Origin of the sequence: Nitrosospira sp. Nsp14 (genome assembly GCF_900113575.1) — a bacterium.
Classification (GTDB): domain Bacteria; phylum Pseudomonadota; class Gammaproteobacteria; order Burkholderiales; family Nitrosomonadaceae; genus Nitrosospira.
Genome location: NZ_FOPV01000013.1, coordinates 1 through 57,671 on the forward strand (window position 1 = coordinate 1; position 57,671 = coordinate 57,671).

Here is a 57,671-nt window from a genome sequence, read left to right on the forward strand (position 1 = left end):
GCAAAAAGAAATCAACGGCTGTGAGAGAGAAAGAAGCTGATCTTTTAACTGAACTTCGCTAGAACACCCCTGGCACTATTATCGGGGGCACATCAGGTTGTGCCCGTCATTTCTCACTTTCGCTTTTGATTAGGTCTCAAAGACTAAACATAAATCTTATTTATTTTCCCGCAACTGATATGTCTTTTCAAAAACTTGATCCGTTCTAGGAGGAATTCGTTCGCAACTCAGAAAGAACTAGCGCAATAGATACCAGGGAGGAAGAGCAAGGCGATAGGCGAAGATTCTCCACCTTGAGTGGGAGATTTTCTCTGGGCGGGCATCTATGATTCGCATATTTACCCCCAGTGGCACAATCCCATATCAATCTCAACGCCATGTAATTCACCTAAGTGTTCTAAACGGTAGGGGTCTATCGAATAGTATTAACGGTAACAAATGAGTTTAAATTACCAGCTCAGCAGTAACAACTGTATTGGCATTGTGGGTAGAACCCAAGGGGGAAACGCTCACGAAAGGGCATCTTAGAATCATCATGGACAGAGCGCTGTCCAACCCCTCCTGATTTTTCGGACACGCAAATACTCGACGCTCAGCGAGTATTGCGGCCAGGCCGTCTATAGCGGCCCGACCCCGCAATACCGAGGCGGCTTCACCTTGTGCTGCGACGAAACCAAAACCAGTGGCGCAACGCTGCGCGAAGCCGTTTGTCTCGCGGCAGCAAAGTGGAAAGAGGCAAACGAGTAAAGCGGAAGGGACTGAGTAAGTTATAAGTTGTATCTCCGCCGTTACGCCGCGACACTTCTTCCCCCAACCGCCACCCTGAAGGTGGCTTCCGTCGGGTTACACTGCACTAATCCGGCACAACACTGGGGGAACGCCGTTTATCCTATACCCCCTACAGAGTCCGTACCCCAACAAGCGTAAATCGAACACTTTTTCAGGTTTCGGAGAAACGAAGCCTGTTTCCGAATGGGTCCCAGATCTCCATTATTCGCCCCCACGGTACTGCTTTGATCGCTGGCTTGGCGTACCTGTACTCCTTCGCCTGAAGCTCTGAAAACAGCGCCTCGATATTTTCCATTGGCACGAAAATCGTCGCACCCGGAGTGGCGTCGCCGTGGTGCTCGCTCAAGTGGATTATCAATTCCGACCGCTTTATTTGCGCATACAGCGGAAAGTTATCTCCAAACCGGTGCTCCCATTCAAGCCGGAAACCAAGAAAATCCACGTAAAATTCCTTCGCTTTTTCTTCGGAGAAGATGCGCAAGATGGGAATGGCGGCGGATAAGCGCATGAAGATTATTTAATACGAATCCAAGTATACGAATTATGCTGTTCGCGTTGCGATCCGGCAACAGCCCGTTACTTCTTCCGCCCCAGCGAGGCCTTGAGTTTCTTCGCCTCCTCGAGATGACGCACAACTGCCGAGCGCACGTCCGCCAGCAAGCGCTTCAATTCTTCATTCTGGGCCTGCGGAATCAGTTTCTCGTCCCACAACCGCAGCATTTTCTCGTGAAACTCGACCTCGTGACTTGCGTAGTCCAAATCAAACAATATCCCCTGCTGCTGGCGATCGAGGCTTTCAAGATGTTTTTCTTCATCAGCCTTCACTTTATCGCTCAGCCAGTTGTTCTGCGGCGTTATATTCTGTCTAACTGAAAGGTCCTTAAGGGCTGCATAGGCGTTGTAATGCTCCTTGAGCATTAACCGCGCGAACGACTTTACATCTGAATTGGATGAGGTGGTGTCGGCCATGTTGCCGGAATCGATCTCGGCCTGGTTCACGGCCTGTATGACGCCGAGGATCTCCGCATCACTCAGCGCAATTGTTTCAGTAACATCCGCAAATGACGGAGCGATCATGGCAAACGCAAGCATGAGTAATTTTTTCATGTGAATCCTTTATTATCGATTGAGGACGATTGCCTTGATGCAGTAATAGACCTTCCCGAACATTGTTGGACTAAGCGTAGCCGATGGGCCCCCTCGTGTAAATTTCTAAATTTTTGCGCGGCCGCTCAAACAAGAGTTGAAAAAAGAGTGGAAAAATAAGCCGACCGATAAGCGCCGCGCAAGTCACGAGACAATCGGTCGAAAGATGCGCAAGCGCTTGATACGCAACAATCAGGCGCGTGTTGCGAAGCAGGATTTACGAGAAGGGTCGCCCCCCCGGTGAGCTGGCTGAAAAACAGGCCGGGGCGACGCTCTAAATGGCGCTCTCACTGGGGGAATCCTTCCCCAGCTCAAGCCTATTGATGGCCACGGTCGGGCATGCGTTTACTGAATCAATATCCACCCGGATATCCGTAACAGCCCCCGCCTGGGTCCATGACGCAAGCGGCGACAAATTGATCGCCGTTGTTCCCGGTTGGGCGGCGAAGCGGACGCTGTTGGCCTCGCTGAATGGCCTGCCCGCGGCATGCCACGATACCTGCACCTGCACTGGCCCCGTCTTTTCTCCGCAATTCAGGTCCAGCACCAGTTGCGAAGCGTCTCGCGCATGTACCGGATGGTCGAGGGAGAAGATCAGGTACGGATCGGCACCCGACACCCGATAGGCCTCGCCGTTACGGGCCTTGACCAGGTCGTGCGTGCCGGTAGGCATTCCCTGGCTCACGGAGGTGAAATCACTCGGCTTTTTAGAGGAGGTGATAAGCGGAGGCACGCTGCCAAAGCGCTTTCTCCTCGCCGCCCTTTCCACCACCGTGACGAATACATAGTCCGGCTTGAAAGTTTCTACCAGCCGCGCCAGTAAAGCGGTGTCAGCGGTTTCATAATGAATCTGCAGCGTCTCGGAAAACGTCGCCGCCATAAACGGAGCCATCGCGGTGCCGAAGGAATCACGCAACCACAACACCTTCTTGTCGTTCAAGGCATGTTTGGACTTCACCAGCAACGGTTGCCGCGCGGTATGAATCTGGGGGTTGCCACCGGCTTTTTTCAGCCGGCCGGTATCGAATTCATACTGCTCGATTTCGATTGGATGCTCGCTGAGGATATCCACCAAAACCTCGCTATCCCGCAAGGTTTCCTTCATCCTCAGGAATTTCGCCAAGTCACCCCCTTGCCGCTCGCTCACTTTTGAAACCCGCACCTCGTTGTCGGAAAGCAGGCGCAACCCCGGCTCGCTGCGGGCAATCTCCGCTTCAAAAGCGCGAAATGCCACCCATGCGCCGAGACTGTTCCAGTGCGTATCGGTCTTGTAATAAAGGGATTCCGAAAACCGCGCCTTCGCTATTCTCAATGCGTTTCGGGTGTCAACGTAGAGCCCCTTGCTGTCGTTTGCCAGTAATGCATCGGTGGTAGACCTGGATGCCTGTTGCGCCCAGTCCGGCAGGAACTCGGGGTAGACCGTATTTTTGTCCGGACCGAGCATGACCCTGAACATGCTCACACCCTTCAGGTTCAGCCATTGATCCCACGATGTGGTTGCGCCCGCGATCATCCGGGCCAACTCCGCGTCCTGGACCGTGGGCTGATGACGCCTCGACGTAACCGTTTTTTCGTACTGCTCACCCAGGTAGAGCCAGTCATCTTTCCCGATGAATACCTGGGTGGGGTTTGTCGAAATCCCATGCGGATAAAAAAACCGACCCAGCAATGCGGAAGCGAAGTCAAAGTTGTAGAGCACGGATTCGCTCCACCATTTCTGACCTTCCTTTTTCGGGCCATTCCACGTGGACAGATTGATCAGCGGAACAATCGCCAGCGCAAGCAGGGCCACGCCCAGAAAGACAAAAACCCTTTTTTTCATTGCGACGCCGCTAGAAATTGAAGTAAAGAAATATCGAACTCGTGGTCACCATGCTGGAATACATGGCGATGCAGAACAGCACCAGCGCGCCCGAAAATTTTGCTGTTCCCTGGCCGCCGGCATCGACCATCAGCTCGAACGAATTCTTGCGACTAATGATCCCCAGCGTGAGCAGGATGGCGACGAAACAGAGTATGTTCGCGGCAAGTCCGGCGGGCAGCCACCTCAGGAGGTAATCCGAAAACCATCCGCCCCACACGAGGCTGTCGGTAGGCACGTGCAACGCCGTCAGATCAAAGACCGAGCCGATATCCGCCATCCCTCGGATGACCCTCAACGCATTCTCGGGGGTATCCGCCCGAAAGAAAATCCAAGTGAGGTTGATGAAGTTGAACGTCAGCAACCACGCTATTGCCTTGGGCATCCGCAGGCCGAATCCGCTCCATGCGCGATGAATGACCAGGGCGGCGCCATGAAAGGCCCCCCATAGCACAAACATCCAACTGGCGCCATGCCACAGCCCGCCCAGTATGAAAGTGGCCATGAGGTTCAGGTAGACGCGCGGCGTGGCGCAGCGGTTGCCGCCCAAGGGGATATAGAGATAATCCCGCAGGTAGCGGCTGAGCGTCATGTGCCATCTGCGCCAGAAATCCTGTATGTCCAGCGCCTGGTAGGGAGAATTGAAATTGATCGGCAGCCAGATGTTGAACAGGAGCGCAGACCCGATCGCCATGTCGCAATAGCCGCTGAAATCGAAATAGAGCTGGAACGTGTAGGAGAGACTGGTCGCCCAGGCGCTGAAAAAATCGAGCGTTTCTCCGCCCTCGAAGCCCGCGTTTGCCCACACCGCGAAGGTGTCGGCAATGACCACTTTCTTGAACAGGCCGATGCTGAAAATAAACAGGCCAAGCGCAATATTCCGATAGCGCATGACCAGGGTCCAGCGCGATTTGAACTGCGACATCATCTCGCCGTGGTGCAGGATCGGACCTGCTATGAGGTGCGGGAAAAAGGTGACGAACAGCGCATAATTGAGGAAATCGTATTCCCTTGCCTCGCCGCGGTAGCTGTCCACCAGATAAGCTATCTGCGTAAATGTGAAGAAACTTATCCCCAGTGGCAGCAGCAGGTGAGGCGAAATAAAGCCGATATCGAACGCGGCGTTCATGTTGTCGATCAGAAAGTCGGCATACTTGAAATATCCGAGCAGGCCAAGGTTGCCGATAATCCCGCAGGCGAGGACCAGGCGGCGCGAGAATCGCGCAGGCTTAGACGGATTTGGCGCCAGGGCGGTGCCGACGGCGAAGTTGAACAGTATGGAACCGACGAGAAGCGGCAGATAGGCGATATTCCAGTAAGCGTAGAAAAAAAGGCTTACCGCCACCAGCCAGGCTTTTCCTGCGAGAACCAGCCGAATCCTGTTCAGGTAGAAATACCCCAGGAAGGCAATTGGCAGAAACAGCAGGATGAATTTCGGGGAGCTAAAAATCATTTATCCGCGGGTTTTCCTTAACGAGCCATAGACGGGTGCGCGACTATTCGAGGTCGGATCTTTTGAGGTCGAATGACGCGGGCAGCAAGGATGCGAACTCCCACTATCTCGCCATATTCCTGCTGCGCTGGCTCGCCCCGCTGATACTGAACTGCCGCATTGTACCCCAGGTTTAAATTCTTTGCTCGATTGAGCGTTTTCGGCCGATTCGACCGATTCTCTTGCCGGCTCCGCAATCCAATCCTTATCCCCCAGTTCCCCAGCCCGCTTGAAAAAATGCCCGGGACAGCAGCTGCCGCGGGTGGCAAACGAAGTCGCGACTAGAGTCGTTGAGCAGGCACAGCGGGCAGCAGCAGGCGTCAAAAGCAAACAGAGACGGATAGCAAGAACGGGACGCCGGGCGTTGTGCGCCTCACGATTGGATCTACCGTTTCGCGGTCATGGAAACGGACGGTCCGGCGGAAGCGTCCCAAGCGTCCTGGCGACAATTATTCAGGGACAACCTTGTAGCGCATCATCTTTTTTAAAAAATATTCGCTTTAGGCGCGAACTTTACGTGTGCTGGAAAGTCGAAATACTGGCGGGCTTTTTGGAGTTCGGCTCGCTGATGTCATGTTGTTGACGTGTTTTTGATCAACCTGGAAGTACAACGTTGTACTGGTCATTAATGTAGTCATATTCTTGAACATCTACATCCTTAAGGAGGTAATCATGGAAATGGCAATCCTCGTGATAGGTCTCGGTGCGGTTGTTGCTTGGTTCTTCATGTCAAAGGACGGCCGCAAGGAATAACCTGTCTAAAATATTGAGTAGTGCTACGAAGCAGTAATTCTTTTGATTACGAAAACAAACGAACCCAAGTAGACGAGTCGATTAGCCGATGCACACCCTCATGTGTTCGTCAGGTGGCATCGGCCCCTTTTTTGAGGTGGCGGAATAGTGGAAGTTCACCTCCGCCGCCCCCTGGCTTCTTCAAACAATCCCGCCAGGCCAATTCCTTGAGCTTGAGTTTCCGCAGTGCAACGACCTTCGGGAACACCTCGAAGCTTTGACGCGCTTGAAACCTTCGCGCGGCAGCACGCAGCAATGAAGCCGAGTGTTGCTTCACTCAGCGCCCACCGCCGGGCCCGGCCAACTCAATATACCCGGGGTTTCCAGGTACTTTTATGCCAGCAGGCGTTTGCGCCGGGCAATAAACTCGATCAGTCCCAGCCCAGCTAAAAACATGGCGTAGGATTCGGGTTCAGGGATAACGGCGATGGGAACGGAAATGGCGATAACGTGCCCCGCATGATTGATATCCATAGCTCCAGTTAGAACAACTCCATCCGGCAGATCGACAAGCGTATTGAGATCGGTCATGCCCATCCCATCGGCGCCGGTGATAAAAGCACGGGGTTCCCCGCGGCGTACCCCTCCATGCGTGTAAGACTCTCCCACCACTTGCCCGATGTCGTTGATACCCTCAGCATCGCTGTAATCATCGCCGCCTAAAGTGCCAAGATCTCTCATGCCGACCCCATCAGGGCCGGCGATGAATGCATGGGACCCCCCGTCAGCCGACGCCGTGATAGACTCTCCCACCACCTGCCCTGCTTCGTTGATGTCCAAAGCCGCGCTGGCAATACCACCTAAAGTGCCAAGGTCTCTCATGCCGACCCCATCAGGGCCAGTGATGAACGTACGGAATTCCCATCCAGTGAGAGACTCTCCCGTCACCTGTCCAATCTCGTTTATGCCATAAGCTGAGGTGTTATTACTGCCTAACGTGCCAAGGTCTCTCATGCCCACTCCGTTGGGGCCGGTGATGAAAGCACGGGATCCCCCTCCAGGCAACATGTAAGACTGCCCCACCACCTGTCCCGCCTCGTTGACGTCATAAGCCCTGCTGAAATTATCACCGCTTAATGTGCCAAGGTCTCTCATGCCGACCCCATCAGGGCCGGTGATGAATGCATGGGGTTCCCCTCCATCCGTGTAAGACTCTCCCACCACCTGCCCAGCATCGCTGATCCCATTAGCCCTGCTGTAATTATTACCGCCTAAAGTGCCAAGGTCTCTCATGCCGAACCCATTAGGGCCGGTGATAAAAGCACGGAGTTCCCCTCCAGCCGTATAAGACTCTCCCACCACCTGCCCGGAATCGTTGATCGCCCGGGCGATCGTCCGACTTCCACCCAAACTCCCAAGGTTGATCGCTGTCCTGCTGCTCAGGTCAATGAAATAGGAAGCTTCTTGCTGGGCAGCGGCATGAGTCACAAAACCGAGGCCAGCGAGCAGGGCCGCCCCGAGGATAAAACTATGCACCTTGGAGCTATGGGTAATTTTCATGATGAATCTTCCTCAGGAAAAGAAAACATTGGTGCTGCTAAGCGTGAAGCATCTTTTCAAAATAATTAATGGATTGAATTGTTAAGGCAAGAAGAAATCCAGGGGCCAATTGCAGCAATCCGCACATACGCTTTTCAATTACTGAGTCTTACCGCATTTAAGGCGACAGGAAATTCAATAAGTGATTTTAGGGAATACCTCCCCGTTTGTGAGTGTGGCCGGTCAAGACAGCTCAGCTCATCCTATTGCCAAGATACGCCTAATAAGATGGCAGAGCGATAGTCTCTTCTGACTACTGTCAAGCAATCGTTGATGTTGCCCAAACAGAAAAGGCAAGGCGTGCGACAGAAAGGGCAAGGCGTGCGGTTCGCCTCGGTCACTGCTTAGCTTGTGTCGTTGAGCTTGTAGAAATCACCTGAATGACCGGAATGGATGTTCGCCGTAAAAAGGCGGCGCTTTCGGTGGGCAAAAGACCCACTGGCAATCAATGAGCGGTCGCCCTCGGGAAATCCGGCGGGTTTGTGTAGAAAGCAGTAACTTAAATCTGACAACCAGTGTCAGATCAAATCTCGACTAACGACACAGTAGCCTCTATGAATTAAAACATCAGTACCGCCACCAGCGCTATCGACATTCCGAGGAAATATGAAATGGCAACAAGTTTTCCTATTTTCACCCCTCTTCTCCTTCTGTTGAAGCATCGTGGTTAGCAATGCCGTAAGTTGTGAAGATTTTGTGAAGTTTTTGTTCCCCCCATGTGAAGACCATTGTTACTCAAGCTAGTTCCCTTCCGAGACACCGCCCCGGCGTTCTTTAGGTGACGCCATCTGCCCACGTTCTATGGCTTCGCGGCGAAGCAGATCCCTTTTGCAACAATGAATGAACAATGCCAAGGGACTATTTTTTTTCTACTTGTACTGTTGCATGAGGGCATGGCAAAGAGAGAGGGAGTAATTTACGAAAACGGGTTATGTGCGGATCTCTGCCGATGGCCAGAATCCCGCCTTGCAGAAGCCGCTTTAACCAGGGCGGGTGTGACGGATATTCGCCGAGCAGGGCGCCGGCCGCGCCCCCCCGTTGCGCGGGAAGGATTGTTTCAGGCAATTGCCGCAGTCGGGAAAGGTGACGTGCCGAGGGCTGGAAACCTGACCCCCCAGAGCGCCCCTTTAATTTCTTTATTTCTTTATGGAGCTGATCGAGAAACGGCGAACAAACGGGCAGGAAGGGCTTCACGTAGCGCCCTTGAAACGCCCATAGCGCGCCAAGAGCGCCCCGCCCGATGCGGCGGGACGGGGCGGGGCCTGAGAAGGAATTATTTTTTATTCAGAGAATGATGTCGGTGATGGGACCCGCGAGATCCAATGGAGGACTGCCAACCAGATGGATCTGCAGATCGAGCGAACCGGGGATACCAAAGCCTATGACAGTTGCGGTCAGTATCCCCCCGCTATAGGTCAACTGATTCAGGTTGAACGCCTGATTGCCGGGCATGTTCAGGTTGGCGTCTATGGTGGAGAGATCAATGCGGTCCCCCGCCATATTCCCCCTACCATTGAAGCCGATAATATTGTCTCGAATCACCACCGGGCTGGTTTCCTCGAATCCCGGGCTGTCGGATAGCGCGTCGTAGTCGAACACGTCGTTCCCCGACCCGCCGTGAAGCGTATCCATGCCGCTGCCGCCGTTAAGGGTGTCATCTCCGCTTTCACCATACAGCCTGTCATTCCCAGCTTCTCCGTATAGCTTGTCGTTTCCTTCGCCTCCCAGGATGATGTCGTCGTCCTTCCCGCCAGAAATCCGGTCTGTTCCCCCGCCCCCAAACAGTATGTCGTTACCCGCCTCTCCCTCGAGCCGATCGTTGCCGCTGCCCCCGTCCATGCCATCATAACCCGCGCCGCCCATCAGTGTATCGTCGTCACCGTCGCCGGCCAGGATATCGTTGCCATTGCCTCCACTCAGGCTATCGTTGCCGTCACCTCCGTCGATCACATCATTACCACCGTTGCCGGACAACCGGTCGGCCCCGCCGAAACCGAACATGAAATCGGCGGTATTGCCCAGGGCTTTAGTGTTGCTTGATTCATCTCCAAAATAAAAGGCCATGCGACCTCCTCTCGTTAGTTGAACAGGTGTAACGCCCTTGCCGGTCGGTCTGAACCGGCCCTCGCTGCCTGCCGCTCGCACGGCATCGGGGTTGACCTATTAATCTTTAGCACACCGCGCGCGCTTGGCAAGCTCCTACCCGTCCATAAGCCCAACGATCGGTGGACCTTGGCGTGTCTCCGGGTTTTTCATCGGTGAAGCGGGACCCGTTCAAGGTTTGCACGGTTCGCGATGCAAAAAACGGTTTCGATGTGGTCACCCATTCTGCGGAACAGTCGAGCGCAGGCTGCTTCGTCCTTGTCAAAACAGGTTCATCAGCTAATATGAAATGAAACATTCTGAAGCCTCGAGAGTATTCCCCTTACCGGAGCTGCGCCATGAAAAAAACAAATTATTTTGAAATAATACGCCGCTTTGCTGCGATCGCCGCCATGAGTATAGGCCTTGGTTCTGGTTCCGCAGCTTATGCTCAAGCCTACTCATGGGTAATGGGCCCGAATGGCGAGGGATTGACCAGACTCGGGAGTCTCGGTGGAGATGAAACGGTAACCTTTGCACGTGCAATCAATGACGCCAGGCAGATAGTTGGGTGGTCTTCCACAGCGGCAGGTAAAACTCATGCTTTTCTCACCGGCCCGAATGGCGCATCCATGACTGATCTCGGCACTCTGGGAGGAGAGAACAGCTACGCCTATGGCATCAATAATGCCGGGCAAGTGGTGGGGACATCCGACGCCGAGTTTTGTTGTGTAAATAGGGCCTTTATCACCGGCCCGAATGGCACCGGAATGACCGCGTTTCTGCCGACCGCGGGTGCTCAGCGGGACCCATACAGCGTCGGCCTTGGCATTAACAATACCGGGCGGGTAGTCGGTTATTCGACTGATAACATTCGTTCTCATCTGCTGATAACCGGCCCCAACGGGATGAACAGACTCGATACCGGTTTTCAGGAAGGGGTTGCCAGCGCCATTAATGATGCCGGGCAGGCAGTGGGAACGTTAAGCCCCCTCGAGGAATTTACCCACCACGCCTTCATAACGGAGCCGAACACGGCGACCGTAACCAAACTCGGCACGCTCGGGGGTAGCGAAAGCCACGCCACCGACGTTAACGCCTCAGGTCAGGTGGTAGGATGGTCACGCACCGCTGGAGGGGAGTTCCATGCCTTCATCACTGGGCCGGATGGAGCCGGCATGACCGATCTGGGCACGTTGGGCGGAACCGTTAGCATGGCGACGGGCATTAACGATGCCGGTCAGGTAGTTGGATATTCCACCAAGGCGGAAGGCGCCGAACATTACGCCTTTATCACGGGCCCTGGCGGCACCGGCATGACGGATCTCAATTCGTTAGTAACCCTGCCGGACAGGCTGACTCTAAGCGAGGCCCAAGGGATCAACAATTCGGGGCAGATCATTTCGCTTAGCGGAATAGCCCCCATACCCGAGCCTGCCACCTATGCCTTGATACTCGCCGGCCTCGGCCTGGTAGGTTTCATGGCAAGATGCAGAACTCGAGCTACCATCAACCAATAGACGCCAGCTTGGCCAGCCGCGCTTGAATGTCCTTGTCATCAGCAACAACAACGAGCCACTCTTCAACCGCCCCGCTGACATCCAGGCAGAACTGATCTATTTGCAGCTGGAGAACATTGTTAATCTGGTTCATATGAACGAGGAAACCCTGCTGCGGTGCGGTGAAGTGGAAGTATTGCAGCGCTCGCCGCACACGCTGGTCATCAATTCCAAATTCGCCCTGGTGCAAGAACGCGCACCGCAGTGCGTAACAATCCAGGCCGCCGAGGAAAGTGTGGAGCGTGCGACTCGCGCCGATATTAGCCTGATAGCGCTTGAGCAAGAACCTGTCATACCATTCCACGAAACGCGCCTTCGAACTCTTTGACGGGTTCTCGATCCTGCCACAAATGTCGGGCATGGTGAGCGCTATCGCAAGCGCTGCATACCAGTTACCTTGCGCGACTGCCGCTCTGGCGGCGATAACAAACTGGCGCATTCCATGCTCGTATGGTCGCTACTCGGCGGTTAGGAGGCAATTCCAAGCGACGGGTGAAGAAACAGCGGCCTCCAACATCAAGCCGAACCTTGACATCCGATCCGGTTTTTTTGGAATAAAACCCGACCGGCTCCTAAAAGCCCGGCGGCAGGAGTACTGCCGCCGGGCCGGGCTCCCTCTTGTAGGTATACCCTTGGAGGAACGCTGCTCCTCCATTTAATATAATACAACCATTCCGCGCCTTGGGTATCGGGCCGAGGTGCTATTCCGCATATTTTTTCACTCTTGGCCTATGCCGGAGCAGCGCCATCAGAGCGCGGCGTGCTTGCCATTTCCCTGCTGCGGGGACCGGCATCCGCCGTCGCGTGCGATAATATTCAAGCCTGGAAGAGCTGGATAAGAGAACAGGCTGAATCAGGGAATAAGGCTACGCATGTCGACCACGAACTCTCCATATACTTCGGCGCCCACGCCCTACATCGTGTCGGTGGACCTTTTGCGTGGGTTGGTGATGGTACTGATGGCGCTCGATCATGTGCGCTGGTTTTTTACCGCTGACAACTTCTCTCCGACTGATTTGTCCCGCACCGATGCAGCGCTGTTTTTCACCCGCTGGGTGACCCACTTTTGTGCACCCGCCTTTGTCTTTCTGGCAGGCACCAGCGCTTTTCTTTCCGCCACGCGCGGCCTCACGCGTCCGCAGCTCGCCCGCCGGCTGTTCACCCGCGGTCTGTGGCTGGTATTTCTGGAGGTAACGGCTGTTCACCTCGCATGGAATTTCAACCTGGATTACAGCGAGCTGGCACTGGGGGTTATCTGGGCGCTGGGATGGTCGATGGTAGCGCTTGCCGCATTGGTTTATCTCCCCCGATGGGCAATCGCTTGCACCGGTATCGGCATGATCGCGGCCCATAACCTCCTGGACGGCCTGCAGCTTGACAGCTTCCGCGCCCTCGACGGCTCGCTGCAATGGCAGGGATGGCTGCTCAACGTGCTCCACGTGCCCGACTCCCCCATTTCGTTTCCGCTGATTCCATGGATCGGGGTCATGGCGGCAGGGTATGCTTTCGGGCCCATCCTCCTGATGCCTCCAGGCAGGAGACAACAATGGTTGCTCGCAGGGGGAACGGCGATCATCGCTGCCTTCGTCCTCTTGCGCCTCTATAACGGCTACGGGGACGCGAGGCCATGGGCCTCACAGGAAACGGCCTTGTTCACGCTGCTGTCCTTTCTGAATACGAGCAAATACCCCCCCTCCCTGCTCTTCCTGCTGATGACGCTCGGACCCACGCTCATACTGTTGGCGATATTCGAACATAGGCAAGCCCGGCACGGCTCGCTATCGCGCCTGCTTATCGTCTTTGGACGCGTGCCGCTCTTCTTCTACCTCCTGCACCTGTACGCCATACACGGGCTGGTGATCGTTTTCGCCATTGCCATGAACCGGAACATCGAACCATTCCTGGCATCTTTCGAGGCTTTCCCGTCCTGGTGGGGGTTCAGCCTGCCCGCCGTCTATCTGGTCTGGATCGCAGTCACCCTGCTGCTCTACCCGCTTTCCCGCTGGTTCGCTGCTGTCAAGGCGCGTCACAAGGACAGCTGGTGGACTCCGTGCATATAAAAACGGCTTTAATTACGGCTTGAGGCAACTTACCTCCTGCACGATTTATCCCCAATATCAATCTAATTCCGCTGTATGTGCGGTAGCTAACGAAGTTTGAACATTCCTCTTTGGTAAACTATTTGTCCCGACTCTTTTCTTAATTTTCGCAAAACAGGAGTTGTCATGGAAAACAATCTTTTTCAATTCCCCATTACGGGATGGGAAATAAAATCCGAGCCGGTCGACGGCCTGCTTTGTGTCCGCTTCCCGTTTCTGTCGCATGGACAGCAGAACCTGGCGGAGGCCGACCCCGGCAGGCCGTACGTCATGCAGGCTGAGCAGGCACGCGAGCTCAGGGATGCCCTCTCCCGGGCCCTGGAACGCATTGAAAACCACGCGCTTGAGTCTGCGCCCGTCTCGCCGAGCAGCCTGTCCATTTATTAACAGTTGCGTGTTCCCCCGATTAGCCAACCAACCAATCGAGTCAATTAGCGCATAAACAAGCCTGAACCGGGCCGCGCCTCACACGAAAGCGAGCGCACAGTGCTGGAACCGCTGCGCCGCAGTGTTCGATTTCTGACGTGACACCCGACACTCCACCCAACCGGCTCGACCGGCCCGTCGACGACACAGATGACCATGTATTGGGTCCCCCCGACGCCGAAATAACGCTGGTCGAATACGGCAGTTATGCAGACGCTTCCTCCCGCGTGGCGCACGAGCGCATCGCCGAAATACGCAATCGCTTCGGCGGCCGCCTGCGCTATGTATTCCGTCATCGGCCGCTGCCAGGGAACGATGTGGCCCGGCAGGCAGCCGAGCTGATCGAATCATTCAGCGACCCGGCGCGGTTCTGGAACATGCATGTCTCGCTGATGACGAGGTCCGATCAGCTCACACCGGAGAATCTGCAAACAATTGCCGCCGAGCTGAACCTGGAGGAAAACGGAGGCTCGCAAAACGACGAAGCGCTCGCGTTTGCCAAAGCCCGGGTGGACGCGGACGTGGAAAGCGCAGAGGCCAGCGGCGTGATCATCACGCCGACCTTTTTCATCAACGGGCGGCGCTACGATGGCCCATGGGACGCCAACTCGCTTTCGGAAGCGATGCTGGGGTCGCTCGGTCACGTCGTGCACGCGGCGGCGCTGGATTTCGCCAGGTGGGCGCCCTCTACCGGCATCCTGCTTCTATTGGCCACCGGCATCGCCGTGGTGCTGAGCAATTCCGGCTTTGGACCCGGTTTCAATCAATTCTGGGACCTGCCTCTGGGGTTTGTTTTTGACGGCGCCGAGTTCGTTCTCTCGCTGCGCCACTGGATCAATGATGGTTTGCTGGTCATCTTCTTTCTCGTCGTCGGCCTGGAAATCAAACGCGAATTCACGGTTGGCCACCTCGCCAATGCGCGTGCGGCGATGCTCCCTGTCGCGGCTGCCACCGGCGGCATGGTCGTCCCCGCCATCCTCTACCTGATCCTGGTTCCGAGCGGCCCTGACGGCGCCTGGTCCCGGGGATGGGGCGTGCCCATGGCCACGGACACCGCCTTCGCGGTCGCATTGATCGCCATGATGGGCAAGCGGGTTCCGGTGGAACTGCGCGTCTTTCTTACCGCCGCCGCGATCGTGGACGACATCGGCGCGATCGTCGTCGTGGCCATCTTCTATTCCACAGAGCTGCAATTTGGCTTCGTCACCGGCGCAATCGCCATCGTCGCGCTGCTCGCGGTGTTGAACGAGGGCGGCGTCTACCGTGCCACGCCCTACATACTCCTGGGCATGGGCTTATGGATTTGCGTGCACGAGAGCGGGATACATGCGAGCCTGGCGGGGATTATCCTCGCATTGTTTATTCCCACCCGTCCGCCACCTAATCTCCGGGCGCTTATGATACAGGCCGACGCCATCCTTACCGCAGAGACGCAGCGCGGCAAGGAGGTGATGCGATACGGTCCTTCGGAGCCCGCGCTGGAGGCGCTGGATGCCATCCACGACCGGCTCGAGTCCCCGGCTGAGCGCATGCTGCGCATTGTCGCGCCAAAATCCAGCTACCTGGTGCTGCCGCTGTTTGCGCTGGCCAACGGCGGGGTGACGATCAATACCGAGGTATTCGAGGGTCATGCGGCACTGATGCTCGGCATTGCGACGGCGCTCGTGATCGGTAAGCCACTCGGATTCTTCGCCGCCACTGGCGCAGCGGTATGGATGGGAATCGCGGCCAAGCCCCACGCCTATTCCTGGCGCCAACTCGCAGCGGCGGGCGCGCTGGCAGGAATCGGGTTCACCATGTCGCTTTTCATTGCCAGTCAGGCTTTCCCAACCGAGACGGATTATGCCGCCGCCAAGATCGCGATTTTTGTCGGTTCGATTGCCTCGGCGCTTATCGGCGTCGCCATACTGTGGGGCGCCCAGCCCAATTCCAACTCCAACTCCAATTTCAGTTCGCGCTGAGTCGAGAGTTGTTCTCCAACCCCTGTACTGTCGCTGTCATTGGCGCTGTCGCCGTCGCGGTCACTGCCAGCCCCTGCTCCTGCGTTAGGAAGCGCACAGACTCAAGGATGCAAATATCCATAGGCTTGCATCATCGCATCCGCTCACTCTCATCTATTCAGGGGAAAAATCATGACAGTCAAAAAGGCATGGGCAGTCTGGAATGGCAGCATCAAGGAAGGTGGCGGTACGATTTCCACCGAGACAGGGGTGCTGGACAAGGCGCAGTACGGGTTCAAGTCGCGGTTTGAGGATGGCAAGGGCACCAATCCCGAGGAATTGATCGCGGCCGCGCATGCCGCCTGTTTTTCCATGGCGCTTTCCCTGATGCTGGGCCAGGCCGGCCTGACGCCGGACCGGATTGAAACCCACGCGGAGGTGACGCTTGAGAAAATAGGCGAAGGTTTCGAGATAACGGCCAGCCATCTGAAAGTTGTCGCCAAAATTCGCGTCGCCAGCGAGGAGCGGTTCCTGGAAGTTGCCAACCAGGCAAAAGAGGGGTGTCCGGTATCGAAGCTCCTGAAGGCGAGGATCACGATGGACGCGCGGCTGGAAAAATAGCTTGGTTCCGTCTCCTCCCTGCTTCAACCGGTGCGCTTCCAGGCGGAGAGCGGGGGGCTAAGGGAAAAAAGGATGAAAGGGACGAAAGAGTCAACAGAGTCCCAGGGGAACCGCTGAACAAATCCGCGCTGAGCGCGTTGCGGTTAAAATCGGGGATGATCATAAGGCGCGCGACGCTGGTCGTAGCTCGTACGACGCGATGCCGAGGAGCGCAACGCCATGGCTCCCTAGAACGTTGCCTGAGGGGTCCCGCGAAGCGGGGATCGAGCAGCGGCGGGATGTCAAGACCGCGCGAAGAACCTGTTGGGGCATTTGCATCCCGCTACGGCGTCGCATCTTCCTTTGGAAGACACTGCTCTGCCCTTCGCGGTCGCACCATTCGCGTCGTCGCCTTTCGCGCATCCCATCCCGCTAAGCCGCCGTCGCGCCAGCGGAGATTTGTTCAGCGGTTCCCTAAAGAAAAAGCCCGGCGCAGGATCACTGCCGCCGGGCTACAGGCACCCGCTACATCGGGGAGTCATTGGGTTACTCCCCAGCCATCATCCTACTCGGTTTTCGTGCCTTTCCAATTGGACTAAAGTACAACCTGTCCGAAAATCCTTCACGACAAATCTCGGCGGCGCACCTTCGTCCGCCCCTGATTCGCTCCCGCGCGTTTACCCGTTTATCCATACTCACCCATACTCGCGCCGTTTTCCCGGGTGTGCGCCCGTCGGTGCTGCTGCCAGCGCCTCTACTCCCGCGATCACGTCAAATAATTCCTCGTCAATCTTGCTCTGGCGCTGGCGGTAAAACGTCTTCTGAAGTTCGTCGAGCAGTTGATCGATGTTGCGCTCGGCGCGCTCCATCGCGGTGAGTCGGCTTGCGTTCTCGCTCGCCATCGACTCGGCGCACGCGCGGAAAAGCGACACGAACAGATACTCACGCACCAGCGCCTGCAGCGTGGAGGGGACATCACCCACCACCTCGGGCAAATTCTTCGACGGCCAGGGAAGTTCAGCCAGAGAGCGCCGCCATGCCTCATCCAGCGGCAACAGTCGCTGGGCGATGGGTTCGTATGCTGTGCCCGATCGGGAGCGATTGTAAAACAGATAAAGTCCCGCCAGTTCATTTTTTCCCTGCACGCCGCCTTCCAGCATGCCGGGCGCCATGATGTGCAACAGAAGCTGGCCGATGAAGGGGGTGACGGCTTTTAACGACAGGGGAACGGCGAAAAGCCCATTCAGAGGCAGTTGCTTGTCGGCCAAGCGGTCGTGTACGCGCTCGCCGACGGCCCAGATTTTTTTTCTTCCCCCATGCAAGGCCAGGGTCGCTGCGGCATGATCGGCGACGATGTCATTGAATTGCCCGACCAAGCCCTGGTCCGAACCGAACACGATTGCGCCGGTGATACTGTCCGGTGCTCGTGGGCTGTGGGGACTGCCTGAGCCGCGTGGACCGGTGCCGGCGCCGGCGCCGTCGCTACTGACCTCTCCGACGGAGGCAGCCAATGCGGGCGTCCTGGAGCGAACGCAAACGCTCAGGCCGAGCTGCACCGTACGGTAATAGTCAGCCAGCGAGCGCACCGATTTTTCATACTGAGCCAGGTTGGCAGCGGCCAGCGCCTTCATCGTGCTCACCACCGAACCCAGGTCCCGGGCCCGGTCGATCTTCCGGCGCAAATTCGCGAGGGTGTCGCTCATGAGTTATGCCCGTCCGTCCGTGGATGCTCGAACGAGCCGGAGACACTGACGCCCGACATACAATATCAGCACCGGTCCCATCGAGAAACCTTGCGCGGAAAGGGGCCGCCGCTTACATGAGCGCGGCCTTCCGCGATTATCTTACGGGTTACTTCAGTTGCTCGTACAGCAGCTTCAATATCCGGCTTCCGTTGCCCGATTTCTCGGGTTCGCCATCCTTGTTCAGCACCTTGACCTCGGTGCTGTCACCGGCTTCACTGAGCAGTATGCGGTACTGGTCCGGTTTGTCGGACCCTTCCTCCCGCCAAAAAGCGAGCTTGGAGAACAAACCGACGCCGACAACACCGCTGTCCACGTCCGGGTCGATGTAGCGCACGTAATAGATACCCTGCGAACGGTTGCGGTCTTCCACGGTAAACCCAGTCCGGTCGAGCGCCAGTCCCACGCGGCGCCATGAGCGGTCGAATGCCTCGTTTACGGTGAGCACGCCACCCTTCTCTACGAGGCGGGCGCGCTCCTGGGCTGAGCCGGTGCTTGCCACGGCTGATCTGGCGCGCTCCTCTCCGACGCCGAAACGCATCATAAGGCGGGAGAGCATCTCGGCTTCGAGGTCGGGATCGGGCTTGCGCGGCTGCCACACAGTGCGCACGTTGCCCTCCATTACCTCATCCATGCCGCGGTGGCTGATGTAGATTTCCGTCGTGCCGCCCTCCCCACGCTCCAGGCGGGTGCGGAACTTGTCGCGCTCGGAAGTCGAATACATGGAATCGAGAAGTTTCCCCAGGGTGTTGCGGATAATGTCCTCGGGAATCTTGGCGCGGTTTTCCGCCCAGTCGGTCTCCATCACGCCAGCCTCGGGCAATTCTATCTTGATGAGGAAACCCAGTTCATGCCAGAACTCTTTCACCACCGGCCAAATCTCCTCCGGTTCGCCCTTTACCACCAGCCAGCGCTGCGTGCCCGCGCGCTCCATGCGTACCCCACCCTCTTCCAGTGAAGGCAGGATGGCAGCCCCGGCCGGGTTCGGCGTCTTGTTGCGCTCTGCATTATAGGCGGAGAACGTTGCGCTTCCGCTCGGGCTGATATCCGGAACGATAAAACGTTCGTCCGATCCTGGTGACGTCAAATCCGGCGGGATTTCCAGCGGAGGGAGTTTTCCGGCCGATTTATAATTCATCTTCTTGCCTTCCGGCAACAGGCTAGAGAGAGCGTTACACCCTGTTGCCGCCACCACCGTCAAGCATAGTGCAGCCGCTATATGCCATCTCATGTGTAGTGCTTTATCCTTTTGTCATGCAGCATTGAATTGCTAAACCGGCCAGCCGCTGAGGTGTTTTACTTCCGCATCGCGCATCGCTTCCAGTACCGTATGGTGGTGTTTATCCAATAGCTGCGTCAGGGGCAGGCGCAAGCCGGGCCCGATCAAGCCCATTTGCGACACCGCCCACTTTACCGGAATGGGATTCGCTTCGACGAACAAATCCTGATGCAGACTCATCAGTTTTTCATTCAAAGCCCGCCCCGCAAGAAAATCGCCTGCGAATGAGGCCAGGCACATCTGGTGCATCATTCTCGGCGCCACATTGGCCGTAACCGATATTACGCCATGGCACCCCAGCAGCAGTAGCGCCAGGCCGCTCGCGTCATCCCCGCTATAAACGGCAAAGCCCTGCGGCGCACGGCTCAGTAGCTCGAAACCGCGCCCCATGTCGCCGGTCGCATCCTTGATGCCGACAATATTGGGAATCTCGGCCAGCCGCAGCACCGTTTCATTGGCGATATCGGCCACCGTCCTGCCAGGCACGTTGTATAGAATCTGGGGAATATCGACGGCTTCAGCCACCGCGCGGAAATGCTGGTACAAGCCTTCCTGCGTCGGCTTGTTGTAGTAAGGGACCACCGAGAGGCTTGCGTCCGCGCCGGCATCCCGGGCGAAAATCGAGAGATCGATCGCCTCCCGGGTGGAATTCGCGCCTGTGCCCGCGATGACCGGAATGCGCCCGGCGGCACGCTCCACCGCGGTCCGGATGAGCAGGCTGTGCTCGTCGAAATCCACTGTCGGAGACTCGCCGGTCGTGCCTACCACCACGATGCCGTCGGTCCCCTCTGTCACGTGATAGTCGATCAGGGCGCTGAAACGCTCCAGATCCAGTTCGCCATTATCATGCATGGGCGTGACGATGGCGACCAGACTACCTTTTATTGCAACACTATTCATGACGTGTCCGTCCCGTGAAAAGGGGTATTTTACCTGAATCTCGCCTCCGTCAAGAATATTCCCTAACGAGCCGGGACGTACGAAGGCACCTTCTGGCGAGGCCGCCACCCGCAAAACTTTCAGCGGAAGGGTCCGGGTATGAGCCTCGGACCGGACCTGCATGAGACAATGCCAATGGTATCGCGTTCCCAAAGCCTTCATCCCTAGGCCTTCATTTTCCTCCGGGATATGATTCAGCAGTCGGACCGCTGAGCGGATTCCGGCAATTGGTCCTTGACGTCCAGCGCGGCTTGAGGTAGCTCCTTCATCATTCCTGATCCACGAATCGTATCAATCGTATCTGTGCAACGGCTCCGCGAGAGGGTGCTAAGATTAAGAATCACCACCTCTGGATGTGATACCAGAAAATGAGACAGGAAAGAGCGGTATTAATCTCTAAAATTTTGGAGGCCAGCGTCGATGAGCACGCCGGCTGATTCAAAGCTTCTGGCATGGGACGAGACCAGCGGGCAGCGAACCCTGACCGTTCGCGGTGACTGGACGCTCGACAATTATGTCGCACTGGGGGAGCAGATCGCCTGCTTGCGTCCCGAAGTAGGGGATTCCACCGCGGCGCAGGGTAACATCGACCTGACCGGTTTAGGGGCGCTTGACACCTCGGGCGCCTCACGGCTGTATGAACTGCTCGGCGGTGAGCTCGTCGGAAAAGTTTCCACTTCCGGTTCCGGGCTGAGCGCGGAACGCCGCGCATTATTGCAAACCGTGGCCAAAGCGATGGAAGCTGCCGAACAACCTGCGCGCAGACGCGCCCGAGGAGCGCTCATCGAACTGTTTGGCCGGGCCGGGCTGGCGCTGGAAGCCTTTTGGCGGGAACTACACACCCTGCTTGGATTCGTCGGTTTCACGCTTGAAGCTCTAGGCCAAAGCCTGTTTCGCCCAAGGCGCTGGCGGCTGACCTCCGTGGTCGCGCAAATCGAGACCACGGGGCTCGATGCCGTGCCCATCATTTGCCTGCTCAATTTTCTGGTGGGCGCAGTGATTGTTTTCCTCGGCGCGACGGTGCTGGCCGAATTCGGCGCCACCATCTATACCGTCAACCTCGTGACTTTCGCGTTCCTGCGCGAACTTGCCGTCCTGCTCACGGCCATTCTCATGGCCGGACGCACTGCAAGCACATTTACGGCCGAGCTCGGGTCAATGAAGATCAACGAAGAGATCGACGCCATGGAGGTACTCGGCCTGAGTCCGGTCAATCTGCTGGTGTTGCCCCGGGTACTGGCACTGCTCGTATCCTTGCCGATCCTTACCTTTCTGGCGATGATTGCCGGGATACTGGGAGGAGCGCTGGTGTGCGCGTTGCAGCTCAATATATCTCCAGCGATGTTTGTCAGCATTTTTCATGATCAAATCGAGCTGCGGCATTTTTTCGTGGGGATGTCCAAGGCGCCGGTGTTCGCCTTCGTCATCGCGGTGATCGGCTGCCTGGAAGGCATGAAAGTGAGCGGCAGCGCATTATCGGTTGGCCGGCACACGACTGCCAGCGTCGTGCATTCGATTTTTGTCGTCATTCTTCTCGATTCGGTGGCGGCGCTATTTTTCATGGAAATGGGATGGTAAACAACCAGGCAGGAGTGGCGGATAACGCGGCGGAGATTGTGGCCGGGCGCTCCGCAGCCGACGGTAGCGAGGCCCGGCGCGGGCCAGCCCAGGGCGAGACGCACCGACAGCATGGCAAGGAAGAGGAAGTGGTTATAGAGGTCCGGGATCTGACAAACCGTTTTGCCCGGCAGGTGGTGCATCACAAGCTGAATCTTGATGTCTACCGCGGCGAGGTCCTGGGCGTGATCGGCGGTTCCGGGGCCGGGAAATCGGTGCTGCTGCGCTCCATCGTGGGATTGGAAACCCCTGCCTCAGGTCGTGTGCGCGTGCTCGGGCAGGATTTTTCGAGCCTGGCGCCTGAACGCCGGTCTGCCCTGGAACGCCGGTTTGGCGTACTGTTTCAGAGTGGAGCGCTTTTTTCATCGTTGACAGTGGTGGAGAATATCGCCGTCCCCCTGATCGAAAATGTCGGCCTCGACCGGCCAGAGGCGGAACATCTGGCGGAAGTCAAGCTTGCGCTGGCCGGCCTTCCCGCCAGTGCGGGGGCAAAATATCCGGCGGCCTTGTCCGGGGGGATGGTGAAACGAGCCGCGCTGGCGCGGGCGCTTGCCCTCGATCCTGACATACTCTTCCTGGATGAGCCCACGGCCGGGCTGGACCCCATCAGTGCCGCCGAATTCGATCAACTCATCCTGACCCTGCGCGATGCGCTCGGTTTCACCGTTTTTCTGGTGACGCATGACCTGGATACGCTATACGCCATCTGCGACCGCGTCGCCGTGCTGTCAGATAAGCGCGTCCTGGCAGCCGACAAGCTCGATGTCGTCCAGGCGATTAACGACCCCTGGGTGCAGGCATATTTTCACGGACCTCGCGGGCGTGCAGCTAGACAGGCAAGTCAGGCCAGCCGACAGCAGACCACGGAGACCCATTGATGGAACCACGTGCACACCATGTGTTGATCGGCTCGCTCACAATCCTGGCGGTGGCCGTGGCACTGCTCTTCGCGTTTTGGCTGGGCAAGGGGCCCAGCGCGGCCCAGCAGCGCTACTACACCGTGATCTTCAATGAAACAGTCAGGGGCTTGTCCGTTGGCAGCGGGGTCCAATACAACGGGATAAAGGTCGGCGAAGTGACAGCGCTTGAGCTTGACCCGCGTGATCCGCGAAAAGTACTTGCGCGGGTGCGGGTGGACGGCAATGTCCCGATCAAGCAAGACATCGAGGCGCGGCTGACGCTGACAGGCATCACCGGCACCTCTGTGATCGAATTCAGCGCCGGATCGCCGGAAAGCCCTGACCTCGTCGCGAAGGATGACGGAGACCCGGTCATTGTCGCCTCTCAGTCACCCATTACCAAGCTGTTGGAGGACGCCGAGAGCACTTTCTCCGATCTAAGGGAGATTATCCTGCACGTCAAACAGGTCCTATCTCCGGATACTGTTCAAAATCTGCGCCAAACAGTTGCGCACCTGGAAAAGGCTTCAGGCGCGATCGCAAGCCAGGATGACAATATCAAGGTTCTGGGGCGTGAATTGGTCGCCGCCAGCAGGCAGGCCAACGCGGTATTGCAGCAGGCATCGGGCGTCATGGATGATGCGCAAGAACTTATCAACAACGAGGGTAAAAATGCCTTAAGGAGTGCAGACCGGGCCATGGCTTCCCTGGAGAAAAGCGCAGATGCAATCGATCAGATCCTGGTAGAAAACCGAACGGCGCTAGCTGGGGGCATTCGCGGCCTCAACGAGCTTGGCCCCACCTTGCAGGAACTCCGCGATACGCTCGTCTCGATCAGAAGACTAACCCTCCGGCTGGAGGATGATCCCGCCGAATACCTGACGGGCCGTCAAAAAATAGAGGAGATCGAACCATGATGAACTGGATGCCTCAACGCTGTTGGAGGCGGGTGGGACTAGTCGCGGCACTGGTTCTTCTGTCTTCGTGCTCGATCCTGCCCAAGAAAACTGTCGAGGTATATCAGCTTCCTCCTTCATCAATTACGATCGCGACCGCACCGGATCGGCTGCCGTTAACGCTGCATATTGCCAAAGCGGACAGCAGCCGCGTCACCGATAGCCAGCGCGTCGTGATACTGAATAAGGACAATCACGTGAGCGCCTACAAGAGCGTCCGCTGGAGCGACCCGCCCCCAGTCCTGCTGCGCAACCAGATCGCAAGCGCCTTTCGCGCCGATGGCAGGCTCAGCCTGGTGAGCGACTATAATCCCACTCTGGCGAGAGACCTCGAGCTCAGTGGCGATCTCGGCGCTTTTCATGTCGAATACGCCGACGGCAAGCCCGTCGTAGTGATCCGGTTTTATGCCGTTCTCGCGCACCCGGGGCTCAAACGCAGCATCTCCGCGCGTGGCTTTGAGTCCCGGCAGCCGGTGAAAGGCAAGGGAATGCCTGAAGTCGTCGCCGCATTCGGCAAAGGCGCCGATGATGTTGCAAGGGAAATTATCGAGTGGACGATCCAGCACGGCAGTGCCATTCAAGCAGGTGAGAATGAGATGCCAGCGTCTGCCGGAAGAATGAATCCGCCAGCCGAAAAGCCCTGATTCGCACCCCGGTCAATCATATCGTTGCGCGACGAGAACGTCCTTCGATCTTAAATAATTCCCTCAAACATAAATCCCGGAAATGAACGCACGCCTATTGCACAGAAAGTTGAGTAAACCCATAACACCGATGCTGGCAATGATCATTTTTTTTTCGGTAAGCGTAAGCGCAACCTCGGCAGACCCTCCAATGCTAGGAAATGCGAAGCGCATTTCCGGCAAATGGGTTGGACATTATGAATGCTTTGATGGAAAAACCGGAGTTACCTTGATCCTTACGGGCCACAAGAGTGGACATGTAGAGGGGAGCTTTTCATTTTACCCAATGTCATCAAGTGCCGACATGGCTACAGGCCGTTTCGTTCTCGTTGGTTCCTATTATTATGACGGCTCCTTGATTCTGGATAGCGGTGCATGGATAGAAAAACCCGAGGGGCATCAAACGATCAGCCTGAGGGGAAAAGTCAATTCTTCATTTGATTCGTTCACAGGAACCGTACCCGAGTGCTTTAATGCCCAATTCAACTTGGAAAAAATGCAACATTTACATTACGACAGGACGCTTGATTAACAAATCGAAGAAAGTGAATTTCTGAATGAAGCGCTCCGATCTGTACATTCGGAGCCGAGTCGTTATGCAGGCTCAAATCGGCCACCGCCCGCTTCAACTTGCTGTTCTCCTCTTCCAGCTGCCGCAGCCGTCTATATTCTGAAGGCCAGTTGATGTGATGTCTGCCAGACCACCCAGGAACCCCGCACGGCTCCTCGGTCGCGCGACATGGGGAGGCTTGTTATTTAAAACTTGCAAAACTTAGGGGGGCGCGGATGGACGACCCTAAACGTTCAACGGGGGAGATCCAGTCCATCCCCGTTGAGGCCGGTGGGACCAGCGGGCGTGTGCGTGAGCAGTTGGAGGCAATCTACCGGGCCGAGTCCCGTCGCGTGTTTGCGACGCTGGTCCGCCTTCTAGGCGACTTCGACCTCGCCGAGGAGGCGCTGCACGACTCCTTTCGCGCCGCGCTTGAGCAATGGCCGCACGAGGGCGTGCCGGCCAATCCGCGTGCCTGGCTCGTATCCACTGGCCGCTTCAAGGCGGTCGACACCTTGCGGCGGCGCGCGCGTTTCAACCTGGTGGAAGACTTCGATGATCGCCCTGATCCGGCGAGCGAGGACGTGCCGGACCAGGACAGCGTCGAGGACGACCGCCTGCGGCTGATCTTCACCTGCTGCCACCCCGCCCTGTCGCCCGAGGCCCAGGTTGCGCTGACGCTGCGCGAGGTATGCGGCCTCACCACTGAGGAGATTGCCCGTGCCTTCCTCATTGCGGCGCCCGCGCTCGCGCAGCGCATCGTGCGTGCCAAGGCCAAAATCCGCGACGCCCGCATCCCCTATGAAGTGCCCGCGCCTGCGGCGCTGCCAGCCCGGCTCGACAGCGTACTGCGCGTGATATACCTCGTTTTCAACGAAGGCTACTTGGCATCCGCCGGCGATTTATTGACACGGGCCGACCTGTCGGGCGAGGCGATCCGGCTCGGCCGCCTGCTTGCTGAATTGATCCCTGAATCCGAGTCGATCGGGTTGCTGGCGCTGATGCTGCTTCAAGAGTCGCGGCGGACGGCGCGTACCACCCCGGCAGGCGATCTCGTGCTGCTCGACGAGCAGGATCGGTCGCAATGGAAGCATGAGTTGATTGCTGAAGGCTCGGCACTGGTCGAACGCGCGCTCGGCTCGGGGCGCGTGGGCCCCTACGCGCTGCAGGCAGCGATCGCCGCGGTTCATGCCGAGGCACCGAATGCCGCGGCAACCGATTGGGCGCAGATCGTCGGCCTCTACGATGTCTTGCTGCGGCTCGATCCGTCTCCTGTGATCGAGCTGAACCGTGCCGTGGCAGTCGCCATGCTCGACGGTTCCGCTGCGGGACTGGCGGCGGTCGACAATATCCTCGCGCGCGGGGAACTCGCTGACTACCATCTGGCGCACGCCGCCCGGGCTGATCTGTGCCGGCGCCTGAGAATGGTCGGCGAGGCACGGGCAGCCTACCGGCGGGCGCTTGAACTGACTCGACAGGCGCCTGAGCGCCGGTTCCTTGAGCGGCGACTCGCTGAATTGCCTGAGTAATATCGCCTAGTGATATCGCGTCGCGATGTTGTGGAGTGATGCGCGAAATAATGTCGCCGCGCAGTAATGTCGAATTCGCAGTTCGCCGTTCGACCAGGAATAAGTACACCCCACCTAAACAAACATGCAAACACGCAAACACGCAAACACGACAGAGAAGGAGGAAGGCAATGAAATACTTGTGTCTCGTCTATCTTGACGAAGGTCGCCTTGACGAACTGCCCGATGAAGACTGCGTCGCCTACGACTCGGCGATCCGGACGAGCGGCCACTGCCTCGCCTCGGAGGCACTGGAGTCAGTCCGCACGGCGACGACCGTGCGCATGCGCGACGGCAAGGTGTCGGTCACCGATGGGCCCTTCGCCGAAACCAAGGAACAGCTTGCCGGCTTCTACATGATCGAGGCCAGGAATCTCGATGAAGCGATCGCGCTCGCGGCAGAGATACCGCCTGCCCGCGTCGGTAGCATCGAGGTGCGGCCGATCCGGCCGATCCGCGAGACTGTCGCCGCAGCCAATGCGGTCCCGCACGCGTAGCCAGGGAACCGCTGAGCGGCGCTGTTATCAGGCCGCCAATATCGGCCCCATTTACCGTCCGCCATTCACGAGGAGAAACAGCATGAAATACCTGTGCCTGATCTGTGCCGAGAAGGTGATGGAGCAAATGCCCCCCGCCGATGCGGACAAGCACTTCGAGGAGTACCGCGAGTTTACCGACAGCATACGGCGTAGCGGCCACCTTATCGGCTGCAACCGGCTGTTGCCGCCTGATGCCGCAAGTACGGTACGGGTCCGTAACGGCAGGGTCTCGGTCACGGATGGACCGTTCGCCGAGACCAAGGAACAATTCGGTGGCTACTATCTTATCGAGGCCAGGGACCTGAACGAAGCAATCCAGGTCGCATCGCGGATTCCGGGTGCGAAACGCGGTTGCGTCGAGGTGCGGCCTGTCGCGGAGGATCCCCCGACTCTGCGTGCGCTTGGAGCTGACGGGCCGGAATTTGCATGATGACGTGGGTGCCGATGTCGATTTCGCGGTCTGTCATTCGACTATTGGATGCAATCAACTGTCTCACCGCTCAAAGTCACCCACTCAAAGGAACTCGCGTCATGAACACTGCACCCATACGTGCAAGTATTGAAGTCACGACCCCGCTCAAGGCTGGACGAGCGGACACGTTCGGTTCGAATCAAGAAACAATCCTTAACTATCAAACTTCACCCCGACCAAGGAGAGCACCATGCGTATTGACCCTTATCTCATGTTCAACGGCCAGTGTGAGGCCGCCTTCAAGTTCTATCAGCAGTGCCTCGGCGGCACTATCAAAGCGATGTTAAAGTTCTCTGATGCGCCAAAGGGCGAGGAAGGCGAGGACGCCGCCAGCGGATGTGGACCCCTCCTCCCCGGATCGGAAAACCTCATCATGCATGCTTGCCTATCGTTCAACGACCAGATTCTGATGGCATTGGATACGCCCCCGAACTATCCTTACGAGGGCATCAAGGGTTGCTCGGTTTCGCTGAACGTCGATTCGATTGGCGAAGCCGAACGCGTCTTCGCCGCGCTTTCCGAAAATGGCACAGTGCAGGCGCCGCTCGACAAGACCTTCTGGGCTGCCCGCTTCGGCATGTTCACAGACCAATTCGGCGTGCCCTGGATGATCAACTGCGAGGCCGGCAAGGAGGGTAAGTGACATGCGATTCATGATGCTCGTGATCCCGAAAGGCTATGAGAAGGCCGCGCCAGGAACGATGCCGGATGTTAAGGCGGTCGAGGCAATGATGAAATACAACGAGGAGCTGCAGAAAGCCGGCGTCCTGATCGCACTCGACGGCCTGCACCCACCGTCGATGGGCGCCCGCATATCGTTCTCCGGGGGCCGGCCGACCGTCACAGATGGCCCCTTCATCGAGACCAAGGAGGTACTAGGCGGCTACTGGATGATTCGCGTGGATTCCAAGGAGGAGGCGATCGCTTGGGCGTCCCGCTGTCCCATGGCCGACAATGAGATTATCGAGATCCGCCAGGTCCAGGAGATGTCGGACTTTCCGCCTGATATACAGAAGGCAGCGGAGGGGCTGACCGCGATGCAAGGTCAGTCCTGAGGATTGCTGGGATGTAGTGCGGCGCAGCTTGGCTAAGCGCCTCGTTGCGCCTCAAGAGGGCGCGCCAGCACCCCAGGAACGACGAGAGCCTTGGCTGGGGTCGTTTCAATATAAACAGTAAAGGAGATCAATGATGAACTACGTGGATGGATTTGTTGCTGCCGTGCCTACCGCAAATCGGGAAATTTATCGGCAGCATGCGGAAAAAGCGGCCGTGGTATTCAAGGAGTACGGCGCGCTGAACGTCGTCGAGTGCTGGGGCGATGACGTGCCCGAGGGCAAGCTGACATCCTTTTCAATGGCGGTCAAGCGCGAGGCGGACGAAACGGTGGTGTTCTCGTGGATAACGTGGCCCTCGCGCCAGGTGCGGGACGAGGCCTGGAAGAAGGTGATGGCGGACCCGCGACTGCAGCCCGACACGAATCCGATGCCGTTCGATGGCAAGCGCCTCATCTATGGCGGATTCGAGGTGATTGTAGAGGTCTGACGCCTGGCACAGGCTCATCTCGCGCGGGCAGATTTCGGACCCAGGATGCAGAGGCAGGGTAATAAGCGATCGGGCGAAGCCTGTAGCATCGGCGATAGCTCGCAGGCTTCCCGTCCTTGTTTTATCCAGCGCGTGTAAATCAATCCAGTTTGCCCGTCGGCTATTTTATGCTGTTGCCATGGAACTGGGTCGTCTTCAATCCCGGTGAGTTTGCCTTGACAGCTTCCAGCCGCGCAGCCGATGATTTTGGCCAAGGAGGAGCCTCACGATGACCATCACCATTACCGCCTTTGAACGGTCACCCGACGGTGGCAAGGGACTCGCGCGTGATACGCGTGTTCGCTGGGCGCTTGAAGAAGTGGGCCAACCTTACGAGGTTCGCCTTGTTTCGTTCCGTGCGATGAAGGAACCCGCGCATCTGGCGCTTCATCCTTTCGGCCAGATTCCGACCTATGAGGAAGGCGACCTCGCCCTGTTCGAGACAGGGGCAATCGTATTCCACATCGCCGAGCGCCATGCGGGCCTGCTGCCGCTCGATGCCAATGCCCGGGCGCGCGCAATCACATGGATGTTTGCCGCGCTCAACACGGTGGAACCGCCGATCCTTGAACTTGGAACCGCGAGGCTGCTCGAGGGCGACAAGCCCTGGCATGCGGAGCGTCTTCCTCTGGTGGAAGATCGCGTTCGCGGCCGGCTAAACCAACTTTCCGTTCGCCTAAGTGACGCCGACTGGCTTGAAGGTGCCTTCAGCGCGGGCGACCTTTTGATGGTGTCGGTGCTGCTCAGGCTGAAATCATCGGGCATTCTGGACGAATTTCCGAACCTGGCCGCCTATGTCGCCCGCGGCGAAGCGCGGCCTGCATACAAGCGGGCTTTCGCCGCGCAATTGGCAGTCAACACCGGCAAGCCTCCGACCGGCTGATTGAGGTCAGTCCTCGGCTCAAAGTCGTCATCCGAGTTTTTCGTTCAGTTTATGGGTCCTGACCCTAGGTTCGCTGAAGCCCCCGCGTGCATTTGCGTCTTGCGGTAAGAATACATGAATAGAAAAAGGTTGGCGGAGTGCGAAAAAAGTTAACCATAAAGGAAAGTTTTGCTTGTGCACCAGTATGCAGCAGATATATTTAGCCGTTTTGGAAGCTATGAGGTGCCCATGAACCTGACGCTCTATTCCCACCCCCTGTCCTCCTATTGCTGGAAGGTTCTGATTGCCCTCTATGAGAACGGCACGCCTTTCGATACGCGAATGGTCAATCTCGGCGATCCGGAGGCGAAAGCGGCATTCAAGACATTGTGGCCCACCGCGAAAATCCCGCTTCTCGAGGATAGAGGTGAAGTCGTACCCGAGACCTCAATCATGATCGAGCATATCGAGCAGCGATATCCCGGAAAGGTCCGCCTAATCCCGCAAGATCCGCACGCACAACTGAACATCCGTCTTTGGGATCGCCTTTTCGACCTCTACGTCATGGCCCCGATGCAGCGCTTCATTGCCCAGCAGCTCCGGCCAGCCACGGAGCGGGACATGGGAATCATTGCCGACTCGCTCACGGAGCTGCAAAATGCGTACGACATGATCGAGGACAGGCGTGGCGACCACAACTGGGCGGCGGGGGAAAGCTTCAGCATGGCGGACTGCGCCGCGGCCCCGGCGCTGTTCTACGCGCGCATGGTTGCGCCATTTTGGTCCAGCCACGTAAACCTGGCCCACTACTTCGACCGGCTGATGGCACGCCCATCGGTCAGACGAGTCATCGCGGAGGCGCGCCCCTACTTCCATTACTTCCCCCTTTACCATTCCATCCCGGCGCACTTCCTTTCGGATGTACCCGAGACAGCCTGACGCGGACCCGTACCGCCTGGATCGGCTGGATCGGCTCCTCGCCGCGCTCGCCGATGGAAACCGTTTCACGGGACTGGAGGCCTGGGTTTCGGAACGCAAGGCGCAGTGAAACAGCCAGTTCGACTGGCTGGAAAGATACCTTGATGGAAACACCGCATGACACCCCTCTTGACTTTCCCTGACATTTCGATGATTATAGAATTATGAAAATGAAAGAAGCTATCGTCGCACTTGCCGCGCTTGCCCAGGATACGCGCCTTTCGATATTTCGCCTGCTGGTGCAGGTGGGGCCGGAAGGAATTCCTGTCGGGCAGATCGGTGAAGAGCTGCAGGTAGCGCCTGCCACGCTTTCGTTTCACTTGAAGGAGCTCTATCACGCAGGGCTGATTTCATCGCGGCAGGAAGGCCGGTTCATCTACTACACCGCCAATTTCGAGCATATGGCGGCACTCATGACCTTCCTCACCCAAAATTGCTGCCAGGGCGTGCCGCACGAGTGCCTTACCGTGGCGGAAACCCAGCTTAGGGATTGTTGTCCGCCGAAACGCAAACCTAAATCTACGAGGAGTCAATCATGAAACGTTTTCACGTTCACGTTGCCGTTGATGATCTGGAGGCCAATATCCGCTTTTACTCCGCAATATTCTGAGCACCTCCTAGCGTAGCTAAACCTGATTACGCAAAATGGATGATCGAGGAGCCGCGGCTGAATTTCGCAATTTCCAATCGAGGTGCAAAAACCGGACTGGATCACTTGGGGTTTCAAGTCGATTCGAATGAGGAGTTGGGCGAATTGCGCCAGAAAGTGGCCGATGCGGAGATTGCCGCGCTTGATCAACCGCAATCAGAATGCTGCTATGCACGTTCGGATAAATATTGGATTACCGACCCGCAGGGCATCGCCTGGGAAACCTATCATACGCTCGGCGAGGTCGAAGTTTATGGTGTGGACATGCCTAAGGCCGCCAATGCCGCCGAAGCCGCCGCTGAAGGGGCTGCATGCTGCGCCCCCAAGCCGACTGTAGCGAACACCACGCCGAAGCGCGCAAGCTGCTGCTAAAGATCATGACCATTCGCTCCTTCAACGTTTTGTTCCTTTGTACCGTCATTCAGCACCAAGCATCCTGGCGGAAAGCTATCTTAATGCGTCCGGCAAGGGGCGCTTCCGTGCGTTCAGTGCGGGAGTTTTCCAACAGAAAAAGTAAATCCTTCCGCGCTTGAGCTCCTGGAGAACAGCCACCTTCCAACCGGAGGAACTCAGGAGCAAGGCATGGGATGAATTTGCCAAATATTACTGAATATCGCTTCTGGCAACTCCAGCCCTCCCGAACTTCCCCGAACACACCGTTAAGCACGTTCTAGTTTTCAGGCTGAGCTGTTAAAGCCGCTAGTCAAAGAAAGCGGTTCACCCGCTCAAAGGGAGAATTGACGTGCTTGTCGCCTTACTGATTTTTCTTGTCACCATTATTCTGGTGATCTGGCAGCCGCGCGGGCTCGGTATTGGCTGGAGTGCAATGCTCGGTGCCGTCCTGGCGCTGCTGTCAGGCGTGGTCCAGCTCGCCGATATTCTGACGGTCTGGCAGATTGTCTGGAATGCAACGGCTACCTTCATCGCCATTATTATCATCAGTCTCTTGCTCGATGAAGCCGGTTTTTTCGAATGGGCGGCCCTGCACATAGCGCGGTGGGGCGATGGACATGACCGGCTGCTATTTGCCTTGATCGTCCTGCTCGGCGCGTCGGTTGCTGCGTTGTTTTCCAATGATGGCGCGGCGCTGATTCTCACGCCCATCGTGATGGCGATGCTGCTGGCGTTGGGATTCAATCCGGGGACCACTCTTGCGTTCGTAATGGCAGCAGGCTTCATTTCCGATGTTGCGAGTCTCCCCTTCGTCGTTTCCAACCTGGTCAATATCGTATCAGCCGATTTTTTCAAGATCGGTTTCACGGCATACGCCGCCATCATGATTCCGGTGAATATCGCCGCTGTCGCTGCCGCGCTGGCGGTGTTATTGCTCTATTTTCGCCGGAGTATTCCGGCACGCCATGATGTGCATCAGCTTAAACGGCCAAATGATGCCATTCGGGACGGAACCACCTTTAGCACCGGCTGGCTGGCGCTCATGCTGTTGCTGATCGGATTTTTCGGCCTCGAACCTTTGGGGGTACCGATCAGCGCGGTTGCCGTCGCCGGGGCGCTGCTCCTGTTCGCTGTTGCCGCGCATGGACATGTCATCAGCACCCGCAAGGTACTTCGGGAAGCCCCGTGGCAGATCGTAATTTTCTCTCTCGGGATGTATCTCGTGGTTTATGGACTGCGCAATGAGGGGCTTACCGATTATCTCACCAGACTGCTCGATTACTTTGCACAGGGCGGGATATGGGGAGCTGCGTTTGGAACGGGAATTCTTGCCGCGCTATTGTCCTCAGTCATGAACAATATGCCTACGGTGCTGCTGGGAGCCCTTTCCATTGATGCCACGAGTGCAACAGGTGTGGTCAAAGACGCGATGATCTATGCCAATGTAATTGGCTGCGACCTGGGACCCAAGATCACGCCCATCGGTTCATTGGCAACACTGCTATGGCTTCATGTCCTGGCGCGTAAGGGCATGAGAATTACCTGGGGCTATTACTTCAAGGTGGGCATCGTACTGACCATGCCGGTATTGCTTGTTACACTGGCGGCGCTTGCATTACGTTTGAATCTCAATCAATGAAGTGAACATTAAGGTCCGCTTTATCGGAAAGCTGGGCGCTTCTCTTGGTGTGCCTAAATCCCTTAAAGCGCATTAAGACTCACATCGCATGGGATGCCATTATTTATGAATGCCGTTGTTCTCGAATCGATCCTCACCTGTCCGCATTGCGGAGCCACTAAACAGGAAACCATGCCGACCGACGCTTGCCAGTTTTTCTACGAGTGCAGCCACTGCAAGGCCCTGCTGCGTCCCAATCCGGGCGACTGCTGCGTTTTCTGTTCTTTCGGCTCGGTGAAGTGTCCGCCCATCCAGCAACAGCATGGATGCTGCCGGTAGTGTTTTGCAATAACTCTTTCGTTTGCTGACAAACCCTGCATATCACCTGCGCGGCGAGGCAACTCCCTGCAAAACCGCGTCGAGCGATTCAACCTTGTGGACAAACGGATCATAGTGACGGTCTCCCAGGTCCGCCACGTCAATCGTCTCGAAAATGCGTCCTTCCATCATATCTGCACGCGGCCAATTCTCCGGTGTAGTGAAGTGAAGCGTTTTGAGATTGATCGTCACGCGGACGTTTTGTTGCTGCTTGATGACGCGAGCCGGCAACGCCAGCGCGTCCAGCCACCAGAGTTCAATGCGCTCTCCCGCGATGGAACCACGCAACACTGAGGCCCGACCGTAACGGGTATTCACGGTGCGGGTGCGTTTGAGCGTGGCGAAGAATCTGGGGTCGACAACTGATCCAAGCGATTCCCATGGCACATCCATCTGACGCGCGCGAAGCTCCCCGGGCACGTACTCGACGATGCGGGAGTCGTTGCCAAACACCCGCTTCAGGCTTACCTCTCCCCTGTCATCGCGCTCCCAGATCTCGGCAAGCCCCGCATCCGGGCGCACCCTTTCGATGCGCTGTAGGTCCCGTAGCAAGTACCAATCCTCTTGTGCAACGGGTCGTGAACCATCGCGTGAGATGCTCACGCCAAATCTTGCTGCCACCGGCGGGCCTTCTTTCCACATCGCCGCTGTTTGAGGAGCATATGCCCCCGCTGCCCCCGTTGAGTGTTCTGCTGCCTGGTGCCCACGGCTAGAGTGTCCTGCCGCCTGGTGCCCATGGCTGGAGATCGGAAAGGCAACTGCAACCGTCAGTAATAGGAATAGTGGAAACTTGTGCATTTCTGGAATCTGTAAAAAGAGCCAGAGAACGCCATAAGGACGTCCCCCGGCTCGGGTAGGGTGTATGCCTCAGAAGTTGAATGCTTCCCGCATCACGTGATAGATCCAATTCTGTTCCATCACGCCTCTGAACAGATGGCTGCGCGGCCCCGTCGCGTAGATGGCTACGTCCTCGCCGGCGTGCGTCTCGGAATTGAGGGGAACGGTCGCCTCCGGCATGAATGCTTGAGCCGTCGTATCCACATTCGTAAGATCGGGGCGGATCGCCATGTTGGTAGCGGACGCTGGAGTGTGCGGGAAGGTCTTGGTTCCCGCCGGCTGAACATCGGACGCGCCGGTATACCCAGGACCATTCGCGTATCCCAGAGTCGTGTACGGCAGTCCAACGAGATCCTTCGCGAGCGTCGCTGGTTGACCGTCGCGATCTGGAACTTCTCTCACCTTGCCGAGTATCGGATTGCCTCGATGCGGGTAGCCGGCGATCGTAAAGACGTGACTGTGGTCCGCTGTGACGATAATGAGCGTCTCATCGGGATCTGTCATTTCGTATGCCTTACGAATGGCATTGGAGAACTCGATGGCGTCCGTCAGCGCGCGGTATGGATTACCCGCGTGGTGAGCGTGATCAATTCGGCCCCCCTCGATTTGCAGGTAGAACCCCTGGTGGTCGTCGTTAACCATTCTGATCGCCTTCTCCGTCATCTCGGTAAGAGAGGGCTCCCCTCCGCGGTCGGTTGAGCGATCGGCTTCGTACTCCATGTGCGACCGCTCGAACAAACCGAGCAAATAGGGGGTTGAGTGGGCGTGGGCAGCATCAAAGCCCGCTTTATCGAAGACAAACTTCGCACCCTGCTCCCGATTTTGAACCCATTCTTTCGTCAAGTCGCGACCGTCCTTACGGCGGCCCCGGTTATTGCCGCCATCCTCAGGATCCACAATGGCCTCTGGCATGAAATACGAGCGGCCGCCACCCAAGACCACCCGCAGGCTCTTCTTGACCGCTGGGGAAGACTCGACCAGCTGCCGAGCGATATCCCGCACGGTGCAGGAATTGGCTGGCAAATTATTTGCTGCTTCAAAAGCCCGGATCTCAGCATCGCTTTCCCAGTCGCGCATCGCTGTATGCGCATAGTTTGCCGCCGGAGTCGCATGGGTAATACGTGCTGTGCTTACAATGCCCGTAGCCTTGCCAGCGTGCGCCGCCTGCTCCAGAATCGTCTGCAGCGACTTGCTGGCGATGACGTTGGCGTTGCATTCGTAGCGGGTCGTAGTGTGGTTGACGGACAACTGACCTTCGCGACCCTTGTAGCCGGTGACCATGGCGGTCATGGTAGGAGCGGAGTCCGAGGTCTGTTGATCCCACGAGTATGTCTTGGAAAGAGCAACATTAGGAAAGGTCTCGAAGAAGAGATGATTCTCTTCGCCCATCCCATTTTTCATCTGTCCCTCGAGTATCCGGGCCGCTGTCACGGTCGATACGCCCATACCATCTCCGACGAACAGGATGATGTTCTTTGCCCTGCGGCGGACGTCGCGCTCGTGCTGGCTTTCACGTATGAACTCCTGACCAGCACGCCACCAGTCCTGTACGCTCTCCGGCCCGCCGACAGTGGGCGTGGTCTCGGCATAGGCCAGCATCGACAGGCCGCTGAGGGTTGTAGCGACAAGAAACGTCGCCGTTATTCGATTAACCCATTTTCTCATACGACACTCCTCATAAATCGTTTTAGGGAAGATTCTTCCTTTACAGCAGTAATCGTCCGAACCTTCAGTGAGTGTCGCATCCCGATGTGACGGGGCAATGACATTGTTGAGCTAACAATTGGATCAATTGGACTTAAGTACACCTCTATCGCCAAGTATGGGTATGTTGGGAAAGCCCTGGCTCGCTGTGCGATTCACGGTCCCCGACCTGGCGGGCGGGCAAGATGCCCTTGTACGTGTACGCGTCACTCGCGCCAACCTCCCCGGCGGAGGGGAAACCCACCGTGCTGTCCTGCTCTGCCTAGTGGGAACGCCGCAACTCGTGTAGAAGACCTTCCTTATCCTCCCCTTATCCTTCCATGCGCGCGCATCATCTTTGTGTACAAAATGGAAGCCAGTGGCCGCCACGACGCCACCTGCGCAGCATCGCTGTGCACAACGGAATTTCACACCTGGAGGGGTCCGGCACGCATCTCCGGCTAACCGAGCAGTTGGCCTACCTCGACGGGCGCTATGGTTTGGGGGAACGCATTTGCCGCACCGGCGAAGGACTCGACCGGCTCGTGCTTGAAGTCATGGAAAACCTGCACTCCATCAAGCACTAGAACGATTGCCCGAACTTCTCGTACGGGCTTTTGCAGACTCATTTTGCAAATTCGTTTTCCGGGTGTTGCCCAACACGGAGCAAGCCGCGAAGCTACGAACGAATATAAGCACCGTGAAAGCCAAACGGCACGTGCTGGGGAACCCTTGCGCGGGCAATCTCCGACAAATCACGTGCGTCGAGCAGCAAAAGGTACGAGTTGTTTGCTGGTGCATCCAGGACCACCGTCAGCAATATGCCGTCGTCCTCGGATTGAGCGTTTGGTCGTGGGACAAACACCGGCTCGCCAGGGTATTGCCCCTCCTGCTTCCACTGCCTGACATTGCCGGCCAGATCGAATTTAACGATAGTGTCAAAAATGACTGATTCGCCCCCTTTTGCGATGCCCACAGCATAAACATACCGGTACGCCTGGCCGTTGCAGCGCCCATAATTGATGCGCGGCAGCTCGGCCGTATAGTCAGCCAGCCGGCGGGAGTTGACGGTACCCGCGGACACGTCGATAGTAAATCTCCGTAATTCGTTCTCTGGATAGGCCTCATGATTCGGCCTGTTGAGCAATGAGTTCAGATAGAAGTACTGCACCACATCGGCGTTCGGATACACGATCATGTCGAAGTCTACTTTGCCGTCACGGTCCGCTGAGTTGACGTGGTGAAAGCCGAACCACGCTTCGTCGGTGTGAGCATGGCTGACTTCGCCCGTATCGCGATCAACCAGCGAGAAGCGCGTGCCCCGCTGGGGCTCCCAGGTGTAATTTGCTATGAATGGCTTGCCTCGCAACAACATGCTTAAGGGATTCACTACCAGCGGAAACTCCCCCAAAACGACATACTTATGGCTGAGCCCAAAGCTGTGCATATATGACGGCCTGTCTGTCCTGTAGCTGCCAAGCAGACGACGTTCGCTGCTGCCGTCAGGCAACGTGCAGACGTTGTATGTGGATTGGCGCCCAAAATTGAGCAGGTAGTTGAACTGGCTGCCTTGATCGTAATGCGGATGAGCTGTTGTCACTTGGCCCTTCAGCGTGTCGCCATAGCTGACGACACCAATGGTCTCCAGGGTTTTTTTGTCGAAGGCAACCGGCACGGGGGTTTCGGTTTGAGCGACGAACCGTCTGCCAATCTTGCCGATCGAGACATTCGCATTGGCGCCAGGGGTCGATCCCATGAAGATCTGGGCAATGCGCTTGAACAGGGAACGGCAGGGATCGGTGGCAAACTCCCCGTATTGCATTTTTCCGTCTTTCGCCGCCCGAAATGCGGGACTGTCGAGGAACTTGTTCGCATAGCCGACCTTGCCTTTGGCGATATCGAACTTATGCAGCATCGCCAGACCGTCGAACCAGTGGTTAAGTGTTTTGCCTTCCAGGCGGAACCGGGCCGGACCGTTACGCAAAAGCGTGCCGGACAGCCAGTCAGGTATCACCCCCTCTACCTCGAGCGAAGGAGCGATGATTTCGTTGGTTTGGTCCGCAAACCCTTTTCTATAGTCATCTCTCATTTCAGTACCTCCTCATTCCCGACATCGAAACGGTAGTAGTCGAGTTGTTTACTCAAGGTAGGTGATGAAATTTAAGCTGTCAAAGTGGGTTTCGGTTGCGGCTTGGCAACACAAGCAATTACGTTCGCTCAGTTGCTGAAGAACATTAAAGCGGGTTGACCTGAGCGCAGCAGTAATCACCTTACGCCAGATCGGTCCTTCGCCCTTGGAGTACCGTCAATAACTGTACCACCCCTGCGATCGGCGGGAGTTAATTCAAATCTTGACTCTAATCAGGGCTAAGAAAATCACCTGAATCTCTAAAATAAGAAATTACGATATTAGCCCGGCGTTTTCTTCCTGAGGAGTTGCTCCCCATTGTCATCATCCCAGATCTCACAAATAATGCCATTTACGTTTTCAAAGCTCCCAGTTGTAATTGGCTCCTACAGGGCATCGTTTCTACCAAGAAAAGGGGCATCGTCCTAAAAACTGCCGTTGCGATTCGCTGAAGGCCAAATTCTAGCCGAGCAGTTAGCATTAAGCGTGCCCTCTTCCGCTTCTTAACGATAAAACCTGTCACCCGCCGCCTATGAACGAAAAATGGCAGCAAACCAATGTCTGAAATGATTTGACCACTACAGGTGTTGGATGCAAGACTTATGGAAGGCCGGCTCTGGCTGACTATGAATTTTTGGCGTTTCTTCTGCAGGTCGGGTTTAAAACGAAGCGGTTCAACTCGCCGCTGCCACTGGTCCCGATGGTCCGATAGCCTGGATAAAATTGATCGCACCTCGAAGATGAATCGGATTTTATGCCGCTAAACAAAAAGCCAAACAAGTTAGAGAGCGTCAGCCGCGCGCTGCGAACCTTGAGCGCGGGCAATCGCACCTTGCTGCGCGCGTCGGACGAGCAGGAGCTTCTGCGCGAGATGTGCAAGGTAATCGTTGAGCAGGGCGGCTATCCCATCGCGTGTGTCGGATACGCGCGAAATGATGAAAATAAGACCATCCAGTGGATGGAGTGCGCTGGAATGGACAAAGAACATCTCCAGGCGCTTTTTCCCTCCTGGGCTGGTACCGTTGTTGCCAAGGGCGCGTTCGGTACCGCAATTAGCACGGGCAAACGCAGCGTCGCGACGCACGTCTTGACTGATCCCGCCTATGCCACCTCCGCTCATGCCCAGCTAATGGAACTTGCAACAGCGAGAGGCTACGCCTCGGTGACCGCGTTTCCACTTCAGGTTGAGGGAGAAATCCTTGGCGCACTCGTAATGGCGTCGGCAGACCCGGAGGGATTTAATGACGAAGAACTCAAGCTGCTTAACGAGCTGGCGGACGATCTTGCCTATGGGATTGCCAGCTTGCGAATGCGGATCGAGCACCGTAAAGCTCAAGAGGCTATCGCTCACCTTGCTTACCATGACCCGCTGACCGATCTGCCAAACCGCATCCACTTGCGTCAGCGCCTGGAAGAAGCGATAGAGCTTGCCAAGCGACAGCATCACCCCGTGGCATTGCTCTATCTTGAAATCGGACAATTCCATGAAATCAACGAAATCCTCGGCCACCACGCGGGGGACCAGTTGGTGCAACAACTGGCAGCGCGCCTGGCGGGAGCAGCGAAGCTCGACCAGCTTCTGGCACGTGTGGGCGAAGCGGCTTTTGCTTTGCTAGTCCAGAATGCCGGAGCCGATGATGCCGCCACGGAAGCACAGCGACTACTTGACGTTCTGTATGACCCGGTGGAGATATCGGGGTTGACAATAGACGCGCCGGTATCCGCTGGAATTGCCATGTTTCCGGGGCACGGGAGCGACGCCGAAGCGCTACTGCGAAGGGCGAACGCGGCGGTGCGCAAGGCGAAGCCCGCAAGGGGCGGCTACGCCTTCTACAGTGGTCAGGAACAGGAAAACGCGCTGAGGCTTCGCCTGATGGGTGAGTTGCGGCAAGCGATCGGAAGGAACGAACTGCGCCTCTATTGCCAACCGAAGGTAACCATCGCTTCGCGCCGACCCTTTGGAGCGGAGGCGCTGGTGCGCTGGGAACACCCATTGCATGGTTCGATCCCTACCGGCGAATTCATTAAGCTCGCGGAACAAGCCGCGCTCATCACCCCGCTTACAAACTGGATGTTAAAGGCTGCATTCAGCCAGGCTTATGCGTGGTACGAGGCCGGGCTGGCAAGGCCGTTGTCGGTAAACCTGTCGGCGCACGATCTGCATGACTCGCGGCTGGTCGAACGAATTCGGAACCTGTTCTCTACTTGGGGCCTTCCGCCAGAGCTCATTCAATTCGAAATTACCGAGAGCGCGTTGATGGAGGACCCGGCGAGCGCCAGGGATACGCTGGCACGTCTGAAAGAACTGGGCATCGAGCTGTACATTGACGACTTTGGCACAGGGTATTCCAGCCTCAGCTACTTGCAGAAACTGCCGGTCGACTGGATCAAGATCGATCAATCTTTCGTCATGCCGATGACGACAAGCAGGGATTCTGCACTGATCGTGCGATCAATTATCGAGCTGGGCCATAATCTTGGTCTAAGAGTGGTCGCGGAAGGCGTAGAGAGCCAGGCGCTGTGGGATCAGCTCGGCACCTGGGGATGCGACGTAGCACAAGGCTTTTTTGTCGGGCAGCCGATGCCGGCGGACAGATTTAATGAGTGGGAAACCCAATGGTCCCGGGGTCCTGCCTAATCCTCGCTGACGCGATGGTTGAAGAGCTGGTGGTTGGCGCAGAAGTGGCGGGTTCAAGGACGAGGGGTATAGTCATTGATGATAGGCAGGCAATGGCGTATGCCGGCGTGATTAGCGAATTACCGCTTCAGCTTGATCTTCCGGCTGCTACAGAGCCCACCCAGAATGCCTATATGAACGCTTCAATGGTCGATTCTGCAATGAGTGCCTGGCCCCACGTTCCCATGGCAATATCACGCCAACCGAATTTGCGGCCCAACATCAATTTGCAACCCAAGATTCTACTGCACTGGTGTAGCTAATGATTGGGAGCAGGTCAGAGGAACTGCCCTACATTGCCAGTGCAGGGCAACTCACTAGTCAGCTTGCTCAGCGGCATTCAAGTGACGGTCAAGTTTTATTGGGGCAGTTTGGCAGCGAGCACATCTACATGCTCAATCTGCGGGGGTTCTGAGAGCAGCTCCGAGGCATTGGCCATCAGCGCCGCCGCGATCGGACCCGCCAAATGTGCCGTGCGTCCGGCTTCGTCAGCGAAAGCATCGAAAATACCGAAAGTTGATGGCCCAAGACGCAGCGCAAACCAGACCGGAGTGGTAGCTTCTTGATTGGCCAAGTCCAGGGCGCTTTCAAGGAAGCGGGCGACTGCAGTTTCCTTTCCGGGTTTGGCCTGCAAGCGTACCAACAGGGCGACTTTTACCATAGTGATTCTCCTTTCTTGAATTGAACTACGAGAGGCCAGTCTAACGGGGGCTCTAATTCCTGCCAAGTGGCAAGATTGACAATTATGGTATGATTCCTGCCATGCGTATCTACGTTCTTGCACTTAACGACGTTTTTGACACTGGCCTGGCCACTGTTGTCGACACCTTCAGTATTGCTAATGAGCTGACTGTATCTGCGGGGACTCCTTCGGTCCATTTTGAGATTACCGTCGTTGGCGTCCGCAGCCGGGTATACACCAGTCAGGGGCTGTCGGTTCCGGTACTTTCTGCTGCACAGCTTCCGTATCCGGATATCGTGCTGATACCTGCGCTTGGGGCAAAAATGCCCGCTACGTTGCTAGCGGCGCTTGAACGGCGAGACATAACCGACGCGGGGAAGTTGTTACGGCGATGGGCTGACAATGGCGCTTTGGTTAGTGCCGCCTGCACTGGAACCTTCGTCCTTGCGGACACATCATTGCTCGACGGGCTGAGCGCCACTACCTCATGGTGGCTTGCTCCGCTATTCCGGGAGCGTTACCCGTCAGTCTTGCTGGAAGAATCGCGCATGGTCGTGGGGTCATCCCGTTTTGTCACCGCAGGGGCGGCCCTGGCGCATATCGACTTGGCACTATGGCTAGTGAGGCGTAGCAGTCCTACGTTGGCAGCGCTGACGGCACGTTATCTTTTGATTGATCCCCGTCCGTCGCAGGGAGTTTTCATGATCCCCGAACACCTGATGCATGCAGATCCGCTGATCGAGCGATTTGAGCAGTGGGCCCGGCGCCATCTAAGCGAGGGGTTCTCGCTCGGGGCAGCAGCCACGGCGACCGGTACCAGTGCGAGAACACTCGCACGCCGCCTGAAAGCTGTGCTGGGCAAGACGCCGCTTTCCTATTTTCAGGATTTGCGCGTAGCGCGTGCGATACAGTTGCTGCGTACAAGTAGTGACAGTATTGATCTGATTGCCAATCAAGTTGGTTATGAGAGCGGGGTAACGTTGCGTACGCTCCTTCGCCGTAGAATTGGCCGATCGGTGAGCGAGTTGCGTGCAGGCAATTAATAGAACGCGAGCATCTCGCCCATAACATTGAGAGACTATCGACGCAATGTGGAGATACTTTTCAGTAGAGTACATTCAAGACGTGAATCCCGAACTACGCTCAACTCGGCATCTGGATACACGATCATGTCGAAGTCTACTTTGCCGTCGCGATCAGCTGAATTAACGTGGTGAAAGCCAAACCACGCTTCGTCAGTATGCGCATGCCTGACTTCGCCGGTATCGCGATCAACAAGCGAGAAGCGCGTACCCCGCTGAGGCTCCCAGGTGTAATTTGCTATGAATGGCTTGCCTCGCAACAACATGCTTAAGGGATTCACTACCAAGGGAAACTCCCCCAAAACGACATACTTATGGCTGAGCCCAAAGCTGTGTATATATGACGGCCTGTCTGTCCTGTAGCTGCCAAGCAGACGACGTTCGCTGCTGCCGTCAGGCAACGTGTAGACGTTGTATGTGGATTGGCGCCCAAAATTGAGCAGGTAGTTGAACTGGCTGCCTTGATCGTAATGCGGATGAGCTGTTGTCACTTGGCCCTTCAGCGTGTCGCCATAGCTGACGACACCAATGGTCTCTAGGGTTTTTTTGTCGAAGGCAACCGGCACGGGGGTTTCGGTTTGAGCGACGAACCGTCTGCCAATCTTGCCGATCGAGACATTGGCATTGAACGCAGGATTAGGCTCCTGCGTTCTTACGGAATTGGCATTGGTAGCACAATGGTTGGATATTGGATATATCATTGGAACCCCCTTTGGATAGCGGTTTGATGTGATCTTTTGTCCAAGTGGTCTTGTAACGCTTACTGGGCCTCGGCGGTATTTCCATCCAAGCTCTCTTACATCGAGGACAGGCTAAGAATTCTTGGAGTATTTTGAGCCACTGTGACTTTGTGTGATGACCACCATTAGCCAATTTTCTCGCATTATATGATTCGCGACGTGCATTGCGGCAAGGTTTGCAGTAGGGAAATGTTTTTCCCGTAGATGATGAGGTCCACTGACCGTAGTCAACGTTGCCGCATTTTGAGCAAGGCAGATACTCGCTGCTTGTCATAGCTGAAACCTTACTTTGTTTCGCATTCGTTGCGTTCATGTGGATTAAATCTTCCCAAAAAAGGCAGCACCATTACAACACATACTGGGCGGTAACACACATCCAGCATGTCTTACATGAGGTCGGTCCTTCCCCCTTTGGAGTCCTATCAATAACTGTACGAGTCCTATCAATAACTGTACGGTATGAAAAACAAGTTTCATTAATAGTTATTTTCGATAACAGCCGATGCAGCAATGGCTTAATAGGCGGGATCAATTACGTTGCTGGCAGAGAACAACCCAACATGAAGGTGTACTAATGTCCAATGGCGGTCATGAAGGGTTTCTATAAGATGGAACTGAGGAATAACCGATGGTAAAATCGCTCCGCCCCATTATTGATGAGTATGAGTACTAGGTCATGAAGTTGGAAACAGTATCGTTAAAAAATTTCCGTTGTTACAAAGACGTGATGACTATCCAGGTCGGCAAGATGACGACCTTCGTAGGAAAGAATGATGTCGGCAAGTCTTCGGTACTTGAGGCTCTAGAGATTTTTTTTAACAACGATATTGTGGCAATCGAACCGAGCGATGCCAATGTTAATGGAGGTAGTTCTAGGGTTGAGATTACATGCGAATTTTCTGACTTACCATCAACGCTAACTCTTGATGCTGGGGCCGAGACTACCTTGGCAGACGAATATTTACTTAGTTCGACGGGGAAATTAAAGATTCAGAAAGTCTTTGACTGTAGTGTGAAAAAACCAGTGGCGGAAGTGTTCGTGCTTGCTGAACATCCCACCGCCGACGGTGTTTCAAATCTACTAGAACTCAAAGAAAAGGATTTACAAAAACTTGTCAGAGAAAGGAGTTTGGACGTTGGATTAAAAGGTAATCCTAGTATGAGAAGAGCAATCTGGGCTGCGGCCGATGAACTTGCTTTAGCGGAAGTTCCAATCTCCGTTAGCAAGGGCAAAGAAGACAGCAAACGCATCTGGGACCAGCTTGGAAGCTATCTACCGATTTTTGCCCTGTTTCAAAGTGATCGTACTAGCAAGGATTCTGATGGTGAGGTACAAAATCCAATAAAGGCGGCAGTAGCAGCTGCGATTGCGGAAGTCGGAGCCGAGATCGCACAAATTCAAAGTAAGGTTCAACAAAAAGCGGAGGAAATTGCCAAAAACACCCTCGAAGCACTAAAAACTATCGATTCACAACTTGCCGGGGAGCTAACACCCGAGTTTGCTCCCCCTTCCCCCGCTAAATGGACTGCGCTCTTTTCAGCTGGACTAGCTACCGAAGCGGGCATTCCACTAAATAAGCGCGGTAGCGGCGTTCGACGATTAGTATTAGTTGCTTTTTTTAAGGCTGAAGCCGAGCGGCGTCTCAAAAACACCAATAAGCGCAGCATCATATACGCGATCGAAGAGCCTGAGACTGGTCAACATCCGAACAATCAACGAGTCCTCGTCCAATCACTTAACGGGTTGGCTAATGAGCCTGGCTGTCAGGTTATGCTGACTACTCATAGTCCTGGTCTGGCATCCGAGCTACCCCTGGATAGCATTAGGTATCTCTACAGAGACCGCACTGGAAGCCCGAAGGTTGATCTAGGTATCGAGGTGTTCGGTCCAGTTGCAGATGCCTTGGGGGTCATACCCGACAGTCGTACGAAAGTACTGTTCTGTGTAGAAGGGCCAACGGACATCACCGCGTACAAGTGTTTGAGCCACGCACTACACCTTACGGATCCTACAATAGTTGATCTTTCCCAGGACGACCGTGTTGCATTTGTCCCGCTAGGTGGCAGTACACTTAGGCATTGGGTGGCAGATCATTATTTGCGTCCACTTCGTCGAACGGAATTCCATATTTACGACCGTGATGTACCAGACTATCAAAATGCGGTAGACGAGATTATGGCCAGAGGGGATGGGGCGTGGGCAGCGTTAACAACAAAGTACGAGATTGAGAGCTATTTGCATCCGGATGCTATTGCGGATGCATTCGACATAGCAATCGAGATTTCAGATCATCCGGGAGAGGATAAGAAAACTGTTCCAGAGTTATTCGGTGAAGCCTACGCTCTTAAACGAGGACACGGGGCGCCACTAAGCGACAGCAAGGCCAAGAAAAAACTGAGTGAAGCGTTTTCGCATATGAGCGCTGAAAGAATCCGTGAACGGGACCCTAATGGGGAAGTGGAAAACTGGTTTCGCAAGGTAGGAGAGATAATTGATAAAACATAGCTTAACTGAAAATCGACACTAACAAGCAGCAAGCACACTTATGTGTTAAAGATATCCCTACTCATTTATTTTGCATCAGGAGCTGCAGGAGATGCGAGACAGTTTCGCAATAATCTTACTCAGAATCTAATTCGCACATGTTAAAGTTTATCTCCCATACTTCGTTTAACGCCCCTGTCCTCCTGGCATGTGCCTGAGTCGCATAAGGCATCTACTCTTTTTGCACTCCTGACCCATCTTTCAATTTTGGTGCTCGGGGAGACTTCATGAAACGATAACTCTATTCCCCATAGCTTTAGCTTGAGTGTACCTGTATGTCATCGCCGTTTCCAAACATAAAACCTTCGTCAAAATATCGCGTTTTATCCTTCATCTATGAGCGACGCTGAAGATCGAGTAAAAAAATGTGTAGTCAAGTAATTTTAGCCATTGGGATAAGCGGTATTGCTGTCCTTCCGTTCCTACGCGCTAAACAGCCTGCTTTTTTACCCACGATAGATATTTTTCGTACGCTAGTGGACATACAGCAAGCGGTACGACGCCAACGACGGTTAATTGGTGTTGCAGTCAGAATAAGGCCGCGAGTTTTCGCTCCGGCGGCAGGTCATCGCAAGTGGGCGATCTCGGTCACCGAGTCTTTGATGACCTCCACGTAGCGTTCCAGGTCGAGATCGTCGGCCTCTGTGCCAAACGGGTTCTCCATGATCTCCGATGCCATCTCAAACACGAGCAGGATATAGCCGGCCAGAAGCACTGCGGGAAGGGCGGACCAACCCATGGTCTTCGTCGCCACCAGTGGACTGTAAGCAAGGTAGAGAACAATGCCCAATCGCAGAACTCCCGTGAGTGTGGGCGGAAGCGGCGTGTTTCGAATCCGCTCGCAGGCACCGGAAGCGTCCATCAGCGCTGTGGCGTGAGGTTCGAGATATAGCAATGTGAAGCCGTCGATGCGGTTCTGCCTTCGCCACCCGTCGATGAGCGAGAACACTCGGGCCGCGAACCACATTGGGACATGAGCCGGCTGCTCTACCTCCGCCTGGTACCGCGGATTGTCCTGCAAACGTCCGGAGCCCCTCAGATGGCGGAGCAGTGCGTGAGCGAAGCCGCCGACGAGATCAGCCAGTTCAGATGCTTCCACCTCGTTCAAAGGAACAGCAGCCTTCGCCTTGAGCACCAGATTGCGGCTGTCGTTTACCAGCTTTCCCCAAATGATGCGCCCTTCCCACCATCGATCAAATGTAACTTTGTTGCGGAAAGCGATCAGAAGACTAAGAATGAGACCTACGCTCCCTAAAGCCTCCCTGTCCCAGATGTCAAAAGAGAGGGCGGTGAGCGGCACTAGCAACTGCACAGCGACAGTATACAGAGCCAGGATGGCTAGCCAGGGAAGAGTTCGCCGAGTCGCGGGGATCCAAAGGAACGATTTAGACGGGGATTTCATAGGGGAGCACTATCATCCTCTTTGTTATCTGCTCCCCCGTCGTTCCGCCGACCGACGCAGCCGTGCGATCTGAAGGTTTAGTAGTCTGGGGGACCAATCCAGGGAACGTGATCGTCTCTTGAGCATCTGCTATGCATGGCGGAAATACTAAAGCCGGTACAACGAGCACTGGCGTGTAATTCTTTATCCTGAGCAGCCGACATCCAAGTCGCCTTATTCATAACAAATCCCCCAAAGGGTCACCGAGTCGAAAGTTGGCGCCGTTGCTTTTAAGCAAATGAACGGTAGATGGCCGGAGCGTCTAGTGTCTAGCGTCACAGCGCAACCAATCTACTTCACTAACCGCGTGCCCCGCAGCTTATTTTCAACATAGATCGTTTCAATGGGAAAGCAAGGAAACGGTGCTCATTCCCAGGACCTTCTGGAAGAATTATTGTGAAGACCTGCCCAGTATCATCAGCGATGTGGGTAGCCGATCAAGGGGAAGAGTTGACGATGGCCTCTATGCGGGTGCCCATCTGCTGGAATTGCTCAGTTACGATGCGGATATCGACGCCGTCCTGCATGCCATCCGCGATCCAATAAGATATGCTGCGCCAAGCCTTCCACGATGTGCTGTAAGAAAAGGAAAAGAAATTAAAAATAATTTCGATCCCACCAATCGCGCAGTTTCCTGAATATTCGCGGGCCTGCCCCGTGTGGCTCGGCCTCAAACGCTGCTTAGATAAGCTTACGGCGGTTTGCGATAAAACCCAGCAGACCCAGACCGGCCAACAGCATGGCATAGCTTTCCGGTTCTGGAATACCTTGTGCGATTACTTGGCCCATGTTGTTAATGTCCCTGGCTTCGGTTAGAAGCACCCCTCCCGGAACTTGAACCAATGAATTGAGGTTCGTCATGCCCCTCCCCATTGGGACCTGTGATGAAGGCATGGCCAGCCCCTCCATCAGCAGGGTAAAACAATCCCACCACTTGCCCTGCATCATTGATTTCTCTAGCGTAACTCCATTCGAGTTCTCGTGGGTCAAGGCTTCTCATCCCCATTCCGTCTGGACCAGTGACGAAAGCGTGGGTCGTCCCTTTGTCAGTATCGGCGTTCCCCACCACCTGTCCGGTAGCATTGATGCCATAGGCGTCGCTGGTAGCCCCGCCTAAGGTACCAAGGTCCCTCAGGCCAACCCCATTGGGACCGGAGATGAAAGCATGCGCAACAAAGCCTGGGGTGCTAGTGTTGGAATACCCCACCACCTGTCCTGAGTCATTGATCCCGGAAGCGTAGCTATAGTCTCCACCGAGTGACCCAAGATCGGTCATGCCGACGCCATTCGGGCCCGTGATGAAGGCATGGAGCTGCCCGTTGTCCGTGCTGAATTCCCCTACCACCTGCCCTGCGTCGTTGATTCCGAGAGCGATGCTAGAGTTTCCACCGAGTGTGCCGAGGTCGGTCATGCCGACGCCATCTGGGCCCGTGATGAAGGCGCGGGCCTGCTGCCCGTTGTCAGTCTTGGAGTACCCTACCACCTGCCCCGCGTCGTTGATGGCTGTTGCATCGATGCATCGTGGCCGCCCTGAGGCATTTCGGCAGCCAGCGCAAGCCTGAGAGTTCTTCATCCGCCTTGCGACGAAGCTTCAGCATCCCGGAATTTATTAGCCGGAAGTTTATTTTACAGGCCTATCCCAGGCTAAAAGCTTCCCCACCCATCTTCTTCCGCCGCGCGATGAATCCAACAAGGGCCAGACCGGCAAGCAATAGGGCGTAGCTCCCAGGTTCGGGAACGATTCCGATGGCAATGACCTGCCCCGTGTTATTGATGCCAGTGGCTCGCCCTAAAACCACCCCGCCAGGCACATCCACCAGGGAATTCAGGTCAGTCATGCCCAGGCCGTTGGGGCCGGTGACAAAAGCATGAATATCACCTGCGGCGGTCCAGGAGTCTCCCACTACCTGTCCGGAGTCGTTAATACCCGCAGCCACAGCCGAGCCTCCGCCCAGATTACCGAGATCGGTCATGCCCGAGCCATTTGGGCCGGTTATAAAAGCGTTAGGATAATACAAATCATATGGATCTGGGACGGCCATGGAGCCTCCCACTACTTGCCCGGAAGCGTTAATATCGTTAGCGTGACTACGGTTTCCCCCCAGAGTACCGAGGTCTCTCATACCCACGCCGTTGAGGCCGGTCATAAAAGCATGACGATCACCTGTGGCAGTTCGGGACTCTCCCACTACCTGCCCGGACCCATTGATACCATAAGCGAAACTGAGGTTTCCCCCCAGGGTGCCGAGGTCGGTCATGCCCACGCCGTTGGGGCCGGTAATAAAAGCATGAGCCGTTCCCGGGATGTAGGAGATTCCGGCTACTTGGCCGTAAGCGTTGATGCCTTGAGCGAAACTTTCCCCACCCAAAGTACCGAGATCTCGCATGCCCACGCCGTCGGGGCCGGTGATGAAAGCATGTGAGCCAGAAAAACCCGCTACTTGCCCAGAATCGTTAATACCAAAAGCGCCACTATTGCCTCCGCCCAGAGTACCGAGATCGGTCATGCCTACGCCGTTGGGGCCGGTAATAAAAGCATGGAGATCTCCGGCGGCGGTCCGGGACTCTCCCGCTACTTGCCCGGAAGCGTTGATACTTCGAGCGATACTGTAATTTTCGCCCAGGGTACCGAGGTAGGTCACCTCACGGGTGTTAAGGTCAACAAGATATGAGACCTCTTGCTGGGCAGCGGCAGGAAACACGAAACCGGCGCTTACGGCTGCGGCGAGGACAAGGCTGGGAATTTTGAAGCTGTGCAGGATTTTCATGGTGAATCTCCTTCGTTGTCAGGAAGAATCGCTGTGAGGTTCTCTGAAAGCAAGGACTCTTCGCTTAAAGATAGACCAGGGCCCGATTAAATAAGGGAAGGGAGAGCAGCAAACTTTCCCGGTGAGAGAGCGGTAGCGCAATTACACAGCAGCTGCAGGTACAGCCTGCTGGAAATCGCCAAAGTCCTATCCCGGGCTAAAGGCTGTCTCCCTCATCTTCTTTTCGCCCCGCAATGAAACCGACCAGGCCCAGGCCCGCAAGAAAGAGCGCATAGATCTCCGGCTCCGGGATAATAGCGCCGATGGCAATGACTTGCCCTGCGTTATTAATGGCGGAGGCTGAGGTTAGAACCACTCCACCCGGCAGATCAACGAGCGAATTGAGGTCCATCATGCCCGTGCCATTGGGGCCGGTGATGAAAGCATGGAAAATGCCCCCAGCCGTTCTAGAATCACCCACCACTTGCCCGGCGTCGTTGATGCCAGAAACAGAGTTGTCACCGCCCATGCCAAGCTCGGTTGCTGTCTTGCTGTTAAGGTCAACGAGGTATGAAAGCCCTACTTGTGCGGAAGCATTGGTGCCGAAACCCAGACAAGCAGAAAATGCTGCAGCCAGGATAAAAGCACGGATTTTAAAGCCAGGGGTGATTTTCATGATAAATCCTCTTTATTTTTTTCGACGAAAGGATAGGACTGCCAGGCTGTCAGAAACCACATACTCCATCTTAAAATAGATCAAGGATTTGAATTGTCAACGCAACGAAATGCAAGATGCGTTAAGCATCAGGAAGGGTTCTTTGGGAGGATGGTTGCCAGCATCGTATCCTCCGGAAAGGTATCGTTTCGCTCTATTAATTCAATCAAGGTGCTGGAAATTTAAACCCTTAAAGACAGGCCGCTATTTATCCTGCATTTTTCGCCTTCTTGCGTCGCGCCATAAGCCGGACCAAGCCTAAGCCGGCCAGCATCAACGCATAGGTTTCGGGTTCGGGAACAGTGCCAACGGCAATGACCTGTCCGTTATTATTGATGTCGCCGGGGGAGGTTAGAATCACTCCCTCCGGCAGTTGACGACACGCTGCGCCAAACCCCTCCACGATGTGCTATAAGGAAAGAAAAAGAAATAAAAATAATTTCAATCCTGCCAATCGTGCAGCTTCCTGAATATTCAATATTCATACTTGGAATGCAGCACTTTTTCGCGCAATTATTTGTTTTACAGTTTGTTCCCAGTCATATGACTGTTTGGAATGGGCATGACTTTTAGTAGGGGCTTTCCAGCAATCTGGATGGGGCGTAACGGCACCCGGAATGAATATTCAGAACATTCCGTATTTACAAGAAATGGAAGAAGTAATCACAAAAAGGCCGCCCCTCGCTAAGGAGAGGGCCTCTATGACCAGCCCACAACACGCTATTGCTAGCTATTTTTCAGTGCGGACGCCACGTCTGGGTAAAACTGCTCCCATCAACCTGATTCCAGCCAGGAACATTGATAGGTTTCCGTCTCGTGGATGGCGAGTGCAAAATTGACTAAGCACTAAACGGCCTGCTTGTTTACCCATGATAGATATTTTTACTGCGAGGGAGTGCACATACAGCAAGCGGAATTTATAGATCCCTGTCTCCAGGTATTTTTACGCTAGGCGGCGCTTGCGCCCCGCAATGAACCCTGCCAAGCCAAGCCCGGCAAGCATCAAGGTATAGGTTTCAGGTTCAGGAACTTCTGGAACAACTGCTTCTGAAACTCCCCCAGCAATCACCTGTCCATTGTTATTAATATCAATAGCATATGTTAGGGTCACTCCCTTCGGCATGTAACTCAGTGAATTAAGGTCCATCATACCCATTCCATCGGGGCCGGTGAGAAAGGCACGGTATTCACCTTCGGCAGTGCGAGATTGTCCCACCACCTGCCCCGCATCGTTAATGCCACCAGCACTGCTGTAATCCCCGCCTAAAGTACCAAGGTCTCTCATCCCCATTCCATCCGGGCCGGTGATGAAAGCATGTGTCTCCCCTTCCCCTACAGAGGTGAGTGAACTCCCCACCACCTGCCCAATGTCATTTATGCTCCCAGCCGTGCTGGTATCACCACCCAAGGTACCAAGGTCTCTCATCCCCGTTCCATCAGGACCGGTAATGAAGGCATGGAAAGGGCCTTCAGCCGTGTGAGACTGCCCCACCACCTGCCCCGCATCGTTGATACCACCACCAAAGCTGTCGACATAACGGACCGCACCGCCTACTAGTGTGCCGAGATCTCTCATCCCCGTTCCATTAGGACCGGTAATAAAGGCATGGTTAGCGACTCCGTCAAGGAAAGAGTGCCCCACCACCTGCCCCACATTGTTGATACCGTTACCATAGCTGTCATTCTTGCCAAAAGCGCCTAGGTCTTTCATCCCTCTTCCATCTGGACCCGTGATGAAGGCATGGTATTCACCTTTAACAGTGCTGGATTGTCCCACCACCTGCCCCGCATCATTAATGCCACCTGGATAGCTCCACCATCCACCAAGGGTGCCAAGGTCTCTCATCCCCATTCCATCAGGGCCGGTAATAAAGGCATGTTCCGCCCCACCCCCAATTCCGTCCACTTGAGAGTATCCCACCACCTGTCCGGCATCGTTGATGCTCATAGCATTAGCGCCGTAATCCCTGCTTAAACTGCCAAGATTGGTCACTGTCCTGCTGTTGAGATCAATAAGGAAGGAATGATGATCTTGGGCGATGGCATCAGTACCGAGGCCAAGGCTGGGAGTCATGGCTGCGACAAGGATGAGGTTGCGGATTTTGAAGCACTGGTTGAATGTCATCGTATCCTCCGGAAAGGCGGCGTTTGGTTTGGCATCCATTGCTTCAAAGTTGGTAATGGACCTTAGCTTGTAGCCAGCCCAGCACACATACTGAAGTACATCCGGATACGCTTTCAGTTTCCTTTATAGATGAGTCTGGAGAAAAAACAAGTTGGAGCTAAAAGAGGGGAAGACACGAAACGGAATTTTCTGCACCCCAAGCCGCATTCATAGCCTATGGTTTGGGAACTCGGGAGAGAGCGTCCAGTGCCGATTCCTGCTTGGCAACATAGATCGTTTCAGTTCGAAAGCAGAAAAACGGAGGCCAATTCCAGGACCTTCCCGAAGAATTATCGTAAAGACCTGGCCGGTTTGATACGCCTCTTTAACGGGTCTCGTCAAAACCGACCGATTGTGCAACGCGGCTCCCAACATTGATACGACCATGATTATCAGCCGTGCATCTTGAAGCAGTCGCGGCAGCTGAGGTGGGTGGTATATTGCCGCACGCGACAATATATCGCAGCCCGGAAGCGCTTGAATAGAAAACGAGGCTCGGCTGCTTTAGAAGCAGGGTGAATAGATGTACTAGTTTGGATTTGATCGGACAAACAATGTCAGATTCGAACTGCCGCCAAGTACCAGGAAGCGGCCCTCAGGCGCTGGCAACAATAAGCCATGGGCCGCGCCCGCCCCGTTGTGCTCGGCATCAAACGCTGCTTAAACAGTCTTGCGGCGGCGCGCGATAAAGCCCAGCAGACCCAGACCGGCCAACAGCATGGCATAGGTTTCCGGTTCGGGAATACCTTGGGCGATTACTTGGCCCATGTTGTTAATGTCCTTGGCTTCGGTTAGAAGTACCCCTCCCGGAACTTGAACCAATGAATTGAGGTTCGTCATGCCCATGCCATCGGGGCCAGTGATGAAGGCATGGCCAATGCCGGTTTGGAAATCGTAAAATACTCCCACCACTTGCCCTATGTCGTTGATTTCTCTAGCATAACTCCACCCGATTTCCCGTGGGTCAAGGCTTCTCATCCCCATTCCGTCTGGACCAGTGACGAAAGCCTGGGACGTCCCTTTGTCAGTACCGGCGTTCCCCGCCACCTGGCCGGTAGCATTGATGCCATAGGCCACGCTAGTAGCCCCGCCTAAAGTGCCAAGGTCCCTCAGACTCACCCCATCGGCACCCGAGATGAAAGCATACTGAAGAAAGCCTGAGGCGCTAGTGTTGGCCCCTCCCACCACCTGTCCCTCCTCATTAATGTCGTAAGCAGCGCTGGGATCGCTATAAAGCGTACCGAGATCTCTCATTCCCGTCCCATTAGGGCCGGTGATGAAGGCGTGGTACAGTTGTCCGTTGTCCCTCCCAGACACCCCTACGACCTGCCCCGTGTCGTTGATCCCGGAAGCGTAACTATAGTCTCCGCCGAGTGTGCCGAGATCGGTCATGCCTACGCCATCCGGACCCGTGATGAAGGCATGCAGCTGCCCTTTGTCAGTGCTGGATTGCCCTACCACCTGCCCTGCGTCGTTGATCCCGGAAGCGCGGCTATTTCCACCGAGCGTACCGAGATCGGTCATGCCTACACCATTAGGGCCCGTGATGAAGGCGTGGATCTGCCCGTTGTCAGTTCCGGAGTACCCTACCACCTGCCCCGCGTCGTTGATGGCTGTTGCGTCGACGTTTCCGAGATCGGTTACTGTCTTGCTATTGAGGTCGATCAGGTATGAATGTCCTGGTTGTTGTGCGGAGGCGTTGGGGCCGAATCCCAGACCAGCAGAAAATGCTGCAGCAAGGATGAGATTGCGGAAATTGAAGCAATGGTTGAGTGTCATCGTATCCTCCCGCAAGCGGCGTTCAATTGATGAATTATCCGTTGCTTCAATCTAGGTGATGGAACCTGGGATGTCAAAGCACGCTTTTATTTATGTGCGAACGCGCTTGATTCGGGCGCTCTATTTGGCCGAACAGGCGATGATTCCGCCATGAATAAGGTGTTTTCCCTGACCTGACTGTTTTGTATCGAAAGCAGTAACTTGAATCCGACAACCAGGGTCGGATCGAATCTCGACTACGACACTTTACGGCTGCCGGTCCTTACTTTCCGCCGATTGACGACAAAGAAAACATTCTGAGTTTAGTGGTGGGGAGTATGTTGCTGCTGCGATCCCGGCGTTGCCAGATAGCAACAAAGCGGCCGAGGATTTTCAGGAAAGCGTATCAGGTACCTAATTTAGGCAAAGTCCATCGCTACTGCTGTGTTTGTGAAGCCGGGAGTAGATGTCTTCTGCTCGCTAGGCCGCTCGGCTCCTATACTTTTCCCTTGATTGATCTAAGCTGGATTGTGGGAAATGGTAGCCGGGCAGTTATCGCTGACGCAGGGGACCGCGCTGTCGGCACGCTTCAATCAAATCAGGAGAGGCTCCGAATTTTAATAAACCCTCTCTTACTGAGGAAAAATCATGAAAATTACCCATCGCTCTAAAATCCAAAGCTTCATCCTGGCCTCGGCGCTGGGTATCGGGCTGAGTTTTGCTTCCCCCATCTCCGCACAGGTACGTTCATACATCTTGGACTCCAATGGCAAAGGACTGACCGATCTCGGGACGCTGGGTGGAGGTAACAGTTGGGCCCGTGGCATCAACGACGCCGGGCAGGTGGTGGGGGAATCCAGCACGGCCGCAGGTGTTAGCCATGCCTTTATCACCGGCTCCAATGGCCTGGGCATGACCGATCTCGGGACGCCGGGTGGAGGTTCCGGTTCCGCCTTCGGCATCAACGACGCCGGGCAGGTGGTGGGGGACTCCTTCATGACGTCCGCAGATATTTACCATGCTTTTATCACCGGCCCCAATGGCGTGGGCATGACCGATCTCGGCACGCTGGGCGGGGTTGTAGGTTACAGTTCCGCCTGGGGCATCAATGACGTCGGGCAGGTGGTGGGGGACTCCTTTACGGCCGCAGGTTTTTGACATGCCTTTATCACCGGCCCTAATGGCGCGGGCATGACCGATCTCGGGACGCTGGGTGGACCTGAAAGTTTCGCCCGTGGCATCAACGACGCCGGGCAGGTGGTGGGGGTGTCCGTCCCGGCCGCATATGCTCCGCATGCTTTTATCACCGGCCCCAAGGGCGTGGGCATGACCGATCTGGGGACGCTGGGTGGAAGTCACAGTTACGCCTGGGGCATTAATGACGCCGGGCAGGTGGTGGGGAAGTCCGACACGGCCACAGGTGCTTACCATGCCTTTATCACCGGCCCCTATGGCGCGGGCATGGCCGACTTGAACTCGTTGGTGAGTCTGCCGGGCACAGCTGTGCTAACGGAGGCCCGAGGAATCAATAACCATGGGCAAATCGCCGTCATTGGCAGCCCTATCCCCGAACCCGAAATGTATGCCATGCTGTTGGCCGGTCTGGGTCTGCTGGGCTTTATCGCGCGCCGCCGCAAGACTGCTTAAACACCGTTCGATGCTGAGCCACAACGGGGCGCGCGCCTTAGCGGCTTATTGTTTCCAGCACCTGAGAATTCCTTCCTGGCACTTGGCGGCAGTTCGAATCTGACATTGTTGCCCGATCAAATCCAAACTAGTACAAGAGTGTCGTAATAGAGATTTGATCCGGCCTTGGCTGTCAAATTCAAGTTGCTGCTTTCGATACAAAACATCGCTACTGCTCAGTGTTTGTGAAACCAAGAGTAGATTTTTCCGCTGGATAGGCCGCTCGGCTCCTATACTTTACCCTTGATTGATCTAAGCTGGATTGTGAGAAATGGTAGCCGGGCAGTTATCCTTGACGCCAGGGGACGTCGGCACGCTTCCCTCAACTCACGAGAGCCCCGAATCTTCAAAAACCCTCTCATGCTGAGGAAAAAGTCATGAAAATTACCCATAGCCCTAAAATCCAAAGCTTGCTCCGGGCCGCAGCCCTGAGTATCGGGCTTGGTTTTGTGTCCCCCGTCTCCGCACAGGAACATGCATACATCGTAGACTCCAGTGGCAAGGGACTGACCGATCTCGGGACGCTGGGTGGAGGTTCCAGTTGGGCCCAGGGCATCAACGACGCCGGGCAGGTGGTGGGGACCTCCACCCCAGCCGCAGGTCCTGTCCATGCTTTTATCACCGGCCCCAATGGCGACGGCATGACCGATCTCGGGACGCTGGGTGGGTATGTAGTAAGTGTCGCCTATGGCGTCAACGATGCCGGACAGGTGGTGGGGTACTCCGACACGGGCTCAGGTAATTTCCATGCCTTTATT

The 57,671-nt window shown here is 55.8% G+C and carries 53 protein-coding genes and 3 pseudogenes (1 of these 56 running past the window's edge); 31 read left to right on the forward strand and 25 right to left on the reverse strand.

Annotated features, from left to right (window positions below; all coding sequences use genetic code 11):
• Positions 1–940: 940 nt before the first annotated feature.
• The 6 genes from BM022_RS09500 to BM022_RS09530 all read right to left on the reverse strand — a co-directional run bounded on the left by BM022_RS09500 (position 941) and on the right by BM022_RS09530 (position 9,683).
• Positions 941–1,297 carry a glyoxalase superfamily protein gene (locus tag BM022_RS09500; RefSeq protein ID WP_091138822.1) on the reverse strand — a complete coding sequence of 119 codons (357 nt, stop codon included), beginning with the start codon at positions 1,295–1,297 and terminating at the stop codon, positions 941–943.
• A 68-nt stretch (positions 1,298–1,365) separates the two neighbouring features.
• Positions 1,366–1,896, reverse strand: coding sequence for a DUF4142 domain-containing protein (locus BM022_RS09505; RefSeq protein WP_091138824.1), 531 nt, complete (start codon positions 1,894–1,896; stop codon positions 1,366–1,368).
• A 313-nt stretch (positions 1,897–2,209) separates the two neighbouring features.
• Entirely contained in the window at positions 2,210–3,757 is a 1,548-nt protein-coding gene (locus BM022_RS09510; RefSeq protein WP_091138826.1) for an alginate O-acetyltransferase AlgX-related protein, read from the reverse strand.
• 10 nt (positions 3,758–3,767) lie between these two features.
• The gene (locus tag BM022_RS09515) at positions 3,768–5,249 is read right to left on the reverse strand and encodes an MBOAT family O-acyltransferase (RefSeq protein WP_091138828.1); all 1,482 of its coding nucleotides are present in this window, start codon (positions 5,247–5,249) and stop codon (positions 3,768–3,770) included.
• A 1,164-nt stretch (positions 5,250–6,413) separates the two neighbouring features.
• The gene (locus BM022_RS09525) at positions 6,414–7,580 is read right to left on the reverse strand and encodes a PEP-CTERM sorting domain-containing protein (protein ID WP_177191683.1); all 1,167 of its coding nucleotides are present in this window, start codon (positions 7,578–7,580) and stop codon (positions 6,414–6,416) included.
• Positions 7,581–8,903: 1,323 nt separating this feature from the next.
• The gene (locus BM022_RS09530) at positions 8,904–9,683 is read right to left on the reverse strand and encodes a calcium-binding protein (RefSeq protein ID WP_091138833.1); all 780 of its coding nucleotides are present in this window, start codon (positions 9,681–9,683) and stop codon (positions 8,904–8,906) included.
• Between the two features lie 377 nt (positions 9,684–10,060).
• Here BM022_RS09530 and BM022_RS09535 point away from each other — a divergent pair, with 377 nt between their 5' ends.
• Positions 10,061–11,221: a PEP-CTERM sorting domain-containing protein gene (locus BM022_RS09535; RefSeq protein WP_091138834.1), complete on the forward strand. Its 1,161-nt coding sequence runs from the start codon at positions 10,061–10,063 to the stop codon at positions 11,219–11,221.
• Here the strand turns inward: BM022_RS09535 and BM022_RS09540 are convergent.
• Positions 11,211–11,699, reverse strand: coding sequence for a hypothetical protein (locus tag BM022_RS09540; protein WP_091138836.1), 489 nt, complete (start codon positions 11,697–11,699; stop codon positions 11,211–11,213). The genes BM022_RS09535 and BM022_RS09540 overlap by 11 nt on opposite strands.
• 433 nt (positions 11,700–12,132) lie before the next feature.
• Between BM022_RS09540 and BM022_RS09545 the strand changes: the two genes are divergently transcribed.
• The 4 genes from BM022_RS09545 (at position 12,133) to BM022_RS09560 (ending at position 16,346) form a co-directional block, all read left to right on the forward strand.
• On the forward strand, positions 12,133–13,320 hold the full coding sequence (locus BM022_RS09545; RefSeq protein WP_091138838.1) for an acetyltransferase domain-containing protein: 1,188 nt from the start codon (positions 12,133–12,135) through the stop codon (positions 13,318–13,320).
• 165 nt (positions 13,321–13,485) lie between these two features.
• On the forward strand, positions 13,486–13,746 hold the full coding sequence (locus BM022_RS09550; protein ID WP_091138840.1) for a hypothetical protein: 261 nt from the start codon (positions 13,486–13,488) through the stop codon (positions 13,744–13,746).
• A gap of 200 nt (positions 13,747–13,946) precedes the next feature.
• Entirely contained in the window at positions 13,947–15,746 is a 1,800-nt protein-coding gene (gene nhaA / locus BM022_RS09555; RefSeq protein WP_371264321.1) for a Na+/H+ antiporter NhaA, read from the forward strand.
• A gap of 171 nt (positions 15,747–15,917) precedes the next feature.
• Positions 15,918–16,346 carry an OsmC family protein gene (locus BM022_RS09560; RefSeq protein WP_091138844.1) on the forward strand — a complete coding sequence of 143 codons (429 nt, stop codon included), beginning with the start codon at positions 15,918–15,920 and terminating at the stop codon, positions 16,344–16,346.
• Positions 16,347–17,020: 674 nt separating this feature from the next.
• Here BM022_RS09560 and BM022_RS09565 read toward each other — a convergent pair.
• The 3 genes from BM022_RS09565 to dapA form a co-directional block, all read right to left on the reverse strand.
• A complete protein-coding gene (locus BM022_RS09565; RefSeq protein WP_091138846.1) occupies positions 17,021–18,028 on the reverse strand; it encodes a F0F1 ATP synthase subunit gamma in 1,008 nt (335 codons plus the stop codon).
• Between the two features lie 148 nt (positions 18,029–18,176).
• Complete coding sequence (gene bamC / locus BM022_RS09570; protein ID WP_091138847.1) at positions 18,177–19,298, reverse strand: outer membrane protein assembly factor BamC; 1,122 nt, start codon at positions 19,296–19,298, stop codon at positions 18,177–18,179.
• 39 nt (positions 19,299–19,337) lie between these two features.
• Positions 19,338–20,246 carry a 4-hydroxy-tetrahydrodipicolinate synthase gene (dapA, locus tag BM022_RS09575; RefSeq protein ID WP_091138963.1) on the reverse strand — a complete coding sequence of 303 codons (909 nt, stop codon included), beginning with the start codon at positions 20,244–20,246 and terminating at the stop codon, positions 19,338–19,340.
• A 459-nt stretch (positions 20,247–20,705) separates the two neighbouring features.
• Here dapA and BM022_RS09580 point away from each other — a divergent pair, with 459 nt between their 5' ends.
• From BM022_RS09580 to BM022_RS09600, 5 genes are all read left to right on the forward strand, one after another.
• The gene (locus tag BM022_RS09580; protein WP_091138849.1) at positions 20,706–21,863 is read left to right on the forward strand and encodes an MlaE family ABC transporter permease; all 1,158 of its coding nucleotides are present in this window, start codon (positions 20,706–20,708) and stop codon (positions 21,861–21,863) included.
• A complete protein-coding gene (locus tag BM022_RS09585; RefSeq protein ID WP_091138850.1) occupies positions 21,857–22,780 on the forward strand; it encodes an ABC transporter ATP-binding protein in 924 nt (307 codons plus the stop codon). Before BM022_RS09580 ends, BM022_RS09585 begins: the two co-directional genes overlap by 7 nt.
• On the forward strand, positions 22,780–23,718 hold the full coding sequence (locus BM022_RS09590; protein ID WP_091138852.1) for an MlaD family protein: 939 nt from the start codon (positions 22,780–22,782) through the stop codon (positions 23,716–23,718). Before BM022_RS09585 ends, BM022_RS09590 begins: the two co-directional genes overlap by 1 nt.
• Positions 23,715–24,401, forward strand: a complete 687-nt coding sequence (locus BM022_RS09595; RefSeq protein WP_091138853.1) for an ABC-type transport auxiliary lipoprotein family protein — start codon at positions 23,715–23,717, stop codon at positions 24,399–24,401. Before BM022_RS09590 ends, BM022_RS09595 begins: the two co-directional genes overlap by 4 nt.
• An 82-nt stretch (positions 24,402–24,483) precedes the next feature.
• Entirely contained in the window at positions 24,484–24,972 is a 489-nt protein-coding gene (locus BM022_RS09600; protein WP_091138855.1) for a hypothetical protein, read from the forward strand.
• 67 nt (positions 24,973–25,039) lie between these two features.
• Here BM022_RS09600 and BM022_RS16425 read toward each other — a convergent pair.
• A pseudogene (locus BM022_RS16425) lies at positions 25,040–25,165 on the reverse strand (IS3 family transposase); the annotation flags it as partial.
• Between the two features lie 61 nt (positions 25,166–25,226).
• Between BM022_RS16425 and BM022_RS09605 the strand changes: the two are divergent.
• The 13 genes and pseudogenes from BM022_RS09605 (at position 25,227) to BM022_RS16050 (ending at position 33,989) form a co-directional block, all read left to right on the forward strand.
• Complete coding sequence (locus BM022_RS09605; RefSeq protein WP_091138857.1) at positions 25,227–26,519, forward strand: RNA polymerase sigma factor; 1,293 nt, start codon at positions 25,227–25,229, stop codon at positions 26,517–26,519.
• A 170-nt stretch (positions 26,520–26,689) separates the two neighbouring features.
• Entirely contained in the window at positions 26,690–27,055 is a 366-nt protein-coding gene (locus BM022_RS09610) for a YciI family protein (protein WP_091138858.1), read from the forward strand.
• 82 nt (positions 27,056–27,137) lie between these two features.
• A complete protein-coding gene (locus BM022_RS09615; RefSeq protein ID WP_091138860.1) occupies positions 27,138–27,527 on the forward strand; it encodes a YciI family protein in 390 nt (129 codons plus the stop codon).
• A gap of 232 nt (positions 27,528–27,759) precedes the next feature.
• Positions 27,760–28,212, forward strand: coding sequence for a VOC family protein (locus BM022_RS09620; RefSeq protein ID WP_091138862.1), 453 nt, complete (start codon positions 27,760–27,762; stop codon positions 28,210–28,212).
• Position 28,213: 1 nt separating this feature from the next.
• Positions 28,214–28,624 (forward strand): YciI family protein, encoded by a 411-nt coding sequence (locus BM022_RS09625; RefSeq protein ID WP_091138864.1) that lies wholly within the window; start codon positions 28,214–28,216, stop codon positions 28,622–28,624.
• Between the two features lie 130 nt (positions 28,625–28,754).
• Positions 28,755–29,111 (forward strand): DUF1428 domain-containing protein, encoded by a 357-nt coding sequence (locus tag BM022_RS09630; RefSeq protein ID WP_218146869.1) that lies wholly within the window; start codon positions 28,755–28,757, stop codon positions 29,109–29,111.
• A gap of 268 nt (positions 29,112–29,379) precedes the next feature.
• Complete coding sequence (locus tag BM022_RS09635; RefSeq protein WP_091138867.1) at positions 29,380–30,033, forward strand: glutathione S-transferase family protein; 654 nt, start codon at positions 29,380–29,382, stop codon at positions 30,031–30,033.
• 228 nt (positions 30,034–30,261) lie between these two features.
• A complete protein-coding gene (locus BM022_RS09640) occupies positions 30,262–30,951 on the forward strand; it encodes a glutathione S-transferase family protein (RefSeq protein WP_091138964.1) in 690 nt (229 codons plus the stop codon).
• 203 nt (positions 30,952–31,154) lie between these two features.
• Entirely contained in the window at positions 31,155–31,529 is a 375-nt protein-coding gene (locus BM022_RS09645) for an ArsR/SmtB family transcription factor (protein ID WP_091138870.1), read from the forward strand.
• Positions 31,526–32,011 (forward strand): annotated as a pseudogene (locus BM022_RS09650) (ArsI/CadI family heavy metal resistance metalloenzyme). Before BM022_RS09645 ends, BM022_RS09650 begins: the two are co-directional and overlap by 4 nt.
• 5 nt (positions 32,012–32,016) lie before the next feature.
• A pseudogene (locus BM022_RS16430) lies at positions 32,017–32,237 on the forward strand (arsenate reductase ArsC); the annotation flags it as partial.
• Positions 32,238–32,381: 144 nt separating this feature from the next.
• Positions 32,382–33,671, forward strand: coding sequence for an arsenic transporter (locus tag BM022_RS09660; RefSeq protein WP_091138871.1), 1,290 nt, complete (start codon positions 32,382–32,384; stop codon positions 33,669–33,671).
• A gap of 105 nt (positions 33,672–33,776) precedes the next feature.
• A complete protein-coding gene (locus BM022_RS16050) occupies positions 33,777–33,989 on the forward strand; it encodes a GDCCVxC domain-containing (seleno)protein (protein WP_091138873.1) in 213 nt (70 codons plus the stop codon).
• A 42-nt stretch (positions 33,990–34,031) separates the two neighbouring features.
• Here the strand turns inward: BM022_RS16050 and BM022_RS09670 are convergent, their stop codons facing one another.
• Both BM022_RS09670 and BM022_RS09675 read right to left on the reverse strand, forming a co-directional pair.
• Entirely contained in the window at positions 34,032–34,670 is a 639-nt protein-coding gene (locus BM022_RS09670; RefSeq protein WP_091138875.1) for a hypothetical protein, read from the reverse strand.
• Between the two features lie 225 nt (positions 34,671–34,895).
• Positions 34,896–36,530, reverse strand: coding sequence for an alkaline phosphatase (locus BM022_RS09675; RefSeq protein ID WP_091138876.1), 1,635 nt, complete (start codon positions 36,528–36,530; stop codon positions 34,896–34,898).
• A gap of 431 nt (positions 36,531–36,961) precedes the next feature.
• Here BM022_RS09675 and BM022_RS15520 point away from each other — a divergent pair, with 431 nt between their 5' ends.
• Positions 36,962–37,135 carry an SRPBCC family protein gene (locus BM022_RS15520; RefSeq protein ID WP_177191684.1) on the forward strand — a complete coding sequence of 58 codons (174 nt, stop codon included), beginning with the start codon at positions 36,962–36,964 and terminating at the stop codon, positions 37,133–37,135.
• Positions 37,136–37,227: 92 nt separating this feature from the next.
• On the opposite strand, the gene BM022_RS09685 is transcribed toward BM022_RS15520, so the two are convergent.
• Positions 37,228–38,637: a carotenoid oxygenase family protein gene (locus BM022_RS09685; RefSeq protein ID WP_091138880.1), complete on the reverse strand. Its 1,410-nt coding sequence runs from the start codon at positions 38,635–38,637 to the stop codon at positions 37,228–37,230.
• A 793-nt stretch (positions 38,638–39,430) separates the two neighbouring features.
• Between BM022_RS09685 and BM022_RS09690 the strand changes: the two genes are divergently transcribed.
• Positions 39,431–41,314, forward strand: coding sequence for a putative bifunctional diguanylate cyclase/phosphodiesterase (locus tag BM022_RS09690; RefSeq protein ID WP_091138882.1), 1,884 nt, complete (start codon positions 39,431–39,433; stop codon positions 41,312–41,314).
• A 397-nt stretch (positions 41,315–41,711) separates the two neighbouring features.
• Here BM022_RS09690 and BM022_RS09700 read toward each other — a convergent pair whose 3' ends face one another.
• Entirely contained in the window at positions 41,712–42,014 is a 303-nt protein-coding gene (locus BM022_RS09700) for a putative quinol monooxygenase (RefSeq protein WP_091138886.1), read from the reverse strand.
• Positions 42,015–42,115: 101 nt separating this feature from the next.
• Here BM022_RS09700 and BM022_RS09705 point away from each other — a divergent pair, with 101 nt between their 5' ends.
• Positions 42,116–43,078, forward strand: a complete 963-nt coding sequence (locus BM022_RS09705) for a GlxA family transcriptional regulator (RefSeq protein ID WP_091138966.1) — start codon at positions 42,116–42,118, stop codon at positions 43,076–43,078.
• Positions 43,079–43,113: 35 nt separating this feature from the next.
• Here the strand turns inward: BM022_RS09705 and BM022_RS09710 are convergent, their stop codons facing one another.
• Positions 43,114–43,818: a carotenoid oxygenase family protein gene (locus tag BM022_RS09710; protein WP_091138887.1), complete on the reverse strand. Its 705-nt coding sequence runs from the start codon at positions 43,816–43,818 to the stop codon at positions 43,114–43,116.
• Positions 43,754–44,170 (reverse strand): HNH endonuclease signature motif containing protein, encoded by a 417-nt coding sequence (locus BM022_RS16435; RefSeq protein ID WP_143079569.1) that lies wholly within the window; start codon positions 44,168–44,170, stop codon positions 43,754–43,756. The genes BM022_RS09710 and BM022_RS16435 overlap by 65 nt, the downstream gene beginning before the upstream one ends.
• 363 nt (positions 44,171–44,533) lie before the next feature.
• On the opposite strand from BM022_RS16435, the gene BM022_RS09720 reads away from it, so the two are divergent.
• Positions 44,534–46,363 carry an ATP-binding protein gene (locus tag BM022_RS09720; protein WP_091138889.1) on the forward strand — a complete coding sequence of 610 codons (1,830 nt, stop codon included), beginning with the start codon at positions 44,534–44,536 and terminating at the stop codon, positions 46,361–46,363.
• A gap of 604 nt (positions 46,364–46,967) precedes the next feature.
• Here BM022_RS09720 and BM022_RS09725 read toward each other — a convergent pair.
• Positions 46,968–47,702 carry a bestrophin family protein gene (locus BM022_RS09725; RefSeq protein WP_177191685.1) on the reverse strand — a complete coding sequence of 245 codons (735 nt, stop codon included), beginning with the start codon at positions 47,700–47,702 and terminating at the stop codon, positions 46,968–46,970.
• A 503-nt stretch (positions 47,703–48,205) separates the two neighbouring features.
• On the opposite strand from BM022_RS09725, the gene BM022_RS09730 reads away from it, so the two are divergent.
• Positions 48,206–48,481 carry a hypothetical protein gene (locus tag BM022_RS09730; protein ID WP_091138892.1) on the forward strand — a complete coding sequence of 92 codons (276 nt, stop codon included), beginning with the start codon at positions 48,206–48,208 and terminating at the stop codon, positions 48,479–48,481.
• Positions 48,482–48,524: 43 nt separating this feature from the next.
• Here BM022_RS09730 and BM022_RS15525 read toward each other — a convergent pair whose 3' ends face one another.
• From BM022_RS15525 to BM022_RS09760, 7 genes are all read right to left on the reverse strand, one after another.
• Positions 48,525–48,632 (reverse strand): PEP-CTERM sorting domain-containing protein, encoded by a 108-nt coding sequence (locus BM022_RS15525; RefSeq protein ID WP_256209107.1) that lies wholly within the window; start codon positions 48,630–48,632, stop codon positions 48,525–48,527.
• Positions 48,633–48,636: 4 nt separating this feature from the next.
• On the reverse strand, positions 48,637–49,416 hold the full coding sequence (locus tag BM022_RS09735) for an HAF repeat/PEP-CTERM domain-containing protein (RefSeq protein WP_177191686.1): 780 nt from the start codon (positions 49,414–49,416) through the stop codon (positions 48,637–48,639).
• Between the two features lie 61 nt (positions 49,417–49,477).
• Positions 49,478–50,611 (reverse strand): HAF repeat-containing PEP-CTERM protein, encoded by a 1,134-nt coding sequence (locus BM022_RS09740; RefSeq protein WP_091138894.1) that lies wholly within the window; start codon positions 50,609–50,611, stop codon positions 49,478–49,480.
• 196 nt (positions 50,612–50,807) lie between these two features.
• Entirely contained in the window at positions 50,808–51,266 is a 459-nt protein-coding gene (locus tag BM022_RS09745; protein ID WP_091138895.1) for an HAF repeat-containing PEP-CTERM protein, read from the reverse strand.
• Between the two features lie 247 nt (positions 51,267–51,513).
• Complete coding sequence (locus BM022_RS16055; protein ID WP_371264322.1) at positions 51,514–51,666, reverse strand: PEP-CTERM sorting domain-containing protein; 153 nt, start codon at positions 51,664–51,666, stop codon at positions 51,514–51,516.
• 582 nt (positions 51,667–52,248) lie between these two features.
• Complete coding sequence (locus tag BM022_RS09755) at positions 52,249–53,430, reverse strand: HAF repeat-containing PEP-CTERM protein (protein ID WP_091138968.1); 1,182 nt, start codon at positions 53,428–53,430, stop codon at positions 52,249–52,251.
• 699 nt (positions 53,431–54,129) lie between these two features.
• Positions 54,130–55,248: a PEP-CTERM sorting domain-containing protein gene (locus BM022_RS09760; protein WP_091138899.1), complete on the reverse strand. Its 1,119-nt coding sequence runs from the start codon at positions 55,246–55,248 to the stop codon at positions 54,130–54,132.
• 627 nt (positions 55,249–55,875) lie between these two features.
• On the opposite strand from BM022_RS09760, the gene BM022_RS16060 reads away from it, so the two are divergent.
• The 3 genes from BM022_RS16060 to BM022_RS09770 form a co-directional block, all read left to right on the forward strand.
• Complete coding sequence (locus tag BM022_RS16060; RefSeq protein WP_256209108.1) at positions 55,876–56,385, forward strand: hypothetical protein; 510 nt, start codon at positions 55,876–55,878, stop codon at positions 56,383–56,385.
• 33 nt (positions 56,386–56,418) lie between these two features.
• Positions 56,419–56,874, forward strand: coding sequence for a PEP-CTERM sorting domain-containing protein (locus tag BM022_RS16065; RefSeq protein ID WP_256209109.1), 456 nt, complete (start codon positions 56,419–56,421; stop codon positions 56,872–56,874).
• A 416-nt stretch (positions 56,875–57,290) separates the two neighbouring features.
• Positions 57,291–57,671: the start of a PEP-CTERM sorting domain-containing protein gene (locus BM022_RS09770; RefSeq protein ID WP_091138900.1), read on the forward strand. Its footprint extends 1,137 nt past the window's final position; only the first 381 of its 1,518 coding nucleotides appear in the window; it begins with the start codon at positions 57,291–57,293; the stop codon falls past the right edge of the window.

Bases quoted from the DNA above. Each gene is read 5' to 3' on its own strand.
- BM022_RS09540 (WP_091138836.1), bottom strand. From the start codon at position 11,699: ATGCGCCAGTTTGTTATCGCCGCCAGAGCGGCAGTCGCGCAAGGTAAC.
- BM022_RS09625 (WP_091138864.1), top strand. From the start codon at position 28,214: ATGCGATTCATGATGCTCGTGATCCCGAAAGGCTATGAGAAGGCCGCG.
- BM022_RS15525 (WP_256209107.1), bottom strand. From the start codon at position 48,632: ATGGGCCAAGTAATCGCACAAGGTATTCCAGAACCGGAAAGCTATGCC.
- BM022_RS09560 (WP_091138844.1), top strand. From the start codon at position 15,918: ATGACAGTCAAAAAGGCATGGGCAGTCTGGAATGGCAGCATCAAGGAA.
- BM022_RS09645 (WP_091138870.1), top strand. From the start codon at position 31,155: ATGAAAATGAAAGAAGCTATCGTCGCACTTGCCGCGCTTGCCCAGGAT.
- BM022_RS09585 (WP_091138850.1), top strand. From the start codon at position 21,857: ATGGTAAACAACCAGGCAGGAGTGGCGGATAACGCGGCGGAGATTGTG.
- dapA (WP_091138963.1), bottom strand. From the start codon at position 20,246: ATGAATAGTGTTGCAATAAAAGGTAGTCTGGTCGCCATCGTCACGCCC.
- BM022_RS09670 (WP_091138875.1), bottom strand. From the start codon at position 34,670: ATGTGGAAAGAAGGCCCGCCGGTGGCAGCAAGATTTGGCGTGAGCATC.
- BM022_RS09515 (WP_091138828.1), bottom strand. From the start codon at position 5,249: ATGATTTTTAGCTCCCCGAAATTCATCCTGCTGTTTCTGCCAATTGCC.
- BM022_RS09545 (WP_091138838.1), top strand. From the start codon at position 12,133: ATGTCGACCACGAACTCTCCATATACTTCGGCGCCCACGCCCTACATC.
- BM022_RS09745 (WP_091138895.1), bottom strand. From the start codon at position 51,266: ATGAAAATCACCCCTGGCTTTAAAATCCGTGCTTTTATCCTGGCTGCA.
- BM022_RS09580 (WP_091138849.1), top strand. From the start codon at position 20,706: ATGAGCACGCCGGCTGATTCAAAGCTTCTGGCATGGGACGAGACCAGC.
- BM022_RS09535 (WP_091138834.1), top strand. From the start codon at position 10,061: ATGAAAAAAACAAATTATTTTGAAATAATACGCCGCTTTGCTGCGATC.
- BM022_RS09525 (WP_177191683.1), bottom strand. From the start codon at position 7,580: ATGAAAATTACCCATAGCTCCAAGGTGCATAGTTTTATCCTCGGGGCG.
- BM022_RS09635 (WP_091138867.1), top strand. From the start codon at position 29,380: ATGACCATCACCATTACCGCCTTTGAACGGTCACCCGACGGTGGCAAG.
- BM022_RS16050 (WP_091138873.1), top strand. From the start codon at position 33,777: ATGAATGCCGTTGTTCTCGAATCGATCCTCACCTGTCCGCATTGCGGA.
- BM022_RS09675 (WP_091138876.1), bottom strand. From the start codon at position 36,530: ATGAGAAAATGGGTTAATCGAATAACGGCGACGTTTCTTGTCGCTACA.
- BM022_RS09600 (WP_091138855.1), top strand. From the start codon at position 24,484: ATGAACGCACGCCTATTGCACAGAAAGTTGAGTAAACCCATAACACCG.
- BM022_RS09610 (WP_091138858.1), top strand. From the start codon at position 26,690: ATGAAATACTTGTGTCTCGTCTATCTTGACGAAGGTCGCCTTGACGAA.
- BM022_RS09630 (WP_218146869.1), top strand. From the start codon at position 28,755: ATGATGAACTACGTGGATGGATTTGTTGCTGCCGTGCCTACCGCAAAT.
- BM022_RS09530 (WP_091138833.1), bottom strand. From the start codon at position 9,683: ATGGCCTTTTATTTTGGAGATGAATCAAGCAACACTAAAGCCCTGGGC.
- BM022_RS09760 (WP_091138899.1), bottom strand. From the start codon at position 55,248: ATGACACTCAACCATTGCTTCAATTTCCGCAATCTCATCCTTGCTGCA.
- BM022_RS09705 (WP_091138966.1), top strand. From the start codon at position 42,116: ATGCGTATCTACGTTCTTGCACTTAACGACGTTTTTGACACTGGCCTG.
- BM022_RS09505 (WP_091138824.1), bottom strand. From the start codon at position 1,896: ATGAAAAAATTACTCATGCTTGCGTTTGCCATGATCGCTCCGTCATTT.
- BM022_RS09735 (WP_177191686.1), bottom strand. From the start codon at position 49,416: ATGAAGAACTCTCAGGCTTGCGCTGGCTGCCGAAATGCCTCAGGGCGG.
- BM022_RS09590 (WP_091138852.1), top strand. From the start codon at position 22,780: ATGGAACCACGTGCACACCATGTGTTGATCGGCTCGCTCACAATCCTG.
- BM022_RS09700 (WP_091138886.1), bottom strand. From the start codon at position 42,014: ATGGTAAAAGTCGCCCTGTTGGTACGCTTGCAGGCCAAACCCGGAAAG.
- BM022_RS09640 (WP_091138964.1), top strand. From the start codon at position 30,262: ATGAACCTGACGCTCTATTCCCACCCCCTGTCCTCCTATTGCTGGAAG.
- BM022_RS09510 (WP_091138826.1), bottom strand. From the start codon at position 3,757: ATGAAAAAAAGGGTTTTTGTCTTTCTGGGCGTGGCCCTGCTTGCGCTG.
- BM022_RS09620 (WP_091138862.1), top strand. From the start codon at position 27,760: ATGCGTATTGACCCTTATCTCATGTTCAACGGCCAGTGTGAGGCCGCC.
- BM022_RS09595 (WP_091138853.1), top strand. From the start codon at position 23,715: ATGATGAACTGGATGCCTCAACGCTGTTGGAGGCGGGTGGGACTAGTC.
- BM022_RS09720 (WP_091138889.1), top strand. From the start codon at position 44,534: ATGAAGTTGGAAACAGTATCGTTAAAAAATTTCCGTTGTTACAAAGAC.
- BM022_RS09550 (WP_091138840.1), top strand. From the start codon at position 13,486: ATGGAAAACAATCTTTTTCAATTCCCCATTACGGGATGGGAAATAAAA.
- BM022_RS09500 (WP_091138822.1), bottom strand. From the start codon at position 1,297: ATGCGCTTATCCGCCGCCATTCCCATCTTGCGCATCTTCTCCGAAGAA.
- BM022_RS16060 (WP_256209108.1), top strand. From the start codon at position 55,876: ATGAAAATTACCCATCGCTCTAAAATCCAAAGCTTCATCCTGGCCTCG.
- BM022_RS09685 (WP_091138880.1), bottom strand. From the start codon at position 38,637: ATGAGAGATGACTATAGAAAAGGGTTTGCGGACCAAACCAACGAAATC.
- BM022_RS09690 (WP_091138882.1), top strand. From the start codon at position 39,431: ATGCCGCTAAACAAAAAGCCAAACAAGTTAGAGAGCGTCAGCCGCGCG.
- BM022_RS09615 (WP_091138860.1), top strand. From the start codon at position 27,138: ATGAAATACCTGTGCCTGATCTGTGCCGAGAAGGTGATGGAGCAAATG.
- BM022_RS09710 (WP_091138887.1), bottom strand. From the start codon at position 43,818: ATGATATATCCAATATCCAACCATTGTGCTACCAATGCCAATTCCGTA.
- BM022_RS16435 (WP_143079569.1), bottom strand. From the start codon at position 44,170: ATGAACGCAACGAATGCGAAACAAAGTAAGGTTTCAGCTATGACAAGC.
- bamC (WP_091138847.1), bottom strand. From the start codon at position 19,298: ATGAGATGGCATATAGCGGCTGCACTATGCTTGACGGTGGTGGCGGCA.
- BM022_RS16065 (WP_256209109.1), top strand. From the start codon at position 56,419: ATGACCGATCTCGGGACGCTGGGTGGACCTGAAAGTTTCGCCCGTGGC.
- BM022_RS09565 (WP_091138846.1), bottom strand. From the start codon at position 18,028: ATGAGCGACACCCTCGCGAATTTGCGCCGGAAGATCGACCGGGCCCGG.
- BM022_RS09755 (WP_091138968.1), bottom strand. From the start codon at position 53,430: ATGACATTCAACCAGTGCTTCAAAATCCGCAACCTCATCCTTGTCGCA.
- BM022_RS09605 (WP_091138857.1), top strand. From the start codon at position 25,227: ATGGACGACCCTAAACGTTCAACGGGGGAGATCCAGTCCATCCCCGTT.
- BM022_RS09740 (WP_091138894.1), bottom strand. From the start codon at position 50,611: ATGAAAATCCTGCACAGCTTCAAAATTCCCAGCCTTGTCCTCGCCGCA.